Below are 57,671 nucleotides of genomic sequence, written 5' to 3'. Positions count from 1 at the left end.
TGTGTGCCGCCGTGCGCGGCACGCTCGGGAAGCTCTACGGCGACACCGTGGCCGGGTCCGCGCGCGTGCTCTACGGCGGCTCGGTGAAGTCGGGCAACGTCGGCGAGATCGTGGCCGAGCCCGACGTCGACGGCGCGCTGGTCGGCGGGGCGAGCCTCGACCCCGACGAGTTCGCCAAGCTGTGCGCGATCGCCGCGGGCGGCCCGCTGCCCTGAGCGGCGGCTGCACCGGCTCGGGCGGGGCGGTATCGGGCGGGTGACCGTCCGGTGCCGCCCCGCCGGCGTTCCGGGACCCGTTACCGGCGCCGGGCCAGGCGCCGGGTGTGCGGGCTGCGGGCCGGCTGCGCCGTGTACCCGACCGCGCCGTCAACCCGACCGCGCCGTCAACCCGACCGCGCCGTGTACCCGACCGCGCCCGGGTGTCCGACTGCGCCCGGTGTCCGACTGCGCCTGGTGTCCGACTGCGCCGGGGGTGCGAGTGCGCCGCAGGTGCGACTGCGCTGCGTAACACCTGCGGGGCGGGCTGCGAGCACACCCCTACCGGCGCCTCGAGGCGCACCGGGCCCTCCGGGACTGGTTCCACGGACCGGCGGGTAGCCTGGTGGACCCCGATGTGAATGAGGATGGGATGAAGCTCGCCCTGGACATTGTCCTGATCGTCTCCAGCGTGGTGCTGGTGCTGCTCATCCTGCTGCACCGCGGTCGCGGCGGCGGGCTCTCGAGCCTCTTCGGCGGCGGCGTCCAGTCGAGCCTGTCCGGGTCGAGTGTCGTCGAGAAGAACCTCGACCGGTTGACGTTGTTCACCGCGGCGATCTGGCTGATCGCGATCGTCGGTACCGGCGTGCTCGTCAAGATCGGCTGAGAGAGCCCGGGCGCAGGGCGGAAGGAGTACGGGAGACATGGCGATGTCAGGTGGCAACGCGATCCGCGGTACGCGTGTCGGGGCCGGACCGATGGGGGAGTCGGAGCGGGGCGAGACGGCACCGCGGGTCAGGGTCGCCTACTTCTGCGCGACAGGGCACGAGACGCGCCCGTCGTTCGCCGCCGACGCGGAGATCCCGGAGACCTGGGACTGCCCCCGCTGCGGCCTGCCCGCCGGCCGTGACCACACCAGCCCGCCCGCCGCACCGCGCAACGAGCCGTACAAGACGCACCTGGCCTACGTGAAGGAGCGCCGCAGCGACGCCGACGGCGCCGCGATCCTCGACGAGGCGCTCAGCCGCCTGCGGGCCTCCCGCGAGCTCTGATCCTCGTCCGGTCGCCAGCACGGTTCATCGGGGCGGTGTCCCGGGGACCACGACGTCGTCGGGTCCGTGAGGCCGTGCGCGCCAAGCTGATCGAGGCGGTCGACGAGGTCGTCGCCCAGCGGTGCGACGAGCAGACCGCGCTGCTGCGCGCCGAGGTCGCGCAGCTGCGTGCGGAGCTCGCCGCGCTCGTGCGGGCGGAGGGCGACCGCGTGGTCGACGAGATCCACGCCGTCGAACGACGCTCCCGTCGTGACCTGGTCGCGGCGGGCGAGCGCGCCGCCGCCGCGTCGACGTCCGCGTTCGTGGAGTCCCGGATGGGCGATGCCGTCGCGCTGCCCGACGCCGCGGCCACCCTCGACCGGGCACTGGAGCTCGCCCCGACCGGCGGGCTGGCGCTGGAGTTCGGGGTGTACTCGGGGGGCACGCTGAGCCGGATCGCCGACGCCCGGCCCGGTGGGGCGGTGTACGGCTTCGACTCCTTCACCGGCCTGCCGGAGACGTGGCGGCCCGGTTTCCGTACCGGCACGTTCGACGACGTCGCCGGCCCGCCGGAGGTCGCGGGCGCGCAGATCGTGGTCGGGCTGTTCGCCGACACCCTGCCCGGGTTCCTCGCCGAGCACCCCGGGCCCGTCGACCTCCTGCATCTCGACGCCGACCTGTACAGCTCGACGGCCACCGTGCTCGAGTGCGTCGGACCCCGGCTGCGGCCGGGCAGCGTCGTCGTCTTCGACGAGTTCTTCAACTACCCCGGCTGGCCCGACCACGAGGCCAGGGCGTGGCGTGAGTTCGTCGAGGCCACCGGCTGCGCGTTCGCCTGGGAGGCCTACACGGTCGCCGACGAGCAGGTCGTCGTCCGCATCACCGGCTGACGGGGGCGCGCTCAGGCCGTGACCGGGCGGACCAGGGACGCGGCCGTCGTCGCCCGCTCGCGGGCCTGAGCCACGTCGTCGCCGACGGCGACGGCGACGCCCATCCGGCGGCGCACGAAGCTCTCCGGCTTGCCGAACAGCCGCACGTCGGTGCCGGGGACCGCGAGTGCGTCGGCGACACCCTCGAACGCGATGCCCGTGGCGTCCACGCCGCCGTAGACGACGGCCGACGCGCCCGGGCTCAGCAGCGTGACGTCGACGGGCAGGCCGAGCACGGCACGCGCGTGCAGCTCGAACTCCGAGAGCCGTTGGGTCGCGAGCGTGACGAGCCCCGTGTCGTGCGGGCGGGGCGAGACCTCGGAGAACAGCACCCGGTCGCCCGCGACGAACAGCTCCACGCCGAACACGCCGCGCCCGCCGAGGTTCGCGGTGACCGCACCCGCGATCCGCCGGGCCTCGGCGAGCGCGGCGTCGCTCATCGGCTGGGGCTGCCAGGACTCCACGTAGTCGCCGTCGCGCTGCAGGTGACCGATCGGGGCGCAGAACGACGTCGCGGTGCCGCCGTCGGTGGTGCTGGCGCGCACGGTGAGCAGCGTGATCTCGTAGTCGAAGGCCACGAACCCTTCGACGATCACCCGGGCCCTGGCCACGCGCCCGCCCGCCATCGCGTACTCCCAGGCGTGGTCGAGGTCGGCGGCCGAGCGCAGGACCGACTGTCCCTTGCCCGACGACGACATCACGGGCTTGACCACGCACGGGTAGCCGATCCCGGGGCCGTCGGCGGAGCCCTCGACCGCGGCGCGCAGCTCGTCGAGGGAGTCGGCGAAGGCGTAGGGCGAGGTGGGCAGCCCGAGCTCCTCGGCGGCGAGCCGGCGGATGCCCTCGCGGTCCATCGTCAGGCGGGTGGCGCGGGCCGTCGGGATGACGGTCGTCGTCCCCGCCGCCTCCAGCGCGGCCAGCGCGTCGGTGGCGATCGCCTCGATCTCGGGGATGACCAGGTCCGGGCGCTCCGCCTCGACCAGCGCGGTGAGAGCGGCGGCGTCGGTCATGTCGATCGTGTGGGCGCGGTGCGCGACCTGCTGGCCGGGCGCGCCGTCGTACCGGTCGACGGCGATGACCTCGACGCCCAGCCGCTGCAGCGCGATGACGACCTCCTTGCCGAGCTCACCCGCTCCCAGCAGCAGCACGCGCGTGGCGCCGGGGCTGTTCGGGGTGCCGATGCGGACGGGTCCGGGCGTCATGACGATCACGATATGTCCTGGTCCCGGCGCCGACCTCCCCGGCCCGGACGCACGGTGCGACGCGTCCCGACCGCCGGCAACCCCACTGCTCGCCGGTCGCCGGCCGTCGACGCTGTGGTTGCGCTCGGGATCGGGCGCAACCGTGCTGGCCCTCCTGCGGCTGGAGCGCGACCGTGGGGTTGCGCTCGGGGGGTCGGGCGCAACCGTGCTGCTCTGCTGGGGCCGGAGTTCGACGGTGGGGTTGCGCTCGGGATCGGGCGCAACCGTGCTGTTCTGCTGGGGCCGGAGTCCGACGATGAGGTTGCGCTCGGGGTCGGCACACACTCGCGGCGCAGCCCACGCCGGCCGCCCACGTCGGCAGCCCACGTCGTAGCCCACGTCGGCGCCGGCGTCAGAGCGCGTCGAGCGCGCGCAGCAGCACCCCGGGCCCGACGACCTCGCCACCGGCCTCGGTCACGCGCGAGCGCAGCCCGCGGTCGGCGGTGACGACGAGGACCCTCTCACCCCCGGCGACCAGCTCGCCGACGAGGTCGACGATCGCGGCGTCGCCGTCGGCGGGAGCGCGCAGCAGCGAGAGCCCCGCGACCGGCTCCACCTCGGCAGCGCGCGCCGCGCCCTCGACGACGAGCACCACCCGCGACGGCGCTCCGAGCGGGTCCAGCAGCCCGGCCGCCGAGGCCGCGCCGAGCCGCGTCGCCAACCGCGCGGCAGCGCCGGCCCGGTCGCGCCACCACCCGTCGGGCCGGGACCCGACGACGTTGGCGCCGTCGACCACGAGCACCGTCACAAGAGGACCGTCACCACAAGAGGACCGTCACCACAGGAACACCGTCCCCGCAGGAGCCCCGTCCCCGCAGGAACACGGTCACGACCACAAAACCCGTCACATGGGAACACCGCGCTCGCCGGACCGTCAGGCGATCGGCGGGACGAGGTCGCGCGGCAGCTTCGAGGCGGCGGCCCGGTCGAGCAGCCACCGCGTCCGGCTGCGGCCGCGGACCCCGGCGACCGGGATCGCGACCTCCCCGGCACCGGTCAGGGCCATCGCGACCGCGGCGGCCTTCGGCTCGCCCGTCGTCACCACCCAGACCTGGTCCGCGCTGCGGATCGCGGGCAGCGTCAGCGAGACGCGGGTGGGTGGGGGCTTGGGACAGTTGTGCACCGCGACGACGGTGCGTTCGGTCTCGTAGACGGCGGGGGAGTGCGGGAAGATCGACGCGGTGTGCCCCTCGGGACCCATGCCCAGGAGCAGGACGTCGAGCGTCGGCATCGGACCGTGGTCCTCGGGGGCGGCCCGGCTCGCCAGCATGTCGGCGTAGGCCTGGGCGGCGTCCTCGGCGCCCGCCGGCCCGGTACCGGTGTCGGCGCCCATGGCGAAGATCTTGGCCGGGTCGACGGCGACGTGGTCGAGCAGCGCCTCGCGGGCCTGGGTCTCGTTGCGGTCGGCGTGCCCGCGGGGCAGGAACCGCTCGTCGCCCCAGAAGAACTCCACCTGTGACCAGTCGACGGCGTCGCGGGCCGGACCGGTGCGCAGCTGCTCGAGCAGCGCGATCCCGATCCCGCCGCCGGTGAGCCCGAGCCGCGGCACCCGGCCGGCGGACTGCAGGTCGACCAGCCGGGTCACGAGGCGGGCCGCGACCGCGGCGGCCAGCACGTCGGGACTGCGGTGGACGACGATGTCCGGTTCGGACGCCATGGGGACTCCCTCTCGCGCGCGACGGGTGAGGACGGGGTGCGGGGACGGTCAGGGGACGAGGTTGACGGGCGAGCGGCCCCGCGAGACCAGCCCGATCCCGGCGAGCGCCTCGCCGTAGATCTCGTCGGGGTCGAGCCTGCGCAGCTCCTCGGCCAGGCAGTCGGGGACCCCGCGGCGGCTGAGCACGATCATCCGGTCGGGCTGCCCGGGCTGGCGCAACGTCGCGGTGCGACCGTCGGGCCGCAGCAGCTCGATACTGCCGGAGCGGCGTGCGAGCTGCACCGACGACATCCCGCCGCCGCCCGCGGTCGAGGGTGAGCGCTTGACCTTCACCCCGAGCCGGACGGCGAGCCAGCCGGCCAGCAGGTCGGTCGAGGGCGACACGGCCTCGCCGGCGACGACGGCACCGGTGACGGGCTCGTGCGGCGGGTTGTCGAGGGCCGTCGCGAGCAGCGCACGCCAGTGCGTGAGCCGGGTCCAGGTGAGGTCGCTGTCGCCGGCGACGTGCCCGGACCGGCGCTGCTCGAAGGCCTTCGTCGGGTTGCGGGCCGAGAGCGCGTCGGTGATGCGACGCTGGGCGAGCCTGCCGATCGGGTCGTCGGAGGGGACGGCCGGGGCGTCGGCGGGCCACCAGGCGACGACGGGCGCGTCGGGCAGCAGCAGCGGCACGACCATGCCGGCGCCGGCGTCCTCGGAGGCGAGCGGGCCGTAGCCGCGCAGGACGACGACCTCGCTCGCACCCGCGTCGCCGCCGACGCGGATCTGGGCGTCGAGGCGGGCCGCGGCCTGCCGGGAGCCGCGGGCGATGACGAGGACGCGGCACGGGTGCTCGCGGCTCGCGGCGTTGGCGGCCTCGATGGCCTGCTCGGCGGACCCGCCGTCGTCGGTGACGATGACGAGGGTCAGCACCCGGCCGAGCGCCATGACGCCGCCGGCCTCGCGGAGCTCGACGAGCTTGCGGTTGACCGCCGAGGTGGTGCTCGACGGCAGATCGACGATCATCGCGGGCTCCTCGTGGAGGGTGGGACGGTCACGGCCGCCGCCAGGTGCGTCCGGTGCGGGCGAGCATGCGGTTGGCGGAGTCCGGGCCCCAGCTGCCGGCGGGGTACGGGTCGGGGCCGTCCTCGCGGGCGGCCCACGCCTCGAGGACGGGGTCGAGGATCTGCCAGGAGCGCTCGACCTCCTGGTTCACCGGGAACAGCGAGGGTTCGCCGAGCAGCACGTCGAGGATCAGCCGCTCGTACGCCTCGGGGGAGGCCTCGGTGAAGGCGGTGCCGTAGCCGAAGTCCATCGTGACGTCGCGGACCTCCATCTGGCTGCCCGGCACCTTGGACCCGAACCGCATCGTGACGCCCTCGTCGGGCTGCACCCGCACGACCAGTGCGTTCTGCCCGAGCTCCTCGGTCATCGTCGCGTCGAACGGCAGGTGCGGGGCCCGCTTGAAGATCACCGCGATCTCGGTGACGCGACGACCCAGCCGCTTGCCCGTGCGCAGGTAGAACGGCACGCCCGCCCAGCGGCGGGTGTCGACCTCGACGGTGATCGCGGCGAAGGTCTCGGTGCGCGACTCGGGGTCGTAGCCCTCCTCCTCCTTGAGCCCGACGACCTTCTCCCCGCCCTGCCACCCGCCGGTGTACTGGCCGCGCGCGGTGGTCTCCTCGAGCGGGCCGACGAGGCGCGTCGCGTTGAGCACCTTGATCTTCTCGGCCCGCAGCTCGTCGGAGGAGAAGGAGACCGGCTCCTCCATCGCCGTGAACGCGAGCAGCTGCAGCAGGTGGTTCTGGATGACGTCGCGGGCGGCCCCGATGCCGTCGTAGTAGCCGGCGCGCCCGCCGAGGCCGATGTCCTCGGCCATGGTGATCTGCACGTGGTCGACGTAGTGGCTGTTCCAGATGGGCTCGAACAGCTGGTTGGCGAAGCGCAGCGCCAGGACGTTCTGGACGGTCTCCTTGCCGAGGTAGTGGTCGATGCGGAACACCGAGTCCTCGGGGAACACCTCGTTGACGATCTCGTTGAGCTCGATCGCCGAGCCCAGGTCGTGCCCGAACGGCTTCTCGATGACGACGCGGCGCCACTGGTCGCCGTCCTGCGCCGACAGCCCCGAGCGCGCCAGCTGCTTGCAGACGACGGGGAACGCCGAGGGCGGGATCGAGAGGTAGAAGGCGTGGTTGCCGCCGGTGCCGCGGACCCGGTCGAGATCGTGCAGGGTGCGGGCGAGCTGGTCGAACGCGTGGTCGTCGTCGAAGCTGCCCTGCACGAAGCGGAAGCCCTCGGCGAGCTTGTCCCACACCTCCTGCCGGAACGGGGTGCGGGCATGCTCGCGCACCGCCTTGAGCACGACGTCGCCGAAGTCGTCGGCGGCCCAGTCGCGCCGCGCGAACCCGACGAGTGCGAAGCCCGGTGGCAGCAGCCCGCGGTTGGCGAGGTCGTAGATCGCCGGCATGAGCTTCTTTCGGGACAGGTCGCCCGTGACACCGAAGATCACCAGTCCGCAGGGGCCGGCGATGCGGGGGAGCCGTTTGTCGCGGGGGTCGCGCAGTGGGTTGGTCCAGCCGTCCGCCAGTTGACCGGCGGTTCTGCCCGTCGGCATCGGTGTCATCCCCGTTCTCCTCGCATCCGAGGCGGTTCGCCGGCCCGGGGCCGGATGGGTGTCGCGGCGGGTGCCGGTGTGGTCGTCGATGATCCTCACAGCTGTTCGACGGCGCGCGCGACCGTGACGAGCCCGCCGAGCCGGTCGCGCAGGTGCAGGCCGAGCACCGGTCGGCCGCGGGCGACCAGGTCGGCGGCGTCGGCACCGACCTGGGCCGCGACCAGGTCGGCGAGGGTCCCACCGCCCGGCACCGCACGATCATGCTCGCTCTCGCCGGTGACGACGCAGAACGCGGCGCCCGGCGCGTCGCGATGGTGGCGGCCCAGCCCGTCGTGCCCCCGGGGTGCCCAGCCGAACGTGGTGAGCAGCCCGGTCCGACGGGCCAGCTCGGGGCGCAGCACGGCGGCCGAGGCGTCGTCCACCGGGTCGAGCCAGGCCTCGACGGCGAGCGTGCCCTCGGCGCGGGCCGCGAGGGCCCGCAGCGCGTCGGCCACGCTGGTGGTGCCGTCGGGCAGCCAGTCGCCCGCCGCCCTGATCTCGACGTCCCCGTCGACCCCGACGCACGGCAGCGCCGCCGGGGTGCCCTCGGCCAGGGCCGGGGCGATCCCGCCCGCGAACGGGTCGGCGCCCAGCACCCGGGCCGCGACGGCGACGGCGTGCTGCCAGAGCGCGACCTGCGCGCCGACGCCGCCGCGGGTGGCGAAGAACGTCTCGTCGCGCTGCAGGGACAGCACCCGCCCGCTGCCGCCCGCACCGGGCCACGGGTCGCCGACCAGCGGCAACGGTCCGAGCCCGCCGGTCGACCCGCCGACGAGGTGCTCGACCCACCCGGCCAGCCCGTCCGGCCCGGTGCCGGCCGCGATGCGCAGGGGGCCGGACCCTGCCGTCAGCAGGCCGGCAAGCTCCAGCGCGGGGTTCTCGGCCGCGTCCGCGACGACGGCGTCCACGGCGCCGGCCGCGTCGGCGAGGATCTCCTCGAGGTCGGCGCCCGCGAGCCCGGCGGCGACCAGCCCCGCGGCGCCGAGGGTGCCGAAGCGGGCCGGGACGTCGCGCTCGCACGTCACGACGGTGGCCCCGGCCGCGCGGGCCGGGCCGTCGAGCGGAGACCCCGGCTCGGTGACGGCGACGGTGCGCCCCGCGGGCTCGACGCCCTCCTCGCGGATCGCGTCGGCCAGCACCCGGGCCACCGCCGCCGCGGGGCCGTCCGGATCGCCCATCGGGTCGACGACGACCAGCACGGTCGTCGCCATGTCCCCGGCCAGCGCGTCGGCGACCGCGCCCGGATCGGCCGAGTCGAGGACCGTCAGCGGCGCACCCGCGGCCCGCGCGAGCAGGTCGGCGCCGTGCGCGAGCCCGGGCGCGGTGACGAGCACCACGCGACGAGCCCCGTCGACCCGGAACCGCTCACGCAGCCCCGCCACCTGCCCGAGCAGCGGCCGGGACGTCCGCGGCAGGGCGGCCCAGCCGAGCGCGTCGGTGGCGGCGCGCCCCCACACGCTCGGGTCACCGTCCCCGATCCGTGACGCGACGGTCTCACCGGCCAGCCGCGCCGCGACGAGCGCGGCGTCGGCGGCGAGCGGTCCGTCGGCGGGGTCGAGGAGTGCCATCGCCCGGTCAGCGGGAGGCGTCCAGCTGCTGCTGCACGGTCGCGGCCAGCTCGTCCCAGGACTTGTCGAACTTCTCGACGCCCTCGTTCTCGAGGACGAGGAAGACGTCGGTCAGGTCGACGCCGACGCGCTCCAGGTCGTCGAACACCTGCTGCGCCTGGGGGCCGGTGCCGGTGACCTTGTCGCCCTCGATCACGCCGTGGTCGGCGAATGCCTTGAGGGTCTTCTCCGGCATCGTGTTGACGGTGTCGGCCACGACCAGCTCGGAGACGTAGAGGGTGTCGGGGTAGTCGGGGTTCTTGACCCCCGTCGAGGCCCACAGCGGCCGCTGCACGTGGGCGCCCTGGGCCTTCAGTGCCTCCCACCGTGCACCGGTGAAGACCTCCTGGAACGCGGCGTAGGCCAGCCGCGAGTTGGCCACGCCCGCCTTGCCGCGCAGGGCCTTCGCCTCGTCGGTGCCGATCGCGTCGAGCCGCTTGTCGATCTCGGTGTCGACCCGGGACACGAAGAACGACGCGACCGACCGGATCGACGCGAGCGGGTGCCCGTTCGCCGCGGCCTGCTCGAGGCCGCTGAGGTAGGCCTCCATGACGGCCCGGTAGCGCTCCACGGAGAAGATCAGCGTGACGTTGACGCTGACCCCCTCCGACAGCGCGCGGGTGATCGCGGGCAGGCCCTGTTCGGTGGCCGGGATCTTGACCAGCAGGTTGGGCCGGTCGACCGCCTTCCACAGGTCCAGGGCCTCGGCGACGGTGGCGTCGGTGTCGCGGGCCAGCGTCGGGTCGACCTCGAGCGAGACCCGGCCGTCGACGCCGCCCGTGGCCTCCCAGGTGCCGCTGAACAGGTCGCAGGCCTGCTGCACGTCGGCGACGGTGATCTCGCGCACGGCGTCGGCGACCGACGCGCCGCGGGCCGCCAGCTCGCGGACCTGCTCGTCGTAGGCCTCGCCGTGGGCCAGGGCCCCGGCGAAGATCGTCGGGTTCGTCGTGACGCCGACGACGTTCCAGTCCTCGATGAGCTCGCGCAGGTTGCCGCTGCGCAGCCGCTCGCGGGACAGGTCGTCGAGCCAGATGGACACGCCCGCGGCACTGAGGCCGGCGAGCCGCTCGTGGGTGCTCATGAAGATCTCCTCTGCTCGTGTCCCGGCACGGGGCCCGTCATGCCCGCGCGAGGCTCTTGCGGGCCGCCGCGACGGCGGCTTCGGTCGTGATCCCGAACTCGCGGAACAACGTCTGGTAGTCCGCGCTCGCGCCGAAGTGCTCGATCGAGACGTGCTCGCCGGCGTCGCCGGTGTAGCGGTACCAGGGCATCGCGATGCCCGCCTCGATCGAGACCCGGGCGCGGGTCGCGGCGGGCAGCACGTCCTCGCGGTAGAGGTCGTCCTGCTCCTCGAACCACTCGACGCACGGCATCGACACCACGCGGGTGGGCACGCCCTCGGCCTCGAGAACGGTGCGGGCCTCGACGGCGATCTGGACCTCCGAGCCCGTCGCGATGAAGATCAGCGCGGGCCCGTCGGCCCCGGACTCCTTGGCCAGCACGTACCCGCCGCGCGCGACGCCCTCGGTGGACGTGCCCTCCAGCACCGGCAGGTTCTGCCGGGTCAGCGCGAGGCCGACGGGCCCGTCGCGGCGCTCGAGGGTCGCCTTCCAGGCGGCGGCGGTCTCGTTGGCGTCTCCCGGGCGGACGAACGCCAGGCCCGGGATGGCGCGCAACGCCGCGAAGTGCTCGACGGGCTGGTGGGTGGGGCCGTCCTCGCCGAGGCCGATCGAGTCGTGGGTCCACACGAAGATCGGGTCGGCCTTCATCAGGGCGGCGAGCCGCACCGACGGACGCATGTAGTCGCTGAACACGAGGAACGTGCCGCCGTACGGCCGGGTCGGGCCGTGTAGCGCGATGCCGTTGAGCGCGGCGCCCATCGCGTGCTCGCGGATGCCGAAGTGCAGCGTCCGGCCGTACGGGTTCGCGTTCCACATGCCGGTGGCGGCGTCCTTGGGGCCGAACGAGTCGGCGCCCTTCATCGTCGTGTTGTTGCTCTCGGCGAGGTCGGCCGAACCACCCCACAGCTCCGGCAGCACGTCGGCGAGTGCGTTGAGCACCTCGCCCGACGCCTTGCGGGTGGCGATGCCCTTGGGGTCGGGCTCCCAGCTCGGCAGCGCCTTCTCCCAGCCGTCCGGGAGCTGCTGGGCGACGAGCCGGTCGTAGAGCTTGCGGCGCTCGGGCTCGCGGGCGGACCAGTCGTCGAACGACTTCTGCCACTCCTCGTGCGCGCGGCGGCCGCGGTCGCGGACCTCGCGGGCGTGGGCGAGGGCCTCGGGGTCGACGTCGAAGCTCTTCGCCGGGTCGAAGCCGAGCGCCTCCTTGACGGCCGCGACCTCGTCGGCTCCCAGTGCGGCCCCGTGCGCGGCGCCGGTGTTCATCTTGTTGGGGGCCGGGTAGCCGATGATCGTCCGGAGCAGGATGAACGAGGGCCGCTGCGTCTCGGCGCGGGCGGCCTCCAGCGCCGCGAGGATGCCGGTGACGTTCTCCCCGCCCTCGACGACCTGCACGTGCCAGCCGTAGGCCTCGTAGCGCGCCGCGGTGTCCTCGGACAGCGCGATGTTCGTGTTGTCCTCGATGGAGATCTTGTTGTCGTCGTAGACGACGGTGAGGTTGCCCAGCGCCTGGCGCCCGGCCAGCGACGACGCCTCGGAGGTGATGCCCTCCTCGATGTCGCCGTCGGAGGCGATGACGTAGATCTGGTGGTCGAACGGGCTCGCGCCCTCGGGGGCGTCCGGGTCGAACAGGCCGCGCTCGCGGCGGGCGGCCATCGCCATCCCCACCGCCGACGCCAGGCCCTGCCCCAGCGGCCCCGTGGTGATCTCGACGCCGGGGGTGTGCCGGTGTTCGGGGTGGCCGGGGGTCTTGGAGCCCCAGGTCCGCAGCGCCGCGAGGTCGTCGATGGTGAGGCCGTAGCCCGACAGGTAGAGCTGCAGGTAGAGCGTCAGGCTGGAGTGGCCGCAGGACAGCACGAACCGGTCGCGGCCGGGCCAGTCCGCATCGGACGGATCGTGCCGCATGACGCGCTGGAAGAGCGTGTACGCCAACGGTGCCAGGCTCATCGCCGTGCCGGGGTGACCGTTTCCGGCCTTCTGGACGGCGTCCGCGGCGAGCACCCGGACCGTGTCGACGGCCTTGCGGTCGAGCTCGGTCCAGTCGGCCGGTACGTCGGCGCGCAGCAGGGGGGAGACGTCGGTCGCTGACACAGGTGCGCTCCTGGGGTCGTCTCGATGTGCGGATCCCGCGTGGTCGCGGGTCCGGGTCGCGGTCAAGCCTAGTCACGGTGACCACCCCTCGTACGTGTCCGAGTGGTGTCGCGACGGTGACGGACGGCGCGTCGTCGCGAACACCCCGTGGAGATCGCCACGGAGGGGCGCGGGCGGCCGCCGTAGCGCCGGTCACCTGCGCCGGGAGCGGCACCGGTCTGCGGTCTACCCCACGGCCCGGCCCGTCATGCGTCCGGTTACCATCGACGCGCTGTAGAACTGCCGACGGACCTGCCCCGGTCCTTCCCACCACACCGAGCGAGGTACCAACTGGTGAGCGCCCCGGCGACCCCGGCGGACCCGGCGAGCACGCCGACCGCGGGCGTGCGGCGCGGCCGCGGCACGACCCGCGTGCAGCGGGCGCGCGAGGTCGTCGACTCCTACCTCGCGCTGACCAAGACGCGCATCATCGAACAGTTGCTCGTGGTCACGGTGCCGGCGATGTTCCTGGCCCAGCGCGGGGTGCCGTCGGTCTGGCTGATCCTGGCGACGCTCGTGGGCGGCGCGATGGCCGCCGCCAGCGCACACGCGCTGAACTGCGTCGTCGACGCCGACATCGACGCCAAGATGAAGCGCACCTCGCGGCGGCCGCTGGCCAAGGGCGTCGTCCCGCCGCGCAACGCGCTGATCTTCGGGCTGGTGCTGGGCGCGGTCAGCTCCGCGTGGCTCGCGCTCACCACGAACTGGCTGGCGGCGGCGCTGTCGGCCGCGGCCATCGCGTTCTACGTCCTCGTCTACACGCTGCTGCTCAAGCGGCGGACCGCGCAGAACATCGTCTGGGGCGGCGCCGCGGGATGCATGCCCGTCGTCATCGGCTGGGCGGCGGTCACCGGCACGGTCGGCTGGCCGGCGCTGGTGATGTTCGGTGTGATCTTCTTCTGGACCCCGCCGCACTTCTGGGCGCTCGCGATGCGCTACCGCGACGACTACGCGGCGGCCGGGGTGCCGATGCTGCCGGTCGTCGCGCGGCCCGACCAGGTCTCGGTGCGCATCGTCGGCTACGCCGTCGTGATGGCGCTGTGGACGCTGCTGCTGCTGCCCGTGACGTCGTGGATCTACGCGGCCGTGGCGGTGCTGGGCGGCGGCTGGTTCGTCTTCAAGAGCGTCCGGATGCACGTGGCGGTCAAGGCCGGCCGCGACGTCACGCCGATGAAGCTGTTCCACCTGTCGAACATCTACCTGTGCGTGCTGTTCGCGGCGATCGCCGTCGACGCCGCCGTCGGGCTCCCGACGTTCGGCTGGCCGTTCTGACGTCCGGCTCCTGACGTGGGGCCGCCGGCGCGCGCCGGCGGCCGTCGTCGCGGAGACCCCCGCCCGGGTCAGGGCATGAGCAGCAGCTTGCCCGTCGTCCGCCTGCTCTCCAGGTCCGTGTGCGCCGTCGCCGCCTCGGCCAGCGCGTACCGGTGCCCGATGCGCACCGCCAGTGTCCCGTCGGCCACCTGGGCGTAGACGGCGGCGGCCCGGGCGCGCAGCGCCTCCGTACCGACGATGTGGTCGAACAGCTTGGGACGGGTGAGGAACACCGAGCCCTGCGCGTTGAGCCGCTGCGGGTCGACGGGCGGCACCGGCCCGCTCGCCGCCCCGTACAGCACGAGCATCCCGCGCCGGCGCAGGCTCGCGAGGCTGGAGTCGAAGGTCGTCGCGCCGACGCTGTCGAACGCCGCCGCCACGCCCTCCCCGTCGGTGGCCGCGCGGACGGCCGCTGCCAGGTCGTCGACCTCGGTGTAGCGGATCACCTCGGCGGCGCCGGCCTCGCGGGCCAGCTCCTCCTTCTCCGCCGTCGACACGGTCCCGATGACGCGGGCGCCCCGCGCGGTGGCCATCTGGGTCAGCAACAGGCCCACCCCGCCGGCCGCGGCGGTGACGAGCACGGTGTCGCCGGGGGAGACCGGGAAGGTGTCGTGGACCAGGAAGTGCGCGGTCATGCCCTGCAGCAGCGCGCCGACCGCGTGGTCGTCGGAGACGGCGTCGGGGACCGCGACCACCTTGTCCGCGGGGACGACGACCGCCTCGGCATAGCTGCCGAGCTGCTCGGTCCAGGCCACCCGGTCGCCGACGCCGAAGCCGGCGGTGCCGGCGCCGACGGCGCGGACCCGGCCGGCGCCCTCCATCCCGGCGACATAGGGCAGCTCCATCGGGTAGAGCCCGCTGCGCTGGTAGGTGTCGATGAAGTTGACGCCCGCGGCGCTCACGTCGACGAGCAGCTCACCGGGGCCGGGTTCGGGCTCGGGGACGTCGACGAGCGCGAGCACCTCCGGGCCGCCGTGCTCGCTCACCTGAACTGCCCGCATCTGTCGCCTCCTGGGGAAAGGACGGCACGGCGTCGTGTCCGGGTCGTGCCGGGGTCGTGCCGCCGATCATGCCCGTCCGCGCCACGGCCCACGGCCGTGGCGCCACGGACGGTCGGTCAGGGCTCGTCGCGGCCGGTCGCGGCGTCGGCCAGCGGGCGGGACGCCGACGCCGCGTCGGCGGTTCCGGCACCGGTCGGGGCCCCGGCGGGGTCGGCCGCGCGCGTTCCGGGCGCGGCGTCGGGCGCGGCGTCGGGCGCGGCCGCCACCGGGGTGCGGGTGGCCGTCCACACGGCCGCCGCGGCGGCGGTCACGAGCGCGGCACCCAGCACGTGCAGCGAGACGAGTGCCTCGGGCACCCCCAGGGCGTACTGGATCCCGCCGAGCGCGCCCTGCAGCAGCACGACCAGGACCAGGACCCCGTAGCGGCGGCGCAGCCGCGGGGTGGCCCCCGTGGCCCACAGCGCGAAGCCGAGGCCGACGACCAGCCCCAGGTAGCCGAACAGCAGGTCGGCGTGCAGCTGGGCGAGCGCCGGGACGCCGATGCCCAGCCGTGGGGTGGCGGCGTCGCCCGCGTGCGGCCCGGCCGCGGTGACGAGCGTCCCGGCGACGAGCAGCGCGCCGAGCGCGACCGTGGACACGATCACCAGCGCGCGCACCGCCCGCGGCACCACGGGCCGCGTCGGGGCACGGTCGCGGGCCTCCGCGACCAGTTCCACCGCGAGCCAGACCAGCACGATCGAGGCGAGGAAGTGGGGCATCACGCTCCACCAGACGAGCCCGGCCAGCACCGTCAGCCCGCCGATGACGGCCTGCGCGACGACGCCCAGCGGCATCGCGGCGGCCAGCCAGAGGAGCCGGCGGCGCCGCGGCCGGGCGCCGAGCGCGGCGAGGAAGCACGCGGCCGACACGACGACCAGCACGATCGCCAGGATCCGGTTGCCGAACTCGACCCACTGGTGCAGCGGCAGCGTCTCGGGGTGCGCGACGGGCACGAGGCTGCCGGGGAAGCACTGCGGCCACGTCGGGCAGCCCAGCCCCGACCCCGTCACCCGCACGACCGACCCGGTGACCGCGATACCGATCTGCGCGACGACGGCGGCGATCGCGAGCCGACGCATCAGCGCGGGCGGGGTCACGGGGAGACGGTCGAGCAGGGAGGGACGGGCCACGGCCCGATGGTAGGCGCAGCTCGGACGGCCCCCGGCGCCGGCCCGAGCAGACGCCCCCTTCAGTGCAGGCGGACGAACCGGGCCGCGAGGGCCGCGCCGACGACCGTCCACGCGACCAGGACCAGCACCGACTGCGTCAGCGAGCCGGCGGTCCCGGCCAGCGCGATCCGCAGCCCCTCGGCCAGCGCCCCGGACGGGAGGTACGCGGCGACGGCGGCGACCGCCGTGGGCAGCGAGTCGAGCGGGACGACGATCCCGCCGCCGAGCAGCAGGACGAACCAGATGACGTTGGCGACGGCCAGCACGATCTCCGCGCGCAGCGTCCCGCCGAGCAGCAGGCCCAGGCCGCCGAACGCCGCGCAGCCCAGCAGCACGAGCACCAGCGCCAGCCCGATCTCCCCGGCGTCGGGCCGCCAGCCGAGCAGCGCGCCGATCACCCCGAGCACGACGACCTGCACCGCGACCGTGCCCAGGACCGCCGCGAGCCGGCCGGCGACGAGCAGCCAGCGGGGCAGCGCGGTCGCCGCGAGCCTGCGGATGACGCCGTAGCGCCGGTCGAACCCGAACGCGATCGCCTGGCCGGTGAACGCCGTCGACATGACCGCGAGGGCGAACACCCCCGCGATCACGCCGTCGACGCGCGGCTCGGGCAGGTCGATGACGTGGACGAGGGTCAGTCCGACCAGCAGCACGACGGGGATGAGCAGGGTCAGCAGCACCTGCTCGCCGTTGCGCAGCGCGAGCTTCAGCTCGACGCCGGACTGGGCGGCGAGCATCCGGGGCAGCGACCCGCGGCCGGGGCGCGCGGTGAAGGTGCCGGGCTCGAACCGCAACGGGCCGGTCATCCCACTCCCTCGTCGGGGCTCGGTCGGCGCGGCCCCCGGGTGCCCCGTCACGACCGCAGCTCCCGTCCGGTCAGGTCGAGGAAGACGTCCTCGAGGCTGCGCCGCGCGATCTGCACGTCGTCGGCGAGTGCGCCCTGGTCGGCACACCACGACGTGATCGCGGAGAGCACGGGCGGGTCGATCCGGCCCTGCACGACGTAGCGGCCGGTCGCGGTCTCGGCGGCGTGGTAGCCCGCGGGCAGTGCGGCCGCGAGCTCGTCGAGGTCCATCCCGGCGCGGGCCCGGAACCGCAGCTCCTGCCGGTCGCCCGCGGCCGTGAGCTCGGCGGGCGTGCCGTGGGCGACGACCCGGCCGTGGTCGACGATGACGACGTCGTCGGCCAGCGCCTCGGCCTCTTCCATGAGGTGCGTGGTGAGCAGCACGGCGACGCCGTCGCGGCGCAGCGCCTCGACCAGGTCCCACACGAGCCGGCGCGCCTGCGGGTCCATGCCCGCGGTCGGCTCGTCGAGGAACACCAGCTCGGGGCGGCCGACGACGGCACAGGCCAGCGCGAGGCGCTGCTGCTGGCCGCCGGAGAGCCGCTTGTACGGGGTGCGCGCGCACGAGCCGAGGCCCAGCACGTCGATCAGCCAGCCGACGTCGAGCGGGTGCGCCGCGCAGGTGGCGACGAGCCGCAGCATCTCCTCGGCGCGCACACCCGGGTAGGCGCCGCCGCCCTGCGGCATGACACCGATCCGGGACCGCAGCGCGTCCGGTGCGCCGGCCGGGTCGAGACCGAGGACACGGACCTCGCCCGCGTCCGCCCGGCGGAAGCCCTCGCAGATCTCGACCGTCGTCGTCTTGCCCGCGCCGTTGGGCCCGAGCAGGGCCAGCACGCTCGCGACGGGAACGTCGAGGTCGACGCCGTCGACGGCGGTGGTCGGCCCGTACCGCTTGACCAGGCCGCGCACCGTGACGGCCGCGTCGGCCGCCGCGGACGACGGCGCGCCGGCAGGGAAGCTCACGAACGGTGAGTCTACGGAGCGACGCCGGTCACGACGCCGGGGGCGCCCCGGCGAGGGCGTCGTGATGATCTCCCGCGCCGGGGCCGGCGCTCGCGCGGTGCCGGCCGCGGACGACGAGCACGGCGACGGCCAGTAGCGCGATGCCGGCGACGATGGCCATCGGCAGCTGGTAGGCGCGGAAGTCGAAGTCGGCCCCCGTCGGCGGCACCATCACCGCCAGCACGGCCGAGGCGGCCAGCGCGAGCCTGCGGTACCGCGGCAGGCCCCGGGTCGCCGCGAGCGGGATGGCCGCCCACAGCAGGTACCAGGGATGCACGACGGGCCCGAGCAGCACGACCGCGCCGAGCCCGGCGCCCAGGCCCGTGACGGGGTCGACGCGGCCGCGCAGCGTCGCGAACAGCAGCACCGCGCACAGTGCCGCGCCCGCGAGGCCGCCGATGCCGCGGGTGAGGGTGAGCGCGCTGTCGGTGTGGTCGCCGAGCCCGGCCAGGATGCCCAGCTGCCCGGAGAGCTGGCCGAGGTCGGTCGACAGCGACATCCAGCTGCGGATGCTGTTGGCGGTGCCGAGGGTGTGCACCCAGCCGAACCCGAGCCCGGTGACCCAGCCCAGCGCGCCGAGGACGACCGCCGCGACGGCGGCGAGCACCGCCGCGACGAAGGCGACGTCGCGCACCCGCCCGCCCCGCGCGCGGGCGAGGTGGACGCCGAGGAAACCGAGCGCGAGCAGGGCGGGCACCTTGACCGCCCCGCCCGCGGTGATCAGCGCGGCGCCGGGGAGCCAGCCGAGCGGGGTCTGCGCCCGCAGGCCCAGCTCGAGCCCCGCGAGCATCAGCCCGATCATCAGCGCCTCGTTGTGGATGCCGCTGACCAGGTGGAACAGCACCAGCGGGTTCGCGGCGCCGAGCCACAGCGCGAGCCCCGGCTCCACGCCGCAGCGCCGGGCCAGCTTCGGCAGCGCCCAGATGACCAGCGCGACGCCCGCGAGCGCGAGCACCCGGTGCAGGAACAGGCCGAGGACGACGTCGTCGCCCGAGAGCGCGGTGATCCCGCGGCCCAGCCCCAGGAACAACGGACCGTACGGCGCCGGGGTGTCGCGCCAGATCGTCGGGATCGCCCGGGTCAGCGGGTCGTCGACGCCGAGTGCCTGCGCCGGACCCAGCACGTACGGGTCGATGCCGCGCGCGGTGATCGCCGACTGCGCGAGGTAGCTGTAGACGTCCTTGGAGAACAACGGCGGCGCGAAGCACAGCGGCAGCGCCCAGACGATGCCCGTGCGGGCGAGCTGACGACGGTCGGGCGCCGGGTGGACCGCGCCACGCTCGTTGAGCATCCGGCCGATCCACAGCCACGCGAGCACGAGCATGCCCATGCCCGCGTAGGTGATGGCGATCGCGACGGTGACGTTGCGGCCCGGCAGGCCGAGGATGCGCAGGCCGTTGAGCGGGTTGGGGACGGGCAGCGCGCCGGCTCCGAGCGCACCGAAGGCCATGAGCAGGGCACCGGTCAGGCCGAATCGGCGGGCGATCCGGGAGGGGTCGCGGCGGTCGCGGGCGCGTGGGCGCGACGGCGCGGGCTGCGGACCGGAGGACGGGACGGCGCCGGGCCCGGAGGTCTCGAGCCCCGGTACGGCCATGCGTCGCAGGGTAGCGACCGGATGGCCGGGTGACGCCGCTCACCCGTCGGGCGACCCCCTTTGCCGAGTGGCGGGTAAATACGCAACACTGGTGTTGTGAAAACAGCCGGGCGTCCCGATGCGGGGGAGCGGCCCGTCGACGAGCAGGGGCCCGACCAGGGCGCCGCCGCCGACGGGGGCACCCGCCTGGCCGTCGCGCGGCTGCTGCTCGAGCAGGGCCCGATCACGGCGGCGGCGGTCGCCGCGGAGCTGGAGCTCTCGGCGCCGGCGGTGCGTCGCCACCTCGACGCGCTGATCGCCGACGGGGAGGCCGAGGCCCGCCAGGCCTCGCGCCGGGCCAACCGCGGGCGGGGCCGTCCCGCTCGCGAGTACCTGCTCACCGACGCGGGCCGGGTCCGGTTCGGCCACGGCTACGACGACCTCGCGGCGAGCGCGCTGCGGTTCCTCGCCGAGACGGTGGGCGGCGGCGCGGTGAGCGCGTTCGCCGAGAACCGGGTGCTCGAGCTGCTCGGCCCGCAGGCCGAGCAGATCCGCCGCGTCTCCTCGCCCGACGCGCGGGCCGACGCGCTGGCCAAGCTGCTCACGGCGCGGGGCTACGCTGCGCAGGCCCGGGAGGCCGGGCACGGCGTGCAGCTGTGCCAGCACCACTGCCCGGTGGCCCACGTGGCCGCCGAGTTCCCGGAGCTCTGCGAGGCAGAGACCAGGGCCTTCGCCCAGCTGCTCGGCACCCACGTGCAGCGGCTGGCCACCATCGCGCGCGGCGACGCCGCGTGCACCACACACGTTCCGCTGGAGGGCGCACCCGACGTCCTGCGGCGGCTCGGTACGGATCACTCCGGGCCGCGGGCAACGGTGCCCGTGCCGCCGGAGGATCACGCCCTCACGACCACCACTGGGCCGACCACCACGGTCCCGACAGGGAGGCAGCCCGAATGACGACCGCTCCTGAGGTGCAGCCTCAGCTGACGCAGGAGGAGACGCTCGCGACGCTCGGCCGGTACGACTTCGGCTGGAGCGACCCGGACGTCGCCGGGGCGTCCGCACGTCGCGGCCTGTCGGCCGACGTCGTCGCCGACATCTCCCGCCTGAAGAACGAGCCCGAGTGGATGCTCGAGTTCCGGCTCAAGGCGCTCAACCTCTTCGAGCGCAAGCCGATGCCGCGCTGGGGTTCGGACCTGTCGGGGATCGACTTCGACAACATCAAGTACTTCGTCCGCTCGACGGAGAAGCAGGCCGCCTCCTGGGAGGACCTGCCCGCGGACATCAAGAACACCTACGACAAGCTGGGCATCCCGGAGGCCGAGAAGGCCCGCCTGGTCGCCGGTGTCGCCGCGCAGTACGAGTCCGAGGTCGTCTACCACCAGATCCGTGAGGACCTGGAGGAGCAGGGCGTCATCTTCCTGGACACCGACACCGGCCTGCGCGAGCACCCGGAGCTGTTCAGGGAGTACTTCGGCTCCGTGATCCCGTCGGGGGACAACAAGTTCTCCGCGCTGAACTCGGCCGTGTGGTCGGGCGGGTCGTTCATCTACGTGCCGCCGGGCGTGCACGTCGACATCCCGCTGCAGGCCTACTTCCGGATCAACACCGAGAACATGGGCCAGTTCGAGCGGACGCTGATCATCGTCGACGAGGGTGCCTACGTGCACTACGTCGAGGGCTGCACGGCGCCGATCTACAAGTCGGACTCGCTGCACTCGGCCGTCGTCGAGATCGTCGTGAAGAAGGGCGGCCGCTGCCGCTACACCACGATCCAGAACTGGTCGAACAACGTCTACAACCTGGTCACCAAGCGCGCCAAGGCCGAGGAGGGCGCGACCATGGAGTGGGTCGACGGCAACCTCGGCTCCAAGGTGACCATGAAGTACCCGGCCGTGTTCCTCATGGGCGAGCACGCCAAGGGCGAGGTCCTCTCGATCGCGTTCGCGGGCGAGGGCCAGCACCAGGACGCCGGCGCGAAGATGGTCCACCTGGCGCCCAACACGTCGTCGACGATCATCTCGAAGTCGGTGGCCCGCGGCGGTGGCCGCACGTCCTACCGCGGCCTGGTCCAGGTCAACGCGCGGGCGAAGAACTCGCGCTCGACGGTGAAGTGCGACGCGCTGCTCGTCGACACGATCAGCCGGTCCGACACCTACCCCTACGTCGACGTCCGCACCGACGACGTCTCGATGGGGCACGAGGCCACGGTCTCCAAGGTGAGCGACGACCAGCTGTTCTACCTGATGAGCCGCGGCCTGACCGAGGACGAGGCCATGGCGATGGTCGTGCGCGGGTTCGTCGAGCCCATCGCGCGCGAGCTGCCCATGGAGTACGCGCTGGAGCTCAACCGGCTCATCGAGCTGCAGATGGAGGGTTCGGTCGGATGAGTTCGCCCGACACTGTCGCCGCCGCCGCGGAGGCCGGCCGGTACGGCCAGGGCGGGGTTCCGCCCGCCGGTGCGATGGAGCGGTTCACCTCCTACGACGTCGAGGCCTTCGAGGTCCCCGGCGGCCGTGAGGAGAACTGGCGCTTCACGCCGATGAAGCGGCTGCGCGGCCTGCACGACGGCACCGCGACGTTCGACGGCACCGCCGCGGTCGACGTGTCGGCGGGCGGTGCGGGTACCGGCGTGACCGTCGAGACCGTCGGCCGCGACGACGCGCGCATCGGCGAGGGCGGCGTCCCTGCCGATCGCGTCGCCGCGCAGGCGTGGTCCGCGTTCCGCGAGGCGACCGTCGTGACCCTCGACGGCACGCCCGAACCGGTCACGATCACGCTGAACGGCCCCGGTGCCGGCGCCACGGCGGTCGCGCACCTGCAGGTCCGCACCACGCCGCACACCGAGGCCACCGTCGTGGTCGAGGGTCGCGGGTCCGGCGCGCTGGCCGACAACATCGAGTTCGTCGTCGCCGACGGCTCGAAGCTCGTCGTCATCGTGACCGAGGAGTGGGCCGACGACGCCGTCCACGTCAGCGGCCAGCACATCGCGCTGGGCCGGGACGCGACGATCGTCGCCACGTCCATCGCCTTCGGCGGCGACCTGGTCCGGGTCAGCCCGACCGTCACCTACACCGCCCCCGGCGGGTCCGCGGAGCTGTTCGGCCTCGGGTTCGCCGACGCCGGCCAGCACCTCGAGCAGCGCCTGCTCGTCGACCACTCGACGCCGCACTGCAGCTCGAACGTCCTCTACAAGAACGCGCTGCAGGGCAAGGAGGGCGTCACCGACGCGCACACCGTCTGGATCGGCGACGTGCTGATCCGGGCGGCCGCCGAGCAGACCGAGACGTTCGAGTTCAACCGGAACCTGGTGCTGACCGCGCACGCGCGGGCCGACTCGGTGCCGAACCTCGAGATCGAGACCGGCGAGATCGCCGGCGCCGGCCACGCCAGCGCCACCGGCCGGTTCGACGACGAGCAGCTTTTCTACCTGCAGAGCCGCGGCATCCCCGAGGACGTCGCGCGCCGCCTGGTGGTCCGTGGCTTCTTCGGCGAGATCCTCAGCAGGATCCCGCTCGCCGAGCTGCGCGAGCGCCTCGAGGCCGCCGTCGAGGCCGAGCTGGCCGTCACCGGCGCCTGAGTCCCGGCGACAGCGCCTCGGTCCCGGCGAAGAGCCCGGACCGCCCCCACCCGCCACAGAGCTTCACAGAGCCACGGAGTCATCGAGAACACCATGTCCACTCTGGAGATCAAGGACCTGCGCGCGTCGGTCACCACCGACGCGGGCGCCAAGGAGATCCTGCGCGGCGTCGACCTCACGGTCCGCGCCGGCGAGACCCACGCGATCATGGGGCCCAACGGCTCCGGCAAGTCCACGCTGGCCTACGCCATCGCCGGGCACCCGAAGTACGAGATCACCGGCGGCGAGGTCCTCCTCGACGGCGAGAACGTGCTCGAGATGTCGGTCGACGAGCGCGCCCGCGCGGGCCTCTTCCTCGCCATGCAGTACCCGGTCGAGGTCCCCGGCGTGTCGATGGCGAACTTCCTGCGCAGCGCGGCCACCGCGGTGCGCGGCGAGGCGCCGAAGCTGCGCACCTGGGTCAAGGAGGTCAAGGGCGCGATGGACGCCCTGGAGATCGACCAGACCTTCGCCGAGCGCAGCGTCAACGAGGGCTTCTCCGGCGGTGAGAAGAAGCGCCACGAGGTGCTGCAGCTGTCGCTGCTCAAGCCGAAGGTCGCGATCCTCGACGAGACCGACTCGGGCCTGGACGTCGACGCCCTGCGCGTCGTGTCCGAGGGCGTCAACCGCTACAAGGCGGCCGGCGACGTGGGGGTGCTGCTGATCACGCACTACACCCGCATCCTCAAGCACATCACTCCCGACGTCGTGCACGTCTTCGCCGGCGGCCGGATCGTCGAGTCCGGGGGCGCCGAGCTCGCCGACGAGCTCGAGACCAACGGCTACGTGAAGTTCACCGGCGCGGCGGCGGGAGTCGAGGTCGCCTCGTGACCGCGGTGCAGGCCCCGGCGGGCGCGGGCCTGACCCGGCTCGACCCGGCGGCCCTGCGTCCGGACTTCGCGATCCTCTCGCGGACGGTCCGCAACGGCCGTCCGCTGGTCTACCTCGACTCGGGTGCGACGTCGCAGCGGCCGCGCCAGGTGCTCGACGCGGAGCGTGAGTTCCTGGAGCAGCACAACGCCGCGGTGCACCGCGGCGCGCACCTGCTCGCCGAGGAGGCGACCGACGCCTACGAGTCGGCCCGCTCGCGGATCGCCGCGTTCGTCGGGGCCGAGCCCGACGAGCTCGTCTTCGTCAAGAACGCCACCGAGGGGATCAACCTCGTCGCCTACGCGATGAGCAACTCCTCGGTCCGCACCGGGCTGGGCGCCGAGTCCGAGCGGTTCGCGCTCGGCCCCGGCGACGAGATCGTCGTGACGGAGCTGGAGCACCACGCGAACCTCGTCCCCTGGCAGGAGCTGTGCCGGCGGACCGGCGCTACCCTGCGCTGGTACGAGGTCACCGACTCCGGACGCATCGACCTCGACTCGCTCGAGCTGTCCGAGCGGACGAAGGTCGTCGCGTTCGCCCACCAGTCCAACGTGCTGGGCTCGGTTGCGCCGGTCGCCGAGCTGGTGCGGCGGGCCCGCGCGGTGGGGGCCCTCGTCGTCCTCGACGCGTGCCAGTCCGTCCCGCACATGCCCGTCGACCTGCGGGCCCTCGACGTCGACTTCGCGGTGTTCTCCGGGCACAAGATGCTGGGGCCCTCCGGCGTCGGCGTGCTCTACGGTCGCACCGAGCTGCTCGAGGCGATGCCGCCCTTCCTCACGGGCGGGTCGATGATCGAGCTGGTCCGGATGGAGGGCTCGACGTACGCGCCGCCGCCGCAGCGGTTCGAGGCGGGCGTGCCGATGACGTCGCAGGCCGTGGGCCTGGGCGCGGCCGTCGACTACCTGTCGGCGATCGGCATGGACGCCCTGCACGCGCACGAGCTGGAGCTGGCGCAGGTCGCGCTCGACGGGCTGCGGGCCCTGCCGGGCGTGCGGATCATCGGGCCGGAGACCCTGGAGAGCCGGGGCGGCACGGTCGCGTTCGTCGTCGACGGGGTGCACGCGCACGACGTCGGACAGGTCCTCGACGACCGTGGCATCGCCGTGCGCGTCGGGCACCACTGCGCGTGGCCGCTGCACCGCAGGTTCGGCGTCGCGGCGACGGTCCGGGCGTCGTTCCACTGCTACAACACCGTCGACGAGGTCGCCCAGCTCGCCGAGGGCGTGCGGGCGGCGCAGGAGTTCTTCGGCGTGGCCGGTGCGGGGACGGGCGACTGATGCAGCTCGAGCAGATGTACCAGGAGATCATCCTGGACCACTACCGGTCGCCGCACGGCTCCGGGCTGAAGGACCCGTTCGACGCGGAGTCCCAGCAGATCAACCCGACGTGCGGCGACGAGATCACGCTGCGCGTCAAGCTCGACGACGCCGGTGAGAAGGTCCTCGACGTCTCCCACGAGACGCTGGGCTGCTCCATCAGCCAGGCCTCGGCGTCGGTGCTGACCGACCTCGTGGTCGGCCAGACCGTCGACGAGGCGATGAGGATCCTCGCGGCGTTCCAGGAGATGGCCCAGGGCCGGGGCAAGGTCGAACCCGACGAGGACGTCCTCGGCGACGCGATCGCGTTCGCCGGGGTGGCGAAGTACCCGGCGCGCGTCAAGTGCGCGCTGCTGGGGTGGATGGCGTTCAAGGACGCCGTCGTACGGGTGCAGGACGGGAAGGGAGCCACCGCATGAGCGAGACGGCGAACGAGGCCGCAGCCGCGGCGGAGCGGCCCGCCGACACAGCCGCGGCGGAGCGGCCCGCCGACACAGCCGCGGCGGAGCGGCCCGCCGACACAGCCGCGGCGGAGCGGCCCGCCGACACAGCAGCGGCGGAGCCGGCGGCCGACGAGGTCGTGCGCGGCGCGGCCGGCATGCCCGAGCCCCCTGCCGCCGCGGGCGAGGGCGCACCGGGTGACGCGTCGCTCGAGGACATCGAGGAGGCCATGCGCGACGTCGTCGACCCCGAGCTGGGGATCAACGTCGTCGACCTGGGCCTGGTGTACGGGCTCGCGGTCGAGGAGAAGACCGCGGTGATCGACATGACGCTGACGTCGGCGGCCTGCCCGCTGACCGACGTCATCGAGGAGCAGACCCGCGCCGCGCTCACCGGCGGTCCGTCGGGCGGCCTGGTCGACGACATCCGGATCAACTGGGTCTGGATGCCGCCGTGGGGCCCGGAGAAGATCACCGAGGACGGCCGCGAGCAGCTGCGCGCGCTGGGCTTCCGGGTCTGACCCGTGAGTGGCGATGGTCGCCACGGTGACTGTCGCCATGGCGACCACCGCCACTCACGAGCGCGTCACGCCCTGCTCAGGGCGTGCAGCTGCAGGTGCCGGTAGCCGCGGACCGATCGTGACCGCAGCCGCCGGACCCGGAAGCGCTCGTCACCGTCGAGCGCCGCCGCGACCTCCCGGTCGACGAGCACCGTGCCCGGGCGCGCCTGCGCCGTCAGCCGGGCGGCGATGTTCACCGGCTCACCGAACACGTCTCCGAAACGCGCCAGCACCTCGCCCGCGGCGAGCCCGATCCGCAGGGGCGGCAGCAGGTCGTCGGCGGCGACCTGCTCGTCGAGCGCCAGCGCGATCCCGGCGGCCGTCGCGGCGTCGTCGGCGACGAAGAGCACCTCGTCGCCGACGGTCTTCACGATCCGTCCGCGCCCCTCTGCGATCACCCCGGCGGTCCGGGCGGAGAAGCGTTCGAGCAGGTCGTCGAGCTCGGCGGCGCTGCGTCGGCGCGTCGCGCGGGTGAAGCCGACCATGTCGGCGAAGCCGACGGCGAGCGGACGGGTGTCGCTGTCGGCGGCACCGGGCGCCGCCCGCTCCAACGCGGCGGCGAGATGGCGGCGCCACACGTAGTCCTGCAGCCGGCCGAGCTCCGGGACGAGCGCCGCGGCCAGGTCGGCGGGGGAGCGCTCGCCCGCCGGGCCGGCGAGCACCGTGCGCAGCATCCCGACCTGCCACTCCGCGAGCCGCGACATGTCTTGCGCGACCGCCCTGGCGACGGCCTCGCGCACCCGCGGCGGCAGCAGCCCGGCGTCGCCGAGCTGCTGCATGACCCGGACGGCCTCGACGTCGCGGTCGGTGAACAGCACGTCGTCGTCGGCGGGCTCGGGGAAGCCGAGCGCGCGCCACAGGCGCTCGCCCTCCTCGGGGTCGATCCCCGCGGCGGCGATCACCTGCGGACGGGTGAGGGTGCGGGCACCACCCAGCACGGCCTCGGCGAGGCCGGGCTCCGGGCCGTCTGGCACGGGTCGCTCAGGTGGTGTGGACGATCAGCACGTCGACGCCCGCGCGGCGCGCCGCGTCCGACGGGACCGACCCGAGCAGCCTGCCGGACAGCGTGTTCAGCCCGCGGTTGCCGACGACGAGCAGGTCGGCCCCGTGGTCGCGGACCGCCGCGCGCAGCACCTCGACCGGCGCGCCGTCCACGGCGTGGGTCGACACCTCACCCGCGCCGGCCGCGCGCGCCCGGTCGGCCGCCTCGCGCAGCGCCTCCTCCGCAGGCGTCCAACCCCGAACGAGGTGGGCCTCGCCCTTGAGCGCGTCCTCCGCGCCCGCGGTGTCACCCGGGTCGGACGGGGTGAACGCCGACACGACGACGAGCTTCGCCCCGCTGTCCGCGGCGACGGACGCGGCCCGCTCGACGGCGGCGAACGAGGTCGCCGACCCGTCGGTGCCGACGACGATGGTCTTGTAGGCGGGCATGGGTCCTCCGATGCCGCGGACGGTGCGACTCTCGCTGTCCGTGTTCGGAGGCTACCGTCGGTAGCGTCGGCCGCGGGCACCCGGCGCGCGGTCGTCACCCGCTTCGGGGTCCCGCGCGGGCGCCGCGGGCAGCAGCGCGGGTCCGACGAGCCGCCCGCGCAGCGGCCAGCCCGAGCGGCCGAACAGCGCGGTCATCGCCGCGAGCGTGGCGCCCAGGTCGTCGCGGGCGCCGAGGTAGGCCCGGCGGTGCCGGTCGGGCAGTGCGAGGAACGTGTCGAAGAACGCGGGTACGTCGCGCGCGGGCATGCGCAGCAACGCCTCCAGCCCGCGCCGGCGCAGCGCGTGCACGGCCCGCGCGGCCGGCGTCCAGAGCACCGTCCGGTCGACCCGGGCCGCCGCGTCGGCCCCGTCGTCGCCCTCGGCGAGCGCCGCGGCCAGCGCGCCGGCCACCCGCGGCGCGAGCACCAGCGCCGTCGCGACGCTGAAGCCGGTGGCCGGGTGGACCAGTGGCGCCGCCGCGCCGAACCCGAGTACGCCGTCGCGGTCGTGGCGGGGGGTGTCGACGGGGAACCGCACCCGCTCGACGCGTGCACCGTCGGGCACGGCGACGCCGTGCCGGGCCAGCCGCGCGTGCAGCCGTCTGCGCAGGTCATCCAGGGCGAGCCCGGGCCGGCGCGCGAGCGAGGTCTCCTCCAGCAGCACCGTGCCGTCGCCCAGCGCGACGCCGTAGAGGAACGTGGGCCAGCCGTCCTCGCCGTGGTCGGGGCGCCAGTCCATGAACAGGGCCTCCCCGGGCCCCACCAGCGGCAGCGCGACCTCGGCGGGCACGACGACCCCGTGCGCGGTCTGTTCCGCGGCCGCCGGCCGGCGCCAGTCCGTCGTCCCGAGGGGGCGTCGGTGGCCGCCGGCGTCGACGACGACCCGCGCGGTGAGCGACCCGCCGCCGTCGAGCACCACCCGGTGCGGCGAGGGGATCGCCACCGCCCGGCCCGCGACGACCCGCGCCCCGCCCCGAACGAGTGCCTCGTCGAGGTGGGCGCGCAGCGGCTGCGTGCCGAGCACGACGTAGTCCTGGCCCAGCCGGTGCTCGGTGAGGGCGACGGCCCGCCCCGGCGACCTCGACGCGACGACGGCGTCGGGCAGGTCCGCGGGCAGCTCGCTCGCCCACGCCGCGTACGTCGAGCGCCACGGGCGCCGCGGCGCCGGGTCGAGCAGCGTCGTGCGCAGGCCGAGGGCCGCACAGGCGGCCGCGACGGCACGCCCGGCCGGGCCCGCCCCGACGACGAGGACGTCGTCGACGGGCCGCGGACCGGCCGTCCCGGACGCCCGCGTCAGCCCGTCCCGCCGGCCGCGAGCAGACCGCCGTCGACCAGCACCGTCTCACCGCTGATCCACGCCGCGGAGTCCGACACGAGGAACCCGACGAGCGCGGCGACGTCACGCGGCTCACCGAGCCGCTTGAGCGGGTAGGACGACGCGACGCCCTCCTCGTCGTGGGCGTAGAGCGCCGTCGCGAACCGGGTCTTGACGACCGCGGGCGCGACGGCGTTGACCCGGATCCCCGGGCCGAGCTCGGCGGCGAGCTCGGCGGTGAGCCGGATGAGCGCGGCCTTGGACGCGCCGTAGGCGGCGATCGCGCCGGTGGAGCGCAGCCCGCCGACGGATGCGAGGTTGACGACGGCGCCGCCGTGCTCGGCCATCCACGCCTTGTGGGCGAGCTGCGTGTAGCCGAGCGCCGCGACGACGTTGACGTCGAAGATCTTGCGGACGGCGTCGAGGTCGGCGTCCATCAGCGGCCCGTAGATCGGGTTGATGCCCGCGTTGTTGACCAGCACGTCGAGCCGGCCGAACGTGTCGGCGGTCCGCGTGACGGCCTCCTCGCGGTGCGCGGCGTCGCCCGCGTTGCCCGCAACGGTGAGCACCCGCGACGCGTCGCCCCCGGCGGGCCCGCCGAGCAGCTGCTCGGCCGCCTCGGCCAGCACGGCCTCCTTGCGCGCCGTGATCGTGACCGATGCGCCGCGGGCCAGCAGCTCGGCGGCGATCGCGAGCCCGATGCCCCGGCTCGCGCCCGTCACGAGCGCGGCACGGCCGGTGAGGTCCTGGGGGGTCGTCGCCGCCGGGGCGAGGGCTTCGTCCATGTCGTGACCCTAACCAGGGTGACCGGGTCCACGGCGTGATGTGGCCGACCCCGCGCCGACGCGGCGGGAAACCGGGGCGACACGGCCGGTACCCTGGACGTCGTGATCCGGATCGGGTAGCGCCCGTCGTCGTCGACCGCCGTGCCGCATTCCCGCGACCGTCCCCCGGATTCTGGAGCCTCCTTCGTGATCACCGCCACCGACATGGAACTGCGTGCCGGGTCCCGGATCCTGCTGGCCGGGGCGACGCTGCGCGTCCAGCCGGGCGACCGCATCGGTCTCGTCGGGCGCAACGGCGCCGGCAAGACCACGTCGATGCGGGTGCTGGCAGGGGAGTCCGAGCCCTACGGCGGCACCGTCGGGGCCAACAGCCCGGTGGGCTACCTGCCGCAGGACCCGCGCGAGGGCGACCTGCGGGTCACGGCGAAGGACCGGGTGCTCTCCGCGAAGGGCCTCGACGAGCTGCTGCGCCGCATGGAGAAGGCGCAGACCGCGATGGCCGAGCTGGTCGACGGCGCGCAGAACGACAAGGCCGTCCGCGAGTACGGCCGCATCGAGGAGCGGTTCGCCGCGCTCGGCGGGTACGCCGCCGAGAGCGAGGCGGCCCGGATCTGCGCCCACCTCGGGCTGCCCGAACGCGTGCTCGGCCAGCCGATCGCCACCCTCTCCGGCGGGCAGCGCCGCCGCGTCGAGCTCGCCCGGATCCTGTTCGCCGCGACCGACGGGGGCGGTGCCCCCAGCGGTACGACGCTGCTGCTCGACGAGCCGACCAACCACCTCGACGCCGACTCGATCACCTGGCTGCGGCAGTTCCTGTCCGCGCACGACGGCGGGCTGGTCGTGATCAGCCACGACACCGACCTGCTGGCCGCCGTCGTCAACAAGGTGTGGTTCCTCGACGCCACCCGCGGCGAGGTCGACGTCTACAACATGGACTGGAAGCGCTACCTCGACGCGCGCGCCACCGACGAGAAGCGCCGCCGCCGCGAGCGCGCCAACGCCGAGAAGAAGGCCGCGGCACTGCACACCCAGGCGCTCAAGATGGGCGCCAAGGCGACGAAGGCCGTCGCGGCCAAGAACATGGCCCGCCGCGCCGACGAGCTGCTGGCCGGGCTCGAACCCGAGCGGAAGAACGACCGGGTCGCGAAGATCCGGTTCCCCGACCCCGCGCCGTGCGGGCGGACCCCGATCACGGCGGAGGGGCTGTCGAAGGCGTTCGGGTCGCTCGAGGTGTTCACCGGCGTCGACCTCGCGGTGGACCGCGGGGCCAAGGTCGTCGTGCTCGGCCTCAACGGCGCGGGCAAGACGACGCTGCTGCGGCTGCTCGCCGGGACCGAGGTCCCCGACGCCGGGCAGGTCGTCCCGGGGCACGGGTTGCGCACCGGCTACTTCGCGCAGGAGCACGACACCCTCGACATGGACGCGACGGTCTGGGAGAACATCCGGCACGCGTCACCCGACACCCCCGAGCAGCAGCTGCGTACGGTGCTGGGCACGTTCATGTTCTCCGGCGAACAGCTCGAGCAGCGGGCGGGGACGCTGTCGGGCGGCGAGCGGACCAGGCTGGCCCTCGCCGGCCTCGTGTCGAGCTCGGCCAATGTGCTGCTGCTCGACGAACCGACCAACAACCTCGACCCGGCCAGCCGCGAGCAGGTGCTCGACGCGCTGCGCCGGTTCGCGGGCGCCGTCGTCCTCGTGACGCACGACCCCGGCGCGGTGGAGGCGCTCGACCCCGACAAGGTGATCGTGCTGCCGGACGGAACCGAGGACCTGTGGTCGGCGGACTACCTCGAGCTGGTCCAGCTCGCCTGACCCTCGCGAGCCCCCCGTCCGTGGTCGTTCGGGACCGCGACACCCGGATGACCGCGTCCGATCGCCACCGACCGCGATGATCACCCATCCGCGTGATCCGTTCGGGGGAACCGTTCACCGATCATCGAGTCGATCATCTGGCACGTTCCTACCCCGTGGTCGATCATTGCCGCACCGCGAGCCGAGCGGGGCTCGGGGGCCGCGGACGGCCCGCGGCGGGGCAGAGGAGGTCAATGACGTGGCCGACCTGAAGAAGGGCGCCCGGATCACCGGCGCACAACGGGACAAACTCGCGACCGACCTGAAGAAGAAGTACGAGAAGGGGGCGAGCATCCGGGCCCTGGCCGAGCAGACGGGACGGTCCTACGGCTTCGTGCACCGGGTGCTGAGCGAGACCGGTGTGACGCTGCGCGGCCGTGGCGGGGCGACCCGCACCAAGAAGAAGTAGGTGGTACCGGCCCGCGACGCGGGCCCGCGGTTCGACCCGCCCCTGCAGCGCGTCCTGGTCCGACGCGCACCGCCGGGGCACCCGGAGACGACCGGGTAGCGTCGGCCACCGGGACGGGCGCTCGGCCCGCCCGCCCTGGACGAAAGGCGGACTCGGTGACCTCTGCGCACTCGGTGGACCCTGTGACCGACGGACCGGCTCCCGCGGTCGACGCGGACCTGCTGTCGCGTGGCGGGGTCGTCCTCACGGTCGACGGCGTGCGGGCGACGGTGACCCTCGACCGGCCGGACCGGCTCAACGCGCAGACCCCGGACACGTGGCAGGCCCTCGCCGCCATCGGCGAGGGCCTGCCCGCGGAGGTGCGCGCGGTCGTCGTGCGCGGGGCCGGGCGGGCATTCTCCGCCGGGCTCGACAGGCGGATGTTCACCCCCGAGGGGATCGACGGCCACCCCGGCGTCGGCACGATCGCCGGCCTCTCCGACGCCGACGGCGACGAGGCCATCGCCGCGTTCCAGGCCGGGTTCGTGTGGCTGCGCGACCCGGCGCGGGTGACCGTCGCGGCCGTGCAGGGGCACGCCATCGGCGGCGGCTTCCAGCTCGCACTCGCCTGCGACATCCGGATCGCGGCGGAGGACGCGCAGTTCTGCATGGCCGAGCCGGCGCTGGGCATCGTGCCCGACCTGGGCGGGACGTTCCCGCTGGTCCGCGCGGTCGGGTACGCGCGGGCCGTGGACATCTGCCTCACGGGCAGGCGGATCGGCGCGGAGGAGGCCCTGGCCATCGGCCTGGTGCAGCAGGTCGTCCCCGTCGACCAGCTCGACGCGGCGACCGACACCGCGGTCACCGCCCTCACGTCCGCACCCGCGGGCGCCGCCCGGGAGACGCTCGCCCTGCTGGCCGGGGTGGCCGACGGCGTCGATCCCGCCGGGGCGCTCGCCGCGGAGCGGGCCGCCCAGCTGCGCCGGCTGCGGGCCCTGGCCGCCGGCGACTGACATCGGGCGTGGCGTCGCGGCCGGGAGCGTGGCGTCGCGGCACCCGGTGGCCGTCGGCGACACGGTCGTGAGTGGCGACGGGCCGGCGCGAGCCCGACCGTCGCCGTCCCTCGCCGCCGTCGGTGTCCAGGGGCGGTCGCGCGGTCCCCGGGGCCGCAGCGTGTCGACGATCTCGTCGTCCCGGCCGGGATCCGGTCGCCAATTAGTTGTAGCGTGCTAACTGTTCGGTACGCCACGACGAACGGAGCGGGATGCCGGAGATGACGGCGCGGACGCGCTCGGTGATCCTCGCGATCTGCTGTTCCAGTCTCTTCGTCGTCAGCCTCGACAACACGATCGTCAACGTCGCGCTGCCGGCCATCTCGCGCGATCTGGGCTCCTCGGTGAGCAGTCTGCAGTGGGTCGTCGACGCGTACCTGCTCGTGCTGGCGAGCCGGCTCATGCTCGCGGGCTCGACCGGGGACCGGATCGGCCGTCGTCGGGTGTTCCAGACCGGTCTGATGCTGTTCGGTCTCGGTTCGCTGCTGTGCAGCCTCGCCCCGAACACCGGGTCGCTCATCGCCTTCCGGATGCTGCAGGCCGTCGGCGGCTCCATGCTCAACCCCGTCGCCATGTCGATCATCACGAACGTCTTCACCGAACGGCGGGCCCGGGCCAAGGCGATCGGGGCGTGGGGGAGCGTCGCCGGGATCAGCATGGCGCTCGGCCCACTGCTGGGCGGGGTGCTCGTCGACGCCGTCGGATGGCGGTCGATCTTCTGGGTGAACGTGCCGGTGACGCTGGTCGTCGTCGTGCTCGCGGCGCGGTTCGTGCCCGAGTCGCGGGCCGAGCGACCGCGCCGCATCGACCCGATCGGCCAGGTGCTGGTCGTCCTGCTGCTCGCAGGCGTCACCTTCGCGATCATCGAGGCGCCGGTGCGTGGCATCGGGTCGCCGTGGATCCTCGGGTCCGCCGCGGTCGCGGTCGTCGCGCTGGCGGTGCTCGTGCCCGTCGAGCTGCGCCGCCGCGAGCCGCTGCTCGATCCGCGGTTCTTCCGCAGCGTCTCGTTCAGCGCGGCCACCGTCATCGCGATCGCCGCGTTCGCCGCGCTGGCCGGGTTCCTCTTCCTCAACGCCCTCTACCTGCAGACGACCCGCGGCTACAGCGCCCTGCACGCGGGGCTCCTGACGTTGCCCATGGCCGCTGCGGTCGCGCTGCTGCCACCACTGTCGGCACGGCTGGTCGGCACCCGGGGCCCGCGGATTCCGCTGATCGTGGGCGGTCTCGGGCTCGCCACCGGCGGCGCGCTGCTGACGGGGCTGACCGAGACGACGTCGCTGGGCCTGCTGCTGGTCGCCTACGTCGTGTTCGGGATCGGCTCGGGCATGGTCAACGCCCCGATCACCAACGCCACCGTCTCCGGGATGCCGGTCAGCCAGGCCGGGGTGGCGGCCGCGGTCGCCTCGACGTGCCGGCAGGTCGGATCGGCGCTGGGTGTGGCGGTGCTGGGCGCGATCGTCACCTCGCGGACGACGGGCCCCGGCGCGGTCGGGCTGGCGGAGGCGAGCCACACGGCGTGGGTCGTGGTGACGGTGTGCGGGATCGCCGTCGCCGTCCTCGGGGTGGTGTGCACGAGCCGATGGGGACGGCGCGCCGACGAGCGCGCGGCGACCCGGATCGCCGACGAGGTGGGCCGGCAGCCTGCCGCGGCCTGATTCGCGCCCACCGGGTGCGCCGTTGCACCCAGCGGACGGTGCTCACGTTCGCAGCCGGAGTGACCCGGGTCAACCCGCCGTGACCGGTCCGTGACAGCACCGCCGATCGGGTGGGGCGGCTCGTCCGGCCTCGTCCCGCAGCGGGCGGCGCCGCGGCCGGACGGCGCGGCGGCTCAGCCCACCGCGCCCGCGCCGTCCACCGGAGCGGTGGTGCGGCGCACCGACTGCTCGACGACGTCGAGCACGCTCGCGAGATGACCGGCCGGCAGGCCCATCGCCAGGTGCGACACCAGGCCCTCGAGCACGAGCTCCAGGTACTGGGTGAGCACGGTGAGGTCGACGTCCGCGCGCAGCGCACCGGACGCGGCCTGGCGCTCCAGCCGGTTGCGGGTCGCCGTCGTGAGCTCGGCGGAGTAGGCCTGCCAGTGCCCGCGGAACGCCTCGTCGGTGCGCGCCTTGCGGGCCATCTCGAGATATGTCCCCGTCCAGCCGGCAGGGCGGCTGTCGGGCGAGGACAGCAGCTCCCGCATGACCTGCACGAGCCCCTGCTCGGCCACCACCGCCGCCATCACGCGGGCGTCCTGCTCGGCGATCGCGAGGAACAACGCCTGCTTGTCGCGGAAGTAGTGGAAGATCGCGCCACGCGAGAGCCCGGTCGTCTGCTCCAGCCGCCGGACCGTCGCCCCCTCGTAGCCGTGGCGGGCGAAGCACTCGCGCGCCCCGTCGAGGATCTGACGGCGGCGCGCCTCGAGCTGGTCGGAGCTGACGCGGGGCACGCCTCCAGTATTCCGTACGTACGGATTGCAGGGGAGCCGATGCCGGCCACATGATCGTCATTGTTCGGTCATCTGCAACTGTCGGTCCCCGCGGGTACCGTTTCCGCCGTGGTCCACGAGGTGGAAGTCGCGGCGTCCTCGCCGTCGCACACGCCGGCGGCGGCGCGGCAGCTTCGCAGCCTGTCGGAGGCGGAGGCGTACGTGGCGTCGGTATGTTTCAAGCACGGCCCACCGCGGCTGCAGGGTGTCGAGCTCGAATGGCTCGTCCACTCCGGCACCGCCCCCGGGGCACCGCCGGACCGCGCGCGCCTGGCTTCGGCCCTCGGCCCGCACGCCCCCACCACCCTCGTCCCGTCCTCCCCGGCCCAACCGCTCCCGCACGGATCGACCGTGACGGTCGAGCCCGGCGGCCAGGTCGAGCTGGCCAGCCCGCCGCTCGCCGATCTGGACTCGCTCGTCCGCGTCACCGCCGCCGACGCCGCGGAGCTCCACCGCCGCCTCGCGGCCTGCGGTCTCGTCGTCCAGCCGCGGGCCACCGACCCGCTCCGGCCGCCGACGCGGATCCTCGACCATCCGCGCTACGCCGCGATGGAACGCGCCTTCGACCGCCGCGGTCCGCACGGCCGCAGCGGGATGTGCTCGACGACGGCCGTCCAGGTGTGTCTCGACGTCGGGACGGCCGCCGACCTGCCGCTGCGCTGGGAGGCCCTGCACGCCCTCGGACCGGTGCTGCTGGCGGCCTTCGCGAACTCGCCCGTGCTCGCGGGGCGCCGGACCGGCTGGAAGTCGTCGCGGATGGCCTGCTGGCTCTCCGCCGACCCGACGCGGACGACCCCGCCGCGCCCGCGCTCGGCCGACCCGGTCACCGACTGGGCCGCCCGGGTGCTCGGCACCCCGCTGCTGTGCGTGCGCCGCGACGACGGGCCGTGGGACGCGCCGCCCGGCGTCACGTTCGCCGACTGGATCGCGGGCGCGTTGCCCACCGCGCCGACGACGGCCGATCTCGACTACCACGTGTCGACGCTGTTCCCGCCGGTGCGGGCGCACGGCTTCCTCGAGGTCCGCTACGTCGACGGGCAGGCCGGTTCCGGCTGGGCCCTGCCCATCGCCGTGCTGGTCGCCCTGCTGTCGCGGCGCGAGGTCACCGAGCGCGCGCTCGAGCTGAGCCGGCCCGTCGCCGACCGCTGGATCGAGGCGGCCCGCTGTGCCCTCGCCGACCCGGCGTTGGCCGCGGCGGCCGGGTCCGTGTTCGAGCTCGCCTGCGCCGCGGCGCGCGAGGTGGGCGCCCCGGCCGACGTCGTGACCGCGCTCGAGGACATGACCGCGCGACGTGTCCTGCGGGGCCGGTGCCCGGCCGACGACCTGCTCGACGAGGAACGGCTGCGCCCGCAACCCGTCGTCGACACCGGTGACGAGTGGCCGCTGCTCACCAGCGTGGTGGCGCCGGCCGCCCTGTCCACCGCCGTCCCGGAAGGAGACCCGTCGTGACCGAGGTGCCGACCGTCACCGATCCCGCTGCGCCCGACGGCGACGCGACCGAGAGCGAGGCGGCCGTCCGCGACCGGGTGGTGCGGCTGCTCGAGCGCTCCCGCACGCGCAGCATCGCGCTCACCGACGCCGTCGACGAGGCCGACCTCGTCGCGCAGCACTCACCGCTGATGTCGCCGCTGGTCTGGGACCTCGCGCACATCGGCAGCCAGGAGGAGCTCTGGCTGGTCCGCGACGTCGGCGGCCGCGAGCCGCTGCGCCCGGAGATCGACGGGCTCTACGACGCGTTCCAGCACAGCCGCGCGAGCCGCGTGGACCTGCCGCTGCTCACCCCGCCGGAGGCGCGGGCCTACGTCGCCGAGGTGCGCGACAAGGCGCTCGACGCGCTCGGATCGACCCCGCTGCGCGGGCGCCGGCTCGTCGAGCACGGTTTCGCGTTCGGGATGATCGTCCAGCACGAGCAGCAGCACGACGAGACCATGCTCGCCACCCACCAGCTGCGCGCGGGCGCGCCCGTGCTGCACGCCGAGCCCCCGCCGCCCGGCCCGGGCCCGGCGCGGCTCGGGGCGCGCGAGGTCCTCGTCCCGGCGGGCCCGTTCGTGCAGGGCACGTCGACCGAACCGTGGGCGCTCGACAACGAGCGGCCCGCGCACACCGTCGACCTGCCGGCGTTCGTCATCGACACCTACCCGGTCACCAACGCCGAGTACACCGCGTTCGTCGAGGCCGGCGGGTACGACGACCCGCGCTGGTGGAGCGCACGCGGTTGGGCACACCGGGTCGAGGCGGACCTGCGGGCGCCGCAGTTCTGGGAGCGCGACGCGTCGGGAACGTGGTGGCGGCGCCGGTTCGGCGTCGTCGAGCCGGTGCCGGCCGACGAGCCCGTCGTGCACGTCTGCTTCCACGAGGCCGCGGCCTACGCCGCCTGGGTGGGCAAGCGCCTGCCCACGGAGGCGGAATGGGAGAAGGCGGCCCGCCACGACCCCGCCACCGGGCGCTCCCGGCGCTACCCGTGGGGCGACGAGGAGCCCGGTGCCGGCCACGCCAACCTCGGGCAGCGGCACCTGCAGCCGGCGCCGCTCGGCGCCTACCCGGCAGGGGTGTCGGCGCTGGGCGTGCATCAGATGCTGGGCGACGTCTGGGAGTGGTGCGACAGCGGCTGGGAGCCCTACCCGGGATTCGAGATGTTCCCGTACCCCGAGTACTCGCAGGTGTTCTTCGGCGGCGACTACAAGGTGCTGCGCGGCGGGTCGTTCGGCACGGACCCGTCGGCGGTCCGGGCGACGTTCCGCAACTGGGACCACCCGATCCGCCGCCAGATCTTCTCCGGGTTCCGCTGCGCGCGCGACGCGTCGGCGGCCGAGGCGGCGGAGTCGTCCGGCGTGCCGACCGGGGGTCGATGACGGCGTGTGCCGCCATCTCGCGTACCTCGGCCCGCCGGTGACGCTGTCGACACTGCTCACGGAGCCGTCGCACGCGCTGCTGCGGCAGTCGTGGGCGCCGCGCGACATGCGTGGCGGCGGCACCGTCAACGCCGACGGGTTCGGGGCCGGCTGGTACCCGGGTTCGGGGGCGCCGCCGGTCCGCTACCGCAGCGACCGGCCGATGTGGTCGGACACGTCGTTCGCCGCGCTGGCCGGGGCGACGCGTTCGGCCGCGGTGCTGGCCGCCGTGCGGTCCGCGACGACGGGCATGCCGGTGGTGAGCACCGCGGCGGCACCGTTCACGGAGGGTCGCTGGCTGTTCAGCCACAACGGTGTCGTCCGCGGATGGCCCGCGTCGGTGGCGGGCGTCGCGGCACGGCTTCCGGTCACCGACCTGCTCACCCTCGACGCGCCCACCGACTCGGCCCTGCTCTGGGCGCTGGTGCGCGACCGGCTGCGTGCGGGCCGTGACCCGGGCGACGCGCTGGCCGCCACCGTCGCCGAGATCGCGGCCGTCGCCCCCGGGTCGCGGCTCAACCTCCTGCTCACCGACGGCTCGGCGATCTGGGCGACCGCGTGGGACCACGCGCTGTCCGTGCGCGTGCTGCCCGCCGCGGGGACCGCCGCGGCCGCGGTCACCGTCGTCTCCGAGCCGTTCGACGACCTCCCCGGCTGGGCCCCCGTGCCCGACCGGCACCTCGTACGGGCCGTACCTGGCCGGTACCACCTCGACGCGCTCACGACCGTGGGCGCGACGTCGGCGACGGCGGGATCCGGGCCGTCGCCGGTGATCGGATAGGAGTCCGATGTCTGTCGTCCAGCTCGACGTCCACCTGACCGACGCCGACGCCGCAGCCGCCCTGCGCGCCGACGTGGCCAGGGGCCTCACGTCCGAGCCGAAGGTCCTGCCGCCCAAGTGGTTCTACGACGCCCGCGGCAGCGAGCTGTTCGAGCGGATCACCGAGCTGCCCGAGTACTACCCGACCCGCACCGAGCGGGCCCTGCTGGAGTCGAGCGTCGACGAGATCGCCGCGGCGTCGGGCGCCGACACGATCGTCGAGCTCGGGTCGGGCTCGTCGGCCAAGACCCGGCTGCTGCTCGACGCGTTCGCCCGCGCCGGGACGCTGCGCCGCTACGTCCCGCAGGACGTCAGCGAGGCGGCCCTGCGCGGCGCGCTCGACCAGCTCACCGAGGAGTACCCGGGACTGGAGCTGCGGGGCGTCGTCGGCGACTTCACCCGCGACCTCGGCCGGTTGCCCGGCGGTGGCCGCCGGATGATCGCGTTCCTCGGCGGCACGATCGGCAACCTGCTGCCCGCGGCACGGGCGCAGTTCCTCGCGCACGTGCGGTCGGTGCTGGAGCCGGGGGAGCAGCTGCTGCTGGGGACCGGGCTGGTCGTCGCACCCGAGGTCGTCGTCCCGGCCTACGACGACGCCGCCGGCGTCACCGCGGAGTTCAACCGCAACGTCCTGCACGTGCTCAACCGGGAGCTGGGGGCCGACTTCGAGCCCGAGGCGTTCGACCACGTGGCCCTGTGGGACGCGGAGAACGAGTGGATCGAGATGCGGCTGCGGGCGCAGCGGGCGATGACGGTGCACGTCCGCGAGCTCGGTCTCACGGTGCGCTTCGCCGAGGGCGAGGAGCTGTGCACCGAGGTCTCGGCGAAGTTCCGCCGCAACGGGGTCCGGGAGATGCTGGCCGGCGCGGGCTTCGAGCTGACCCGCTGGTGGGCCGATCCGCTCGACCGCTTCGGCCTGAGCCTTGCGACGGCCGTCCGGCCCGGCGAACCCGTGCGGTGACCCGTCGACCGTGGACCGGAGCGCCGGGGGCCGCGTCCCCGGCGCTCCCGCTCCGGCCGGTGCGTGGTGACCGGCCGCGTCACTAGGCTCCTCCGCATGAGCACGGCCGACGAGCACTCCCACGACTGGCGCACCGACGGCGTGCGGGTCGTCCCCGGCGACGCGCTGGACACCAACACGCCGCAGACCCCGGGCATGAACCGGGCCGCGGCGATCGACCACGCCCGGGTCGGCGCGCAGAAGCTGTGGGCCGGCACGGTGACCATCCACGCGGGCGCCAAGACCGGCGCGCACCATCACGGTGAGCTGGAGAGCGTCATCTACGTGATCCGGGGCAAGGCACGCATGCGCTGGGGGGAGAACCTCGAGTACACGGCGGAGGCGGGTCCCGGCTCGTTCATCTTCGTGCCGCCGTACGTGCCCCACCAGGAGATCAACGCGCTCGACGACGAGCCGCTCGAGTGCGTGCTCACCCGCAGCGGGCAGGAGCCGGTCGTGGTGAACCTCGACATCGAGGGCGTCGCCGATCCCGTCGAGGTGCCGTGGGTCGACCCGGGGCACCCGCACCCCTGACCGCCAACTCCCGACCGCGAATCCCCGACCGCGACACGCCGACCCCGCGCGCCGACGACCCGGCGCCGCCGACCGCGCCCGCGCCGTGTGATCCCGCGTCGCACCACCCACCGGAGCTCCGCATGACCGCCGCACACGATCATCTCGTCCGTACCCCGCTCGACGCCGAGCACGAGGCGCTCGGGGCGACGTTCACCGACTTCGCCGGCTGGCGCATGCCCGTTCGCTACGGCAGCGACCTCGCCGAGCACCACGCCGTCCGGACCGCGGCCGGGCTGTTCGACCTGTCGCACATGGGCGAGGTCGAGTTCGAGGGCCCGCAGGCGGGGGCCGCGCTCGACCACGCGCTCACCGGGGCGATGTCGGCGATGCGCGTCGGCCGGGCGAAGTACTCGCTGCTGTGCGCCGACGACGGCGGCGTGCTCGACGACCTCGTTGTGTACCGGCTCGCCGAGGAGCGGTTCCTGGTCGTCGTGAACGCGGCCAACGCCGGCGCCGACGCCACCGAGCTCGCCCGCCGTGCCGAGGGTTTCGACGTCCGGGTCCGTGACCGGTCGGCCGACACGGCGCTCGTCGCCGTCCAGGGCCCGCGGGCGGCCGAGATCGTCCGCGGCCTCGTCCCGGACCCGGCCGTCGTCGACGAGCTCCGCTACTACGCGGCCACGCCGGCTGCCGTGGCCGGGATCGAGATCCTGCTGGCGCGCACCGGGTACACGGGCGAGGACGGCTTCGAGCTGTACGTGCCCGGCGCCGACGCACCCGCGCTCTGGCGGGTCCTGCTCGATGCCGGCCGGCCGCACGACCTCCAGCCGGCCGGGCTGGCCTGCCGGGACACGCTGCGCCTGGAGGCCGGGATGGCGCTCTACGGTCACGAGCTCACGGTCGACACCGACCCGTTCGCGGCCGGGCTGCGCCGTGTGGTCGCGCTCGACAAGGAGTTCGTCGGACGCGATGCGCTCGCCGCCCGGGCCGAGTCCGAGCCGGCCCGGGTCCTGGTCGGGCTGACGGGGGAGGGACGCCGGGCGGGCCGGGCCGGCGCCGCGGTCCTCGACGCCGACGGATCGCTGGTGGGGGAGGTGACCTCCGGCGTCCTGTCGCCGACGCTCGGAGTCCCGATCGCGCTGGCCTACGTCGACGCCGCGCTGGCCGCGCCCGGTACGGCGGTCGAGCTGGACGTCCGGGGCCGGCGGCAGCCGTACACCGTGACGGAGCTGCCGTTCTACCGGCGCTGACGCGGCCGACTCTGTCCCGGTGGGAGCCGGGCTCGCCCCTTCTCTCTGGTAAACGATTCATTGACACAACGCGCGAACCGGTTGGCCCTCGAGGACCCTGCCGGCACCGCGCCCGACTGACGCGGCACGGGGGAGCGGGCAGGTTCCTGCCTGTCTGGTCGACCCGGCTCCGGGCTCCTCGGCACCCCGCCGACTCCGTGCGAGGGTGAGGTACCACCGGCCGGTCCGACCCGCCCTACCTGCTCGTCGCCGGCGCGAAGCTCAGACTCTGGAGACCGCGACGAACCGCCCCTGCCGCGGAACTCGTGGAGGGAGCGCGCAGCGCGCCGCTGGCTGTCCGCCGGCGCCGACCGGCAGCGGGACATCGATCCCGGCCAGTGCCGGCACCCCCGAACAGCTCCTGTGAGTGGCGGCACCGTGCCGCGTACCGGGCGGGCGGAGATCGACCCGGGCGGACATCGACCCGGGCGGACATCGACGGAGACGAACGGCGCGTCCGACCCAGCGCCGGGTCCGGGGAATGCCACCCGTCGCGGCGACGTTCTGCTCCTCCGCAAGTGCGGCCGCAACCTCAGGGTCGTCGTACGCCCGCCCAAGAGCAGTGGGGTTGCGGCCGGCGGGTTGGCCGCAACCCCACTGCTGCCGGATCGGCCGGCGGAAGCGGTGAGGTTGCGGCGGGAGGAGGTCATGGTGGGGACGCAGGTGCCTCTCCACGTGTAAACCAATCATTGACGCACCGAAAACGATCTTGGGACCGGGGAGACTGATCTCAAAGGAAAAACCAGCCACGACGACGGGGGCGGCCCCCGTGGGAGCCGCCCCCGTCAGAAGGTGGGTCGGATCAGCCGGCGAGCATGCCGCGCAGCACGTACTGCAGGATGCCGCCGTTGCGGTAGTAGTCCGCCTCGCCGGGGGTGTCGATGCGGACGACGGCGTCGAACTCGATGGTCGAGCCGTCCTCCTTGGTCGCGGTGACCGTGAGCGTGCGCGGGGTGGTGCCGTCGTTCAGCGCCGTGATGCCCGCGATGTCGAAGGTCTCCGTGCCGTCCAGGCCCAGCGACGCCGCCGACTCGCCCTGCTGGAACTGCAGCGGGATGACGCCCATGCCGATCAGGTTCGAGCGGTGGATGCGCTCGAACGACTCGACGATGACGGCCTTCACGCCCAGCAGCGCGGTGCCCTTGGCCGCCCAGTCACGCGACGAGCCCGAGCCGTACTCCTTGCCGCCCAGCACGACGAGCGGGGTGCCCGCGGCCGCGTAGTTCTGCGCGGCGTCGTAGATGAATGCCTGCGGGCCGCCGTCCTGGGTGAAGTCCCGGGTGTAGCCGCCGGAGACCCCGCCGTCGACGATGGCGTCCAGCAGCTGGTTGCGCAGCCGGATGTTGGCGAACGTGCCGCGGATCATCACCTCGTGGTTGCCGCGCCGCGAGCCGAAGGAGTTGTAGTCCTTCTTGTCCACGCCGTTCTCGTCGAGGTACTGCGCGGCCGGGGTACCGGGCTTGATCGACCCGGCGGGGGAGATGTGGTCGGTGGTGACGGAGTCGCCCAGCAGCGCGAGGACCCGCGCGCCGGTGATGTCCTGCACCGGCGCCGGCTCGGTCGTCATGCCCTCGAAGTACGGGGGCTTGCGCACGTAGGTCGACGCCGGGTCCCACGCGAAGGTCTGGCCCTCGGGGGTCGGCAGCGAGCGCCAGCGCTCGTCGCCGCGGAAGACGTCGGAGTAGCTCTTGGCGAACATCTCCTCGTCGATCGCGGCGTCCATGACGGCGTTGACGTCCTCGGTCGAGGGCCAGATGTCGGCGAGGAAGACATCCTTGCCGTCGCCGTCCTTGCCCAGCGGCTGGGTCTCGAAGTCGAAGTCCATGGTGCCGGCGAGGGCGTAGGCGATGACCAGCGGCGGGGACGCCAGGTAGTTCATCTTGACGTCCGGGTTGATCCGGCCCTCGAAGTTGCGGTTGCCCGACAGCACGGAGACGACGCTGAGGTCGGCCTCGTTGACCGCCGCCGAGATCTCCTCGGGGAGCGGGCCGGAGTTGCCGATGCAGGTGGTGCAGCCGTAGCCGACGAGGTTGTAGCCCAGCTTGTCCAGGTACGGCCAGAGGCCGGCCTTCTCGTAGTAGTCCGTGACGACCTGCGAGCCGGGCGCCATCGACGTCTTCACCCAGGGCTTGACGGTCAGGCCCTTCTCGACGGCGTTGCGTGCCAACAGGGCCGCGCCGAGCATCACCGAGGGGTTCGAGGTGTTGGTGCAGGAGGTGATCGAGGCGATCACGACGGCGCCGTGGTCGAGCACGAACTCCCCGCGGGAGGCCGAGGTCACCGTGGTCGGCTTGGACGGCCGGCCCTCGCAGCCGTCGGCCGCGGAGAACACGACCGGGGCTGCCTCGTGGCCGTGGGTGGACGTCGCCGGCGCGTCGCTGGCGGGGAAGGACTCGTCGGAGGACTCGTCGACACCCGAGAGCGGTTCGACGACGGCGTCGTCGGTGTAGTCCTGGACCGCCGCGCGGAAGGCGGCCTTGGCCGCGGTGAGCTCGATGCGGTCCTGGGGCCGCTTCGGGCCGGAGATCGAGGGGACGACCGTCGACAGGTCGAGCTCGAGGGTCTCGGAGAAGACCGGCTCGGCCGCCGGGTCGTGCCACAGGCCCTGTTCCTTGGCGTAGGCCTCGACGAGCGCGATCTGCTCGGCCGAGCGGCCGGTCAGCTTGAGGTAGCGGACGGTCTCGTCGTCGATCGGGAAGATCGCCGCGGTCGAGCCGAACTCCGGGCTCATGTTGCCGATGGTGGCGCGGTTGGCCAGCGGGACGGCCGAGACGCCGGCGCCGTAGAACTCCACGAACTTGCCGACGACGCCCTGCCGGCGCAGCATCTCGGTGATCGTGAGGACGACGTCGGTCGCGGTGACGCCCGCGGGGATCTCGCCGGTCAGCTTGAAGCCGAGCACCTTCGGGATGAGCATCGAGACCGGCTGGCCGAGCATCGCGGCCTCGGCCTCGATGCCGCCGACGCCCCAGCCCAGCACGCCGAGGCCGTTCACCATCGTGGTGTGCGAGTCGGTCCCGACCAGCGTGTCGGGGTAGGCCTGGCCGTTGCGGGCCATGACGGTGCGCGCGAGGTGCTCGATGTTGACCTGGTGCACGATGCCGGTGCCCGGGGGGACGACCTTGAACTCGTCGAAGGCGCCCTGGCCCCAACGCAGGAACTGGTAGCGCTCCTGGTTGCGGCCGTACTCGAACTCGATGTTCTTCTCGAACGCGTCGGCGGTGCCAAAGAAGTCGATCATCACCGAGTGGTCGATGACGAGCTCGGCGGGAGCGAGCGGGTTGACCTTGGCGGGGTCGCCGCCCATCTCGGTCACGGCCTCGCGCATGGTCGCGAGGTCGACGACGCAGGGGACACCGGTGAAGTCCTGCATGATCACGCGGGCGGGCGTGAACTGGATCTCGGTGTCGGGGTCGGCCGCCGGGTCCCACGCGGCGAGCGCGCGGATGTGGTCGGCCGTGACGTTGGCACCGTCCTCGGTGCGCAGGAGGTTCTCCAGCAGCACCTTGAGGCTGTACGGAAGCTTCTCGGCGCCCTCGACGGCCGCCAGCCGGAAGATCTCGTACTGGTTCTCGCCGACGTCGAGCGTTCCCCTGGCTCCGAAGCTGTCGGTGCTGGCCACGATGGCTCTACCTCCTGGCGTGCGTGGTGGGCGCGCTGTGCGGCGCGTGTCGGGCTCCGCCGCGGGTAGCCGGCAGGCCCCTCGACCCAAACAGTACGCCTGTCCTACTTGCGGGTCGAGCAGGCCCGGCACCGTCACACGGCAGCGGGGCACGGGCAGTGTGCACCCGTGCCCCGCTCGGCTCCGGCGACGGCCGGCGTGACGTCAGTTACCGGCGAGATCCAGTAGGTCCTTGACGTCCTGCGGCTGCAGCACGCCGAGGATGTCGGCGTAGGCCTGCAGGACCGTCTGCGACGGGCTGACGTACCAGGACCCGCCCTCCTCGGAGGCCATCACCTTGATGTCGAGCACGGCCGTCATCAGCTTGGGCAGCAGCTGCTGCACCGACGGCGGCAGTGACGACGTCGTCGAGCCCAGCCCGGCCAGCTGCGTGATGTCGGCGCTGCAGAACCGCTGCGACTGGCCCTGGACCTCGACCGAGAGGCAGTCGCCGTCGCGGGCGACGGTGATCTGCTGGCCGTCCTGCGTCAGCACCAGCCGCTTGAGCGACATCGCGGTGTAGCCGCGGACGGTCTCGGTGTTGGTCTCGAGCGTCGTGACCTGCAGGCCCGACGGCCGCGGGCGCCCGGCGGAGTCGATGATCGCCTGGCCCGCGTCGTGCACGACGGCGAGCTCCGTCGGCGGCGCGAGCTCGACGAGCCGCTGCGCGTTCTGGTCGGCGATCGCCTGCACGGTCTGCTTGAGCGCGTCCTCGGCGCTGCTGCCGCCACGCGCCGGGACCGACGTCGTCGGCCAGGCCTTCTTCTCCTGGTGCAGCGCGTAGTCGGCGATCGTGTAGAAGAGGCTGACGTACCACTTGCCGTCGACCTCGACGGTCGCGATGCGGATGGGCTCGCCGTTGCGCTTGACCTCGTCGGCGATGTTGATCGTCGTGTTCTCCGCCCCGGGGACGCCGTCCTTGAACACCCGGTTCTTGAAGTCGTCGGTGAACGGGATCTTCGCCGGGTCCTGGTTCAGCGTGATCGTCCCGGCCACCAGCTTGTTGATGACGACGTTGTCGCGCACCTTCTCCTGGGCGCCCTCGTCGAACTTCAGGTCCTTGAACTCGACCGTGCCGATCGACGCGGTGGGGTCGGCGTCGGGCTTGAGGATCTGCAGCCGCTTGAGCTGGTCGCCGAGGACCTGGTTCGCGTCGACGGCGAGCTTGGCCTCGGTGGGGTGCAGCGTCTTGAGCGCGTCGAGGTAGTTGTCGTCGGTCAGGTCCTGCGCGAGCAGGGTGACCGCCGCGTTGGGGGTGTTGGCGCCGCCGCCCCCGAACACCGTGAACCCGACGACCACGGCGGCGATCACGACGACGACGCCCACGAGCGCGGTGATCAGCGGCCAGCGCTTGCGCTTGGGCGGCTGGCCGCCCGACCCGTCGAACCCGGGCGGGGGCGGGTACCCGGGCGGCCCACCCTCGCCACCCCAGGCCGGCTGCGGCACGGGCGCCTGCGGGTAGCCCGCGGCGGGGTACTGCGCCGTCTGCTGCGGCCCGCCCTGCCAGCCGCCGGGCGCCGCGCCTGCGGGCTGCGCACCCCACGCCGGCTGCTGCTGCCAGGCCTGCTGCGGATATCCCTGCTGTGAATATCCCTGCTGTGGATATCCCTGCTGGTAGGGCTGCTGCTGGTAGGCCTGCTGGGCCTGGGGGTCGCCCCACTGCTGCTGTCCGGGCGCGGGCTGCGGGGCCCCCCAGCCCTGCTGCCCGCCGTCCTGCGGCCACGGCTGCCCGGGGGGCATTGCTCCACGTCCCTGGTCGTCGGTCATGAGTCCCCTCGGTGTATCGCGCGTGACCGCCCGGTGCGGCCCCGACGATGATCTGCGAGTCGTGTCGAGCCCGGAATGGGGCCAGCACTACGTCTGGATTCGCACTCAGGGGGTGCTAGCTCCCCCTTGTCGGACGCAGACTAACCGTTACGCCATGTGGTGGAAGTTCTTGACGGTGAGCGTGTGGTGGTTGGGAACGCGTCCCTCGAATGGCACAGTCACCCCGGCCGCGCCGGGTGATCATCGCGGCCGGAGGGGAGACGTGTCGTGCGGGTCGGGCGCGCGGTGCTCGTGGTCGTGCTGACGGCTGCTCTCGCATTCGCGGGCGGCACGCCGGCCGCGCTGGCCGCGCCGCCCCCGACGCCGCCGCCGAACCCCAGCGACCAGGACCTCCAGAACAGTCGCAACACGGTGTCGGGCACGGCCGCGCAGGTCGCCCGGCTGACCGACCGGCTCAACGAGCTCCAGGCGCAGGCCGACGACCTGCAGATCCAGGTCGCCGAGCAGCACGAGTCGGCCAACGCCGCGCAGGACACCTACACGGCCGCGCAGAAGGCCGCGGCCGACGCCGCGCTGAAGGCGCAGCAGGCCCGCACCGAGACGCAGGCGGCGGGCTCGGCCATCGACGCCGCCCGCGCCCGCCTCGACGACTTCGTCGCCAACACCTACCAGGGCGGCCTCGACCTCGGCCCGCTCGGGCTGCTCACGTCGTCGAGCGGGCCCGCGGACTTCATCGACCGCGCCCAGCTGACCGACTACATCGCCCAGCAGCAGACCGCCGCCCTCGACGGGCTGCAGAAGGCGCGCGCCGAGAAGGCCAACGCGGACTCCCTCGCCCGGCAGGCCCAGCAGGAGGCCGACGACCGGGCCGCTGCGGCGGCCCGGGCCAAGCAGGCGGCCGACGCGGCGCTGGCCGACGCCCAGCAGCAGGCCGCGGCGCAGGCGCAGAAGCTCCAGCAGGTCGGCGCCCAGCAGGCCGAGGTGCAACGTCAGCTCGACGCCGCCCAGAACGCCGACGCGGGGCTGCGGGCACAGCGGCAGCGTTTCGACGACTGGCAGGCCCAGCAGGCGGCGGCCGAAGCCGCCCGGCAGGCGGCCGAGCAACGGGCCGCGGCGGCCAGGGCGGGGCAGGCACCGCCCGCGTCGGTGCCGCGCAGCGCGTCGGCGAAGGTGCAGACCGTCATCGACCGGGCCATGTCGCAGCTCGGGGTGACCTACGCCTGGGGTGGCGGGACGGCGCGCGGCCCGAGCCTGGGCATCCGCGACGGCGGCGTCGCCGACCAGTTCGGCGACTACCGGAAGGTCGGTTTCGACTGCTCGGGGCTGATGCTCTACGCCTTCGCGGGCGTCGGGATCAACCTGCCGCGCTACAGCGGCAACCAGCACGCCGCGGGCCGGCAGGTGCCCCTCTCGCAGATGCGGCCGGGCGACATGCTGGCGTGGGCCCGCAACGGGCGCGTTTACCACATCGCGCTCTACATCGGGAACGGCAAGATGATCGAGGCGCCGTACTCCGGCTCGTCGGTGCGGATCAGCCCGGTGCGCTACGCCGGGCTGCTGCCGACCGTCGCCCGGATGTTCTGACCGGCTCACCGGCGTCATACGGCTCGGCCGGTTGGATGGACGCGTGAGCGTGCCCGATTCCCGTCCCGAGCCCCAGGCCGACTCCCCGGCCGACTCCCAGGCCGGCGGGGCCGCACCGACCCCCGCGCGCGACGCCGAGCTGCTCGAGCGCGTCGTGTTCGAGGTCAAGCGCGTCATCGTCGGCCAGGACCAGCTCGTCGAGCGGATGCTGGTCGGGCTGCTGGCCAGGGGCCACCTGCTCATCGAGGGGGTGCCCGGCGTCGCGAAGACGCTGGCGGTGGAGACGGTCGCGAAGGTCGTCGGCGGCTCGTTCGCGCGCCTGCAGTTCACGCCCGACCTCGTGCCCGCCGACATCCTCGGCACCCGCATCTACCGGCAGGGCCGCGAGGAGTTCGACGTCGAGCTCGGCCCGGTCGTCGCCAACTTCGTGCTGGCCGACGAGATCAACCGGGCGCCGGCCAAGGTGCAGTCGGCGATGCTGGAGGTCATGGCCGAGCGGCACGTGTCGATCGGCGGCCGCACGTTCCCGATGCCCGACCCCTTCCTCGTGCTGGCGACGCAGAACCCCATCGAGAACGAGGGCGTCTACCCGCTGCCCGAGGCGCAGCGCGACCGCTTCCTGTTCAAGATCGTCGTCGACTACCCGGGCGTCGAGGAGGAGCGCGAGATCGTCTACCGGATGGGCGCGGAGCCGCCCGTCGCCGAGCAGATCATCGACCCCACGGTGCTGACCCGGCTGCAGGGCACCGCGTCGCGGGTGTTCGTGCACCACGCGCTGGTCGACTACGTGGTGCGACTGGTCGTCGCCACCCGGACGCCGGCCGAGCACGGCCTCGCCGACGTCGCGGGGTGGGTCTCCTACGGCGCGTCCCCGCGCGCGACGCTGGGGATCGTCGCGGCGGCCCGTGGGCTCGCCCTGGTCCGTGGCCGCGACTACGTGCTCCCGCAGGACGTGCTGGACGTCGCGCCGGACGTGCTGCGGCACCGTCTCGTGCTGTCCTACGACGCGGTGGCCGACCAGGTGCCGGTCGAGCACATCGTCTCGCGCGTCCTGCAGACGGTGCCGTTGCCCCAGGTCACGGCCCGGCCGCAGTTCAGCCCGGCGGGTGCCGCCCGGTGAGCGGCCGCCGTGACCGGTGACGCCACGGCCGCGCCGGCCCCGGTCCCGCGCGGTGCCGCGGCCCGCAGGCCGGCGACGGCGCCGCCGTCGTTGCGCGACGGCCGCCTGGAGGCCGCCCTGCGCACGCTCGAGCTGAGTGTCCGGGGCCGCCTCGACGGGCTGTTGCAGGGCAACCACCTCGGGCTGGTTCCCGGCCCGGGCACCGAGCCGGGGGAGGCCCGGGTCTACCAGCCGGGCGACGACGTGCGGCGGATGGACTGGGCGGTCACCGCGCGGACCACCGAGCCGCACATCCGCGAGACGGTCGCCGACCGCGAGCTGGAGACGTGGGTCGTGGTGGACCTGTCCCCGAGCCTCGACATGGGCACCGCGGCCTGCGAGAAGCGCGACCTCGCGGTGGCCGCGGTCGCGGCGGTCGCGCACCTCACCCGCGGTGGCGGCAACCGCATCGGTGCCCTCGTCACGACGGGGGAGCACACCGTGCGGGTCCCCGCCCGCGGCGGCGTGGCGCACGCCCGGGGGCTCGTCCGTCGCGTCGCGGAGGTGCCCAGGGCTCCCGAGGGGACGCGCGGCGACCTCGCCGAGGCGCTGGAGCAGCTGCGCCGCCCGGCGCGCCGCCGCGGCCTGGCCGTGGTGGTCTCGGACTTCCTCGGCGAGCCGACGTGGGAGCGCGCGTTGCGCGGGCTCTCGGCTCGGCACGACCTGCTGGCCGTCGAGGTGCTCGACCCCGCCGAGCTCGACCTGCCCGATGCCGGGACGGTCGTGCTGGCCGACCCCGAGACCGGCCGTCAGCGCGAGGTCCACGTGACCCCGCTGCTGCGCCGGGAGTTCGCGGCCGCCGCCGGCGCGCACCGCGACCGGGTCGCGACGACGCTGCGGCGCTGCGGCGCGGCCCGGCTGACGCTGCGCACCGACTCCGACTGGATCGCCGACATCGTGCGGTTCGCGCTGGCGCGCAAGCGGACCTGGTCGGGAGGCGGCCGGTGACGTTCTCGCATCCGTGGTGGCTGCTGGCGCTGCTGGTCGTCGCCGCGCTGGTCGCCGGGTACCTGCTGCTGCTGCGCAGGCGCCGGCGCGACGTCGTGAAGTTCACCAACCTGGAGCTGCTCGACACGGTCGCGCCGCGGCGCCCGGGCTGGTACCGGCACGTCCCGGCGGCCGCGATGATCCTGGCGCTGGCGGTGCTGGTCGTCGCCATCGCGGGACCGCAGGCCGACGCGAAGGTGCCGCGCAACCGGGCCACGGTCGTGCTGGTCATCGACGTGTCGCTGTCGATGCAGGCCACCGACGTCGCACCGACGCGGCTGGCGGCCGCGCAGGCCGCGGCGAAGTCGTTCGCCGACCAGCTGACCCCCGGGATCAACCTGGGGCTCGTGTCGTTCGCGGGCACGGCCGCGGTGCTGGTGTCGCCGACGACCGACCGGACCGCGGTCAAGCAGGCGGTCGACGGGCTGAAGCTCTCGGAGTCCACCGCGACCGGCGAGGCGATCTTCGCGGCGCTGCAGTCGATCGACTCGTTCTCCCGCACGGTCGCCGCGTCGGGCACCGAGGGGCCGCCGCCCGCGCGCATCGTGCTGATGAGCGACGGCAAGCAGACCGTCCCCGGCCCGGACGGCGAGAACGACCCGCGCGGCTCGTTCACCGCGGCCAAGCAGGCCGCCGCCGAGAAGATCCCTGTGTCGACGATCTCCTTCGGCACCGACTACGGGACGATCGACATCGAGGGCGGGCGGACCCGCGTCGCCGTCGACGACGCGTCGATGCAGCAGATCGCGTCGCTGTCGGGCGGCCAGTTCTTCACCGCCGCGTCGGAGTCGCAGCTCAGGCAGGTGTACTCGGAGCTGGGGGAGCAGATCGGCTACGAGACCCGGCAGGTCGACACGAGCCGGCCGTGGCTGATCGGCGGGGCGATCCTGCTGCTGTTGGGGCTCGGCGGGGGCATCGCGCTGGGGCGCAGGCTGCCCTGACGGGCGGTCCGGCGATCTTCGTCGTGCACTAGGTTCTCCGGACGTGGGACGCAGCGTGCTGGTGACCGGAGGAAACCGCGGGATCGGCCTGGCCATCGCCCAGGCGTTCGCCGCCCAGGGCGACCAGGTGGCGGTCACGTACCGCAGCAGCGCCGACGGGCTGCCCGACGACCTGCTGCCCGTGCAGTGCGACGTCACCGATGCCGAGGCCGTCGACCGGGCGTTCGGCGAGGTCGAGGACAAGCACGGCCCGGTCCAGGTGCTGGTCTCCAACGCGGGGATCACCGACGACGGGCTGCTCATGCGGATGAGCGAGGACTCCTTCACCCGGGTCGTCGACGCCAACCTGACCGCCGCCTACCGCGTCGCCAAGCGCGCGTCGCGCGGCATGTTGCGCGCGAAGGGCGGCCGCATGATCTTCGTCTCGTCCGTCGTCGGGCTGATGGGCTCGCCCGGCCAGGTCAACTACGCCGCCTCCAAGGCCGGGCTCGTCGGGCTGGCCCGCTCGGTCGCCCGTGAGCTGGGCTCGCGCGGCATCACCGCCAACGTCGTCGCACCCGGGTTCGTCGACACGGACATGACCCGCGCGCTGTCCGACGCCCGCCGCGCCGAAATCGTCGCCCAGGTGCCGCTGGGCCGCTACGCCGCGGTCGAGGAGGTCGCCTCGGCCGTCACCTGGTTGGGCTCCGAGCACGCCGGCTACGTCACGGGGGCCGTCATCCCGGTCGACGGCGGCCTCGGCATGGGCCACTGACCTTCCCTGTTCCCTCCCCAGAAAGGGTCCTCATGGGACTGCTCGACGGTAAGCGCCTGCTGGTCACCGGTGTGATCACCGACGCCTCGCTGGCGTTCCACGCGGCGAAGATCGCCCAGGAACAGGGCGCCCAGGTGGTGCTGACGGGCTTCGGCCGGATGCGGCTCGTCGAGCGCATCGCGCAGCGGCTGCCCGAGGCCGCCCCCGTCGTCGAGCTCGACGTGTCGGACCAGTCGCAACTCGACTCGCTGGTCGAGCGCGTCAGCCCGCACCTCGGTGACGAGCCGGGCCTCGACGGCGTGCTGCACTCCATCGGCTTCGCCCCGGCGTCGTGCCTGGGCGAGGGTGCGTTCATGAACGCGCCGTGGGAGGACGTCGCGACGACGATCCAGGTCAGCGCGTACTCGTTCAAGTCGCTGGCGACGGCGGTGCTGCCGCTGCTCGGGCCGGGCAGCTCGGTCGTCGGGATGGACTTCGACAACCGGCAGGCGTGGCCGGCCTACGACTGGATGGGCGTCGCCAAGTCGACGCTGGAGTCGGTGACCCGCTACCTGGCGCGTGACTTGGGCCCCAAGGGGATCCGCGTCAACCTGTGCGCGGCCGGGCCGGTCCGGACGATGGCCGCGAAGTCGATCCCGGGTTTCGCGGCGTTCGAGGACGCCTGGGACGGGCGGGCCCCGCTGGGCTGGGACGTGAACGACCCGGTTCCGGTCGCGAAGACGGTGTGCGCCATGTTGTCCGACTGGCTGCCCGTCACCACCGGCTCGATGGTGTGGGCGGACGGCGGGTTCCACGCGATCGGGGTGTGACGGGCGCGTGGAGGTCGATGCACTGCTCGTGCTCTCGTTCGGTGGCCCCGAGGGTCTCGACGAGGTGCGCCCGTTCCTCGAGAACGTCGTGCGGGGGCGCAACGTGCCACCCGAGCGGCTGGACGAGGTCGAGGAGCACTACACGCCGTTCGGCGGGGTGTCGCCGATCAACGCGCGCAACCGTGAGCTGATCGAGGCCGTGCGCGCGCGCACGGACGTGCCGGTCTACTTCGGCAACCGCAACTGGCACCCGATGGTCGAGGACACCGTCGCGGAGATGGCCCGCGACGGTGTCCGGCGGGCACTGGTGTTCGCCACCAGCGCCTACGGCGGCTACTCGGCGTGCCGGCAGTACACCGAGGACATCGCCCGAGCCCGCGCCGCGGTCGGGGACGGCGCGCCGGAGCTGGTCAAGCTGCGGCACTTCTACGACCACCCGGCGTTCGTCGCCGCCAACGCCGACGCCGTACGCGCCGCCCGGGAGTCGCTGCCCGCAGAGGTCCGCGACGCCGCCCGGGTCGTGTTCACCGCGCACTCGATCCCTGTCGCCGCCGACGAGACCGATGGCGTACCCGCCGAGGGTCACCACCGCTACTCCCGGCAGGTCGCCGAGACCGCGCGGCTCGTCGCCGCCGAGCTGGGGCTGCAGGAGTACGACCTCGTCTGGCAGTCGCGCTCCGGGCCGCCGCAGGTGCCGTGGCTGACGCCCGAGCCGGAGCCGACGGTCGAGGCGCTCGCCGCGGCCGGGGTGCCGGCGGTCGTCATGGCGCCCATCGGGTTCGTGTCCGACCACGTCGAGGTCGTCTGGGACCTCGACGAGGAGCTGCGCGAGCTCGCGCACGGGCTCGGGCTCGCGTTCGCCCGGGCGGCGACGGCCGGGCCCGACCCCCGTTTCGCGGACATGGTCGTCGAGCTCATGGCCGAGCACACCGCCGGCGTCGCCCCCCGCGGATCGGGCACCGTCGCGCGGGCGGGCTGCACCGTCAACGGGGCGCCGTGCGCCGTCGACTGCTGCGTGCCGCGCCCGCGCCGCCGCCCGTGAGTGTGAGTGGCGACGGTCGCCATGGCGACCATCGCCACTCACGACGGATCGCGGACTCCCGCGGGCGGGGACGGGTCGCCCGCGGCGGCCGACGGGTCCGCCGCGGCTGACGACGGGTCGCCCGTCGTGGTCGGCGGGTCCGCCGCGGCGATCGCGGCCGCGACCAGGTCCGCCGCCGTCGTGTCGCGGGTGCGCATACCGCGGTCGTAGTGCTCGGTCGTCGTGATCGAGGCGTGCCCGACGTCGGCGCGCACGTGCTGGATGCGGGCGTCCTGCTCGAGCGCGATCGTCACGTAGGCGTGCCGCAGGGCGTGGGGGTGGATCCGGTCGGCGACGTCGGCGAGTGCGGGGCCGGCCGCGGCGGCGATGCGGCGCAACAGCCGGTACAGGTCCACGCGTGAGCAGCGATGGCCGTCGCGGGTGGCGATGAGGGGCTCGGCCACGGCTCGTGAGGTCCCGCGGCGGGCCGGCGTCGCGGTCGACCCGAGCCGGTCGCGTTCGGCCAGATAATCGGACAGTGCCTGCTGCGCGAGGTCGGTCATGTAGACCTCCCGCCGCACGCCTCCCTTGCCGTGCACCCGCAGAACCTGGTCACCGCCGGTGCGGAGGAGATCGTCGCGGTCCAGCCCGGTGAGCTCGGAGATCCGCAGCCCGAGGGTCAGCAGGGCGACGACCGCGCGGGCCCGCGTCGCGTAGAGCGTCCGCAGCGCCGGTCCGTGCCGCAGCGTCCCCGACGCGTCGAGGAGGGCGCGGACCTGTTGCGCGGTGAGCCGGATCGTCGGTGAGGGCTCGCGAGTGCTGACGACGAGGCCAAGCCGCCGGCGGTCGATCGCCGCCGGGTTCGCCGCAACGGCGCCGGTCTCGGCCAGGTGGCCGTAGAGCGCCGACAACGTCGCGAGCATCCGCTGCCGGGTGCGCCGCGCCGCGCCCGCCGCCGACAGGGCGTGCAACCACGCCTTGACGTGCGCGGACGTCGCGACCCGGGGGTCGAGGTCGCGGGTGGCGCACCACCGGAACCAGGCCAGGGCGTGCAACGGGCCGGGTGCGGCGGCGGGTGGTCGGGGGCGCGCCGCGCGCGTGTCGGGGGAGTGGGCCCCGCCGAGCGCGTCGACCCAGGCGACGGGCAGCCCCAACGCGTAGGCGTAGGTCCGCCGGGTGCCCGCGTTGTCGTACTGCGCGAACCAGTCGAGCAGCTGCGCCCGCAGGACGTCGGGGTCGGTGACGCCGGGCCACTCGGGTGTCTCGACGGTCGCGGGTGCGTGGCCGGGTGCCGGCGCGGCGCCGGCTTCCAGCACGAGCAGGGGGTCGTCGATCACGGGTCGATCCTCGCCCGGCGACGCGGCCGGATCGTCGCGCCACGCCGGTGCGCCAACGAAACGATGGTTTCGTTGGCAGGAGAGATTCAGTTTTGAAACGCCGAACCAGTTACGTGGTTTATGAAACTCCAACAGTTACGGTCCGGCGGTGATCGACGAGCAGGTCAGGTGCGGGTACAGCCGATGCCGGGCGGAGCTGCCACCCCCGGGGCCCCAGGGCGGACGGCCCCGGTCCTTCTGTCGCGACACCCGCTGGGAGGGCGGCCGCACCTGTGCGCAGATGGCCCGGGCCGAACGCGAGGCCCTCGGCGCACTCGGCCTGGACGCGCCGAGCGCGGGGTTCGCGCTCGACGCCGACCGGCTCCGCGAGCACGTCGCCGCTCTCCAGGGACCCGTCACGGCGCTGACCGAGGCGCTGGCCGCGATCGGCACCCGCCTCGACGAGGTCGAGGCACACGCCGTCGCGGCCGTCGAGACCGCCAACCGGGAGACCGCCGCGGCAACGGCGGCCCGGGCCGCCGCCGAGCAGGCCCGCGAGGAGGCCGAACGGGCCGCGCGACGCAGCCGCGAGCACGCCGAACAGGCCGACCGGGAGCGCGCCGACGCCGTGGGCCGCGCGGCGGCGGCGGCGCGGCAGGCGATCGAGGCCACGGAGGAGCTGGGCGCCGCGCGCCAGCGCGCCGACGAGGCCACGGCCGCACGCGCCGCCGCCGACGACGCCGCGGCGGCAGCGGAGCACGGCCGTGTCGAGGCCGAGCGTCAGGCCCGTGACTCGGCCGTCCGCGCCGAGCGGGCCGAGACCGAACGCGATGCCGCCACGCGCCGGGCGGCGGAGTGGCAGGCCGAGGTCGACGCGCTGCGCGCGCAGGTCGACGATGCGCGCGACGCCGCCGCGGCCGCCCGCGGTGAGGCCGCCGCCGCGGCCGCGGGCGCGGCGGCGGCGGCCGCAGAGCTGGCCCGGGAGCGGGACGCGCGCGCCGCCGCGGTTGCCGACGCCGCGGCGCGGTACGCCGACGCCGCGGCCGACGCGGCCCGGCTGCGCGCCGAGCGCGACGCGGCCCGCCGCGAGCTCGACGAGCTGCGGGCCGCCCAGAAGGGGTCCGTGCACGTGGCCGCGGAGCGCGACGCGCTGCGCCGGGAACGTGACGAGCTGCGCGCCGAGCTGGCACTGGCGCGGGAGCGCGCCCTGCCCGACGACCTGCGTGCACTGCTCGTCGCCACCCTGGGCGGCGGCCGCGCGGCGGCCGAGTCCTTGGAGTGACCTCCAACCGGTCGCCGGTCGGGCCGTCGCCCCGGCCGCGGCCGCGTCCCTACCGTCGCCGCGGGGCCGCCCGGCTCCGCCGCGACGGAAGGAGACATCGATGGCGTGGGACTTCGCCACGGATCCCGGCTTCGAGGAGAAGCTGACCTGGGCCCGGGAGTTCGTCCGTGACGAGATCTACCCGCTGGAGGTGCTCGACCTCGACCACGAAGGGTTCCGTCGCGTCGCCGCGCCGCTGCAGGAGCAGGTCAAGGCCAACGGTCT

General features: G+C 74.2%; 52 protein-coding genes (2 of these 52 cut by a window edge). 31 read left to right on the top strand and 21 right to left on the bottom strand.

The window, feature by feature from the left end:
• From tpiA to PSED_RS17190, 4 genes are all read left to right on the top strand, one after another.
• Positions 1-215 carry the final stretch of a triose-phosphate isomerase gene (gene tpiA, locus PSED_RS17205; RefSeq protein WP_013675526.1) on the top strand. It extends 598 nt beyond the left edge of the window, so the window shows 215 of its 813 coding nt (coding positions 599-813); the start codon falls outside the window, past its left edge; its stop codon occupies positions 213-215.
• 412 nt (positions 216-627) lie between these two features.
• Positions 628-861 carry a preprotein translocase subunit SecG gene (secG, locus tag PSED_RS17200; protein WP_013675525.1) on the top strand — a complete coding sequence of 78 codons (234 nt, stop codon included), beginning with the start codon at positions 628-630 and terminating at the stop codon, positions 859-861.
• A 43-nt stretch (positions 862-904) separates the two neighbouring features.
• The gene (locus tag PSED_RS17195; RefSeq protein WP_041761474.1) at positions 905-1,246 is read left to right on the top strand and encodes an RNA polymerase-binding protein RbpA; all 342 of its coding nucleotides are present in this window, start codon (positions 905-907) and stop codon (positions 1,244-1,246) included.
• Between the two features lie 74 nt (positions 1,247-1,320).
• Complete coding sequence (locus PSED_RS17190) at positions 1,321-2,115, top strand: class I SAM-dependent methyltransferase (protein ID WP_013675523.1); 795 nt, start codon at positions 1,321-1,323, stop codon at positions 2,113-2,115.
• Between the two features lie 11 nt (positions 2,116-2,126).
• Here the strand turns inward: PSED_RS17190 and purT are convergent, their stop codons facing one another.
• The 8 genes from purT to tkt form a co-directional block, all read right to left on the bottom strand.
• Entirely contained in the window at positions 2,127-3,356 is a 1,230-nt protein-coding gene (gene purT / locus PSED_RS17185) for a formate-dependent phosphoribosylglycinamide formyltransferase (protein ID WP_041761471.1), read from the bottom strand.
• A gap of 391 nt (positions 3,357-3,747) precedes the next feature.
• Positions 3,748-4,143 (bottom strand): hypothetical protein, encoded by a 396-nt coding sequence (locus PSED_RS17180; protein ID WP_041759760.1) that lies wholly within the window; start codon positions 4,141-4,143, stop codon positions 3,748-3,750.
• A 126-nt stretch (positions 4,144-4,269) separates the two neighbouring features.
• Positions 4,270-5,052 carry a 6-phosphogluconolactonase gene (pgl, locus tag PSED_RS17175; RefSeq protein ID WP_013675520.1) on the bottom strand — a complete coding sequence of 261 codons (783 nt, stop codon included), beginning with the start codon at positions 5,050-5,052 and terminating at the stop codon, positions 4,270-4,272.
• Positions 5,053-5,100: 48 nt separating this feature from the next.
• Positions 5,101-6,054, bottom strand: coding sequence for a glucose-6-phosphate dehydrogenase assembly protein OpcA (gene opcA / locus PSED_RS17170; RefSeq protein ID WP_013675519.1), 954 nt, complete (start codon positions 6,052-6,054; stop codon positions 5,101-5,103).
• 28 nt (positions 6,055-6,082) lie between these two features.
• Positions 6,083-7,651: a glucose-6-phosphate dehydrogenase gene (gene zwf, locus PSED_RS17165; protein WP_013675518.1), complete on the bottom strand. Its 1,569-nt coding sequence runs from the start codon at positions 7,649-7,651 to the stop codon at positions 6,083-6,085.
• Positions 7,652-7,737: 86 nt separating this feature from the next.
• Positions 7,738-9,249: a glucose-6-phosphate isomerase gene (locus PSED_RS17160; protein ID WP_013675517.1), complete on the bottom strand. Its 1,512-nt coding sequence runs from the start codon at positions 9,247-9,249 to the stop codon at positions 7,738-7,740.
• 7 nt (positions 9,250-9,256) lie between these two features.
• Positions 9,257-10,369, bottom strand: a complete 1,113-nt coding sequence (gene tal, locus PSED_RS17155) for a transaldolase (RefSeq protein ID WP_013675516.1) — start codon at positions 10,367-10,369, stop codon at positions 9,257-9,259.
• 37 nt (positions 10,370-10,406) lie between these two features.
• Complete coding sequence (gene tkt, locus PSED_RS17150) at positions 10,407-12,494, bottom strand: transketolase (protein WP_013675515.1); 2,088 nt, start codon at positions 12,492-12,494, stop codon at positions 10,407-10,409.
• A gap of 384 nt (positions 12,495-12,878) precedes the next feature.
• Between tkt and PSED_RS17145 the strand changes: the two genes are divergently transcribed.
• The gene (locus PSED_RS17145) at positions 12,879-13,805 is read left to right on the top strand and encodes a heme o synthase (RefSeq protein ID WP_103381984.1); all 927 of its coding nucleotides are present in this window, start codon (positions 12,879-12,881) and stop codon (positions 13,803-13,805) included.
• 68 nt (positions 13,806-13,873) lie between these two features.
• Here the strand turns inward: PSED_RS17145 and PSED_RS17140 are convergent, their stop codons facing one another.
• From PSED_RS17140 to mptB, 5 genes are all read right to left on the bottom strand, one after another.
• The gene (locus tag PSED_RS17140) at positions 13,874-14,845 is read right to left on the bottom strand and encodes a quinone oxidoreductase family protein (RefSeq protein WP_013675513.1); all 972 of its coding nucleotides are present in this window, start codon (positions 14,843-14,845) and stop codon (positions 13,874-13,876) included.
• A gap of 116 nt (positions 14,846-14,961) precedes the next feature.
• The gene (locus PSED_RS17135; protein WP_013675512.1) at positions 14,962-16,014 is read right to left on the bottom strand and encodes a COX15/CtaA family protein; all 1,053 of its coding nucleotides are present in this window, start codon (positions 16,012-16,014) and stop codon (positions 14,962-14,964) included.
• Between the two features lie 59 nt (positions 16,015-16,073).
• Positions 16,074-16,859, bottom strand: coding sequence for an ABC transporter permease (locus PSED_RS17130; RefSeq protein WP_013675511.1), 786 nt, complete (start codon positions 16,857-16,859; stop codon positions 16,074-16,076).
• Between the two features lie 47 nt (positions 16,860-16,906).
• The gene (locus PSED_RS17125; protein ID WP_013675510.1) at positions 16,907-17,863 is read right to left on the bottom strand and encodes an ABC transporter ATP-binding protein; all 957 of its coding nucleotides are present in this window, start codon (positions 17,861-17,863) and stop codon (positions 16,907-16,909) included.
• Positions 17,864-17,891: 28 nt separating this feature from the next.
• Positions 17,892-19,496: a polyprenol phosphomannose-dependent alpha 1,6 mannosyltransferase MptB gene (mptB, locus tag PSED_RS17120; RefSeq protein WP_013675509.1), complete on the bottom strand. Its 1,605-nt coding sequence runs from the start codon at positions 19,494-19,496 to the stop codon at positions 17,892-17,894.
• A gap of 96 nt (positions 19,497-19,592) precedes the next feature.
• Here mptB and PSED_RS17115 point away from each other — a divergent pair, with 96 nt between their 5' ends.
• The 7 genes from PSED_RS17115 (at position 19,593) to PSED_RS17085 (ending at position 26,241) form a co-directional block, all read left to right on the top strand.
• Positions 19,593-20,432, top strand: a complete 840-nt coding sequence (locus PSED_RS17115; protein ID WP_013675508.1) for a helix-turn-helix transcriptional regulator — start codon at positions 19,593-19,595, stop codon at positions 20,430-20,432.
• Complete coding sequence (sufB, locus tag PSED_RS17110; RefSeq protein ID WP_013675507.1) at positions 20,429-21,865, top strand: Fe-S cluster assembly protein SufB; 1,437 nt, start codon at positions 20,429-20,431, stop codon at positions 21,863-21,865. Before PSED_RS17115 ends, sufB begins: the two co-directional genes overlap by 4 nt.
• A complete protein-coding gene (locus PSED_RS17105; protein WP_013675506.1) occupies positions 21,862-23,055 on the top strand; it encodes a SufD family Fe-S cluster assembly protein in 1,194 nt (397 codons plus the stop codon). Before sufB ends, PSED_RS17105 begins: the two co-directional genes overlap by 4 nt.
• 93 nt (positions 23,056-23,148) lie before the next feature.
• Positions 23,149-23,925, top strand: coding sequence for a Fe-S cluster assembly ATPase SufC (sufC, locus tag PSED_RS17100; RefSeq protein WP_013675505.1), 777 nt, complete (start codon positions 23,149-23,151; stop codon positions 23,923-23,925).
• On the top strand, positions 23,922-25,241 hold the full coding sequence (locus PSED_RS17095) for a cysteine desulfurase (protein ID WP_013675504.1): 1,320 nt from the start codon (positions 23,922-23,924) through the stop codon (positions 25,239-25,241). The genes sufC and PSED_RS17095 overlap by 4 nt, the downstream gene beginning before the upstream one ends.
• Positions 25,241-25,699, top strand: coding sequence for a Fe-S cluster assembly sulfur transfer protein SufU (gene sufU / locus PSED_RS17090; protein ID WP_013675503.1), 459 nt, complete (start codon positions 25,241-25,243; stop codon positions 25,697-25,699). Before PSED_RS17095 ends, sufU begins: the two co-directional genes overlap by 1 nt.
• A gap of 179 nt (positions 25,700-25,878) precedes the next feature.
• Positions 25,879-26,241, top strand: coding sequence for a metal-sulfur cluster assembly factor (locus PSED_RS17085; RefSeq protein ID WP_049803698.1), 363 nt, complete (start codon positions 25,879-25,881; stop codon positions 26,239-26,241).
• Positions 26,242-26,306: 65 nt separating this feature from the next.
• On the opposite strand, the gene PSED_RS17080 is transcribed toward PSED_RS17085, so the two are convergent.
• From PSED_RS17080 to PSED_RS17065, 4 genes are read right to left on the bottom strand one after another with little or no spacing between them, the layout of a single operon-like run.
• Positions 26,307-27,254, bottom strand: coding sequence for an adenylate/guanylate cyclase domain-containing protein (locus PSED_RS17080; protein WP_013675501.1), 948 nt, complete (start codon positions 27,252-27,254; stop codon positions 26,307-26,309).
• Between the two features lie 7 nt (positions 27,255-27,261).
• On the bottom strand, positions 27,262-27,711 hold the full coding sequence (locus tag PSED_RS17075) for a universal stress protein (protein ID WP_013675500.1): 450 nt from the start codon (positions 27,709-27,711) through the stop codon (positions 27,262-27,264).
• A 51-nt stretch (positions 27,712-27,762) separates the two neighbouring features.
• Positions 27,763-29,046 carry a lycopene cyclase family protein gene (locus PSED_RS17070; protein WP_063821902.1) on the bottom strand — a complete coding sequence of 428 codons (1,284 nt, stop codon included), beginning with the start codon at positions 29,044-29,046 and terminating at the stop codon, positions 27,763-27,765.
• Positions 29,043-29,849: an SDR family oxidoreductase gene (locus PSED_RS17065; RefSeq protein ID WP_013675499.1), complete on the bottom strand. Its 807-nt coding sequence runs from the start codon at positions 29,847-29,849 to the stop codon at positions 29,043-29,045. The genes PSED_RS17070 and PSED_RS17065 overlap by 4 nt, the downstream gene beginning before the upstream one ends.
• Positions 29,850-30,035: 186 nt before the next feature.
• Between PSED_RS17065 and PSED_RS17060 the strand changes: the two genes are divergently transcribed.
• The 4 genes from PSED_RS17060 to PSED_RS17045 all read left to right on the top strand — a co-directional run bounded on the left by PSED_RS17060 (position 30,036) and on the right by PSED_RS17045 (position 34,795).
• Positions 30,036-31,661 (top strand): ABC-F family ATP-binding cassette domain-containing protein, encoded by a 1,626-nt coding sequence (locus PSED_RS17060; protein WP_013675498.1) that lies wholly within the window; start codon positions 30,036-30,038, stop codon positions 31,659-31,661.
• 238 nt (positions 31,662-31,899) lie between these two features.
• On the top strand, positions 31,900-32,109 hold the full coding sequence (locus tag PSED_RS17055) for a helix-turn-helix domain-containing protein (protein ID WP_013675497.1): 210 nt from the start codon (positions 31,900-31,902) through the stop codon (positions 32,107-32,109).
• A 182-nt stretch (positions 32,110-32,291) separates the two neighbouring features.
• On the top strand, positions 32,292-33,101 hold the full coding sequence (locus PSED_RS17050) for an enoyl-CoA hydratase/isomerase family protein (protein ID WP_041759757.1): 810 nt from the start codon (positions 32,292-32,294) through the stop codon (positions 33,099-33,101).
• A gap of 251 nt (positions 33,102-33,352) precedes the next feature.
• On the top strand, positions 33,353-34,795 hold the full coding sequence (locus PSED_RS17045) for an MFS transporter (RefSeq protein WP_013675495.1): 1,443 nt from the start codon (positions 33,353-33,355) through the stop codon (positions 34,793-34,795).
• Between the two features lie 173 nt (positions 34,796-34,968).
• Here PSED_RS17045 and PSED_RS17040 read toward each other — a convergent pair whose 3' ends face one another.
• Positions 34,969-35,571, bottom strand: a complete 603-nt coding sequence (locus PSED_RS17040; protein ID WP_013675494.1) for a TetR/AcrR family transcriptional regulator — start codon at positions 35,569-35,571, stop codon at positions 34,969-34,971.
• 108 nt (positions 35,572-35,679) lie between these two features.
• On the opposite strand from PSED_RS17040, the gene egtA reads away from it, so the two are divergent.
• The 6 genes from egtA (at position 35,680) to gcvT (ending at position 42,087) form a co-directional block, all read left to right on the top strand.
• Positions 35,680-37,059: an ergothioneine biosynthesis glutamate--cysteine ligase EgtA gene (egtA, locus tag PSED_RS17035; protein ID WP_158511319.1), complete on the top strand. Its 1,380-nt coding sequence runs from the start codon at positions 35,680-35,682 to the stop codon at positions 37,057-37,059.
• Positions 37,056-38,462, top strand: a complete 1,407-nt coding sequence (gene egtB / locus PSED_RS17030) for an ergothioneine biosynthesis protein EgtB (protein ID WP_013675492.1) — start codon at positions 37,056-37,058, stop codon at positions 38,460-38,462. Before egtA ends, egtB begins: the two co-directional genes overlap by 4 nt.
• Positions 38,463-38,466: 4 nt before the next feature.
• The gene (gene egtC, locus PSED_RS17025; RefSeq protein WP_013675491.1) at positions 38,467-39,282 is read left to right on the top strand and encodes an ergothioneine biosynthesis protein EgtC; all 816 of its coding nucleotides are present in this window, start codon (positions 38,467-38,469) and stop codon (positions 39,280-39,282) included.
• A gap of 7 nt (positions 39,283-39,289) precedes the next feature.
• Positions 39,290-40,282: an L-histidine N(alpha)-methyltransferase gene (gene egtD, locus PSED_RS17020; RefSeq protein ID WP_013675490.1), complete on the top strand. Its 993-nt coding sequence runs from the start codon at positions 39,290-39,292 to the stop codon at positions 40,280-40,282.
• A gap of 96 nt (positions 40,283-40,378) precedes the next feature.
• On the top strand, positions 40,379-40,855 hold the full coding sequence (locus PSED_RS17015; RefSeq protein ID WP_013675489.1) for a cupin domain-containing protein: 477 nt from the start codon (positions 40,379-40,381) through the stop codon (positions 40,853-40,855).
• Positions 40,856-40,977: 122 nt separating this feature from the next.
• A complete protein-coding gene (gene gcvT, locus PSED_RS17010) occupies positions 40,978-42,087 on the top strand; it encodes a glycine cleavage system aminomethyltransferase GcvT (RefSeq protein WP_013675488.1) in 1,110 nt (369 codons plus the stop codon).
• An 841-nt stretch (positions 42,088-42,928) separates the two neighbouring features.
• On the opposite strand, the gene PSED_RS17005 is transcribed toward gcvT, so the two are convergent.
• Positions 42,929-45,748 carry an aconitate hydratase gene (locus PSED_RS17005; RefSeq protein WP_013675487.1) on the bottom strand — a complete coding sequence of 940 codons (2,820 nt, stop codon included), beginning with the start codon at positions 45,746-45,748 and terminating at the stop codon, positions 42,929-42,931.
• A gap of 204 nt (positions 45,749-45,952) precedes the next feature.
• On the bottom strand, positions 45,953-47,554 hold the full coding sequence (locus PSED_RS17000; protein WP_013675486.1) for a hypothetical protein: 1,602 nt from the start codon (positions 47,552-47,554) through the stop codon (positions 45,953-45,955).
• A gap of 267 nt (positions 47,555-47,821) precedes the next feature.
• On the opposite strand from PSED_RS17000, the gene PSED_RS16995 reads away from it, so the two are divergent.
• The 7 genes from PSED_RS16995 (at position 47,822) to PSED_RS16965 (ending at position 54,830) form a co-directional block, all read left to right on the top strand.
• The gene (locus tag PSED_RS16995) at positions 47,822-49,138 is read left to right on the top strand and encodes an NlpC/P60 family protein (RefSeq protein ID WP_013675485.1); all 1,317 of its coding nucleotides are present in this window, start codon (positions 47,822-47,824) and stop codon (positions 49,136-49,138) included.
• A gap of 139 nt (positions 49,139-49,277) precedes the next feature.
• Entirely contained in the window at positions 49,278-50,258 is a 981-nt protein-coding gene (locus PSED_RS16990) for an AAA family ATPase (RefSeq protein ID WP_233899467.1), read from the top strand.
• 9 nt (positions 50,259-50,267) lie between these two features.
• On the top strand, positions 50,268-51,245 hold the full coding sequence (locus PSED_RS16985) for a DUF58 domain-containing protein (RefSeq protein WP_013675483.1): 978 nt from the start codon (positions 50,268-50,270) through the stop codon (positions 51,243-51,245).
• Entirely contained in the window at positions 51,242-52,225 is a 984-nt protein-coding gene (locus PSED_RS16980; protein ID WP_013675482.1) for a VWA domain-containing protein, read from the top strand. The genes PSED_RS16985 and PSED_RS16980 overlap by 4 nt, the downstream gene beginning before the upstream one ends.
• 43 nt (positions 52,226-52,268) lie before the next feature.
• Complete coding sequence (gene fabG / locus PSED_RS16975) at positions 52,269-52,979, top strand: beta-ketoacyl-ACP reductase (RefSeq protein WP_041759752.1); 711 nt, start codon at positions 52,269-52,271, stop codon at positions 52,977-52,979.
• 32 nt (positions 52,980-53,011) lie between these two features.
• The gene (fabI, locus tag PSED_RS16970; RefSeq protein WP_013675480.1) at positions 53,012-53,788 is read left to right on the top strand and encodes an enoyl-ACP reductase FabI; all 777 of its coding nucleotides are present in this window, start codon (positions 53,012-53,014) and stop codon (positions 53,786-53,788) included.
• Between the two features lie 7 nt (positions 53,789-53,795).
• Positions 53,796-54,830, top strand: a complete 1,035-nt coding sequence (locus PSED_RS16965) for a ferrochelatase (protein WP_013675479.1) — start codon at positions 53,796-53,798, stop codon at positions 54,828-54,830.
• Between the two features lie 38 nt (positions 54,831-54,868).
• On the opposite strand, the gene PSED_RS16960 is transcribed toward PSED_RS16965, so the two are convergent.
• The gene (locus tag PSED_RS16960) at positions 54,869-56,146 is read right to left on the bottom strand and encodes a tyrosine-type recombinase/integrase (RefSeq protein WP_013675478.1); all 1,278 of its coding nucleotides are present in this window, start codon (positions 56,144-56,146) and stop codon (positions 54,869-54,871) included.
• A gap of 148 nt (positions 56,147-56,294) precedes the next feature.
• Here PSED_RS16960 and PSED_RS16955 point away from each other — a divergent pair, with 148 nt between their 5' ends.
• Together PSED_RS16955 and PSED_RS16950 are read left to right on the top strand one after the other, a co-directional pair.
• Entirely contained in the window at positions 56,295-57,407 is a 1,113-nt protein-coding gene (locus tag PSED_RS16955) for a coiled-coil domain-containing protein (RefSeq protein WP_143770509.1), read from the top strand.
• 100 nt (positions 57,408-57,507) lie between these two features.
• Positions 57,508-57,671 carry the start of an acyl-CoA dehydrogenase family protein gene (locus PSED_RS16950; RefSeq protein ID WP_013675476.1) on the top strand. The gene runs 1,126 nt beyond the window's last position, so the window shows 164 of its 1,290 coding nt (coding positions 1-164); the start codon lies at positions 57,508-57,510; its stop codon lies beyond the right edge, outside the window.

The organism is Pseudonocardia benzenivorans CB1190 (assembly GCF_000196675.2).
GTDB classification, from domain to species: Bacteria; Actinomycetota; Actinomycetes; order Mycobacteriales; family Pseudonocardiaceae; genus Pseudonocardia; species Pseudonocardia benzenivorans.
This window is presented reverse-complemented; position numbering and strand designations above follow the sequence as displayed.

What these genes read in the sequence shown, in the direction of transcription:
- secG (WP_013675525.1), top strand. Translation starts at nt 628, where the DNA reads ATGAAGCTCGCCCTGGACATTGTCCTGATCGTCTCCAGCGTGGTGCTG.
- PSED_RS17195 (WP_041761474.1), top strand. Translation starts at nt 905, where the DNA reads ATGTCAGGTGGCAACGCGATCCGCGGTACGCGTGTCGGGGCCGGACCG.
- purT (WP_041761471.1), bottom strand. Translation starts at nt 3,356, where the DNA reads ATGACGCCCGGACCCGTCCGCATCGGCACCCCGAACAGCCCCGGCGCC.
- pgl (WP_013675520.1), bottom strand. Translation starts at nt 5,052, where the DNA reads ATGGCGTCCGAACCGGACATCGTCGTCCACCGCAGTCCCGACGTGCTG.
- opcA (WP_013675519.1), bottom strand. Translation starts at nt 6,054, where the DNA reads ATGATCGTCGATCTGCCGTCGAGCACCACCTCGGCGGTCAACCGCAAG.
- zwf (WP_013675518.1), bottom strand. Translation starts at nt 7,651, where the DNA reads ATGACACCGATGCCGACGGGCAGAACCGCCGGTCAACTGGCGGACGGC.
- PSED_RS17160 (WP_013675517.1), bottom strand. Translation starts at nt 9,249, where the DNA reads ATGGCACTCCTCGACCCCGCCGACGGACCGCTCGCCGCCGACGCCGCG.
- tal (WP_013675516.1), bottom strand. Translation starts at nt 10,369, where the DNA reads ATGAGCACCCACGAGCGGCTCGCCGGCCTCAGTGCCGCGGGCGTGTCC.
- PSED_RS17140 (WP_013675513.1), bottom strand. Translation starts at nt 14,845, where the DNA reads ATGCGGGCAGTTCAGGTGAGCGAGCACGGCGGCCCGGAGGTGCTCGCG.
- PSED_RS17130 (WP_013675511.1), bottom strand. Translation starts at nt 16,859, where the DNA reads ATGACCGGCCCGTTGCGGTTCGAGCCCGGCACCTTCACCGCGCGCCCC.
- mptB (WP_013675509.1), bottom strand. Translation starts at nt 19,496, where the DNA reads ATGGCCGTACCGGGGCTCGAGACCTCCGGGCCCGGCGCCGTCCCGTCC.
- sufB (WP_013675507.1), top strand. Translation starts at nt 20,429, where the DNA reads ATGACGACCGCTCCTGAGGTGCAGCCTCAGCTGACGCAGGAGGAGACG.
- PSED_RS17105 (WP_013675506.1), top strand. Translation starts at nt 21,862, where the DNA reads ATGAGTTCGCCCGACACTGTCGCCGCCGCCGCGGAGGCCGGCCGGTAC.
- sufC (WP_013675505.1), top strand. Translation starts at nt 23,149, where the DNA reads ATGTCCACTCTGGAGATCAAGGACCTGCGCGCGTCGGTCACCACCGAC.
- sufU (WP_013675503.1), top strand. Translation starts at nt 25,241, where the DNA reads ATGCAGCTCGAGCAGATGTACCAGGAGATCATCCTGGACCACTACCGG.
- PSED_RS17085 (WP_049803698.1), top strand. Translation starts at nt 25,879, where the DNA reads ATGCCCGAGCCCCCTGCCGCCGCGGGCGAGGGCGCACCGGGTGACGCG.
- PSED_RS17075 (WP_013675500.1), bottom strand. Translation starts at nt 27,711, where the DNA reads ATGCCCGCCTACAAGACCATCGTCGTCGGCACCGACGGGTCGGCGACC.
- PSED_RS17065 (WP_013675499.1), bottom strand. Translation starts at nt 29,849, where the DNA reads ATGGACGAAGCCCTCGCCCCGGCGGCGACGACCCCCCAGGACCTCACC.
- PSED_RS17045 (WP_013675495.1), top strand. Translation starts at nt 33,353, where the DNA reads ATGCCGGAGATGACGGCGCGGACGCGCTCGGTGATCCTCGCGATCTGC.
- egtD (WP_013675490.1), top strand. Translation starts at nt 39,290, where the DNA reads ATGTCTGTCGTCCAGCTCGACGTCCACCTGACCGACGCCGACGCCGCA.
- PSED_RS17015 (WP_013675489.1), top strand. Translation starts at nt 40,379, where the DNA reads ATGAGCACGGCCGACGAGCACTCCCACGACTGGCGCACCGACGGCGTG.
- gcvT (WP_013675488.1), top strand. Translation starts at nt 40,978, where the DNA reads ATGACCGCCGCACACGATCATCTCGTCCGTACCCCGCTCGACGCCGAG.
- PSED_RS17000 (WP_013675486.1), bottom strand. Translation starts at nt 47,554, where the DNA reads ATGACCGACGACCAGGGACGTGGAGCAATGCCCCCCGGGCAGCCGTGG.
- fabI (WP_013675480.1), top strand. Translation starts at nt 53,012, where the DNA reads ATGGGACTGCTCGACGGTAAGCGCCTGCTGGTCACCGGTGTGATCACC.